The sequence below is a fragment of the Ruegeria sp. AP7 genome, assembly GCF_056539905.1.
Genome location: NZ_JBQFVT010000005.1, coordinates 1 through 57,671, shown reverse-complemented (window position 1 = coordinate 57,671; position 57,671 = coordinate 1). Strand labels below are relative to the sequence as shown.

Annotated in this window: 49 protein-coding genes, 1 tRNA gene and 2 pseudogenes (1 of these 52 running past the window's edge); 25 read left to right on the top strand and 27 right to left on the bottom strand. The window is 54.0% G+C overall.

Going from position 1 to position 57,671, the window contains the following annotated elements; genetic code table 11:
• The 3 genes in view from accD to ACR0KN_RS11405 are tightly spaced (at most 59 nt apart) and all read right to left on the bottom strand, a layout consistent with a single transcriptional unit that may run on beyond the window.
• On the bottom strand, window positions 1-615 hold the 5' portion of the coding sequence (accD, locus tag ACR0KN_RS11415) for an acetyl-CoA carboxylase, carboxyltransferase subunit beta (protein ID WP_480653590.1). The gene continues 318 nt to the left of window position 1, outside the view; 615 of the gene's 933 nt are visible here — the first part of the coding sequence; its start codon is at window positions 613-615; the stop codon falls past the left edge of the window.
• A 59-nt stretch (window positions 616-674) separates the two neighbouring features.
• A complete protein-coding gene (locus tag ACR0KN_RS11410) occupies window positions 675-1,574 on the bottom strand; it encodes a type II CAAX endopeptidase family protein (RefSeq protein ID WP_170474874.1) in 900 nt (299 codons plus the stop codon).
• Window positions 1,564-4,659 carry an ABC transporter transmembrane domain-containing protein gene (locus tag ACR0KN_RS11405; RefSeq protein WP_480653588.1) on the bottom strand — a complete coding sequence of 1,032 codons (3,096 nt, stop codon included), beginning with the start codon at window positions 4,657-4,659 and terminating at the stop codon, window positions 1,564-1,566. Before ACR0KN_RS11405 ends, ACR0KN_RS11410 begins: the two co-directional genes overlap by 11 nt.
• Window positions 4,660-4,887: 228 nt before the next feature.
• Here ACR0KN_RS11405 and ACR0KN_RS11400 point away from each other — a divergent pair, with 228 nt between their 5' ends.
• The 3 genes from ACR0KN_RS11400 (at window position 4,888) to ACR0KN_RS11390 (ending at window position 7,642) form a co-directional block, all read left to right on the top strand.
• On the top strand, window positions 4,888-5,649 hold the full coding sequence (locus ACR0KN_RS11400; RefSeq protein WP_480653586.1) for a DUF6478 family protein: 762 nt from the start codon (window positions 4,888-4,890) through the stop codon (window positions 5,647-5,649).
• 6 nt (window positions 5,650-5,655) lie between these two features.
• Window positions 5,656-6,012 carry a hypothetical protein gene (locus ACR0KN_RS11395; RefSeq protein WP_480653584.1) on the top strand — a complete coding sequence of 119 codons (357 nt, stop codon included), beginning with the start codon at window positions 5,656-5,658 and terminating at the stop codon, window positions 6,010-6,012.
• A 103-nt stretch (window positions 6,013-6,115) separates the two neighbouring features.
• Window positions 6,116-7,642: an MFS transporter gene (locus ACR0KN_RS11390; RefSeq protein ID WP_480653582.1), complete on the top strand. Its 1,527-nt coding sequence runs from the start codon at window positions 6,116-6,118 to the stop codon at window positions 7,640-7,642.
• 47 nt (window positions 7,643-7,689) lie between these two features.
• Here the strand turns inward: ACR0KN_RS11390 and ACR0KN_RS11385 are convergent, their stop codons facing one another.
• The 7 genes from ACR0KN_RS11385 to ACR0KN_RS11355 all read right to left on the bottom strand — a co-directional run bounded on the left by ACR0KN_RS11385 (window position 7,690) and on the right by ACR0KN_RS11355 (window position 14,982).
• Window positions 7,690-9,033, bottom strand: a complete 1,344-nt coding sequence (locus tag ACR0KN_RS11385) for a S41 family peptidase (protein WP_170545931.1) — start codon at window positions 9,031-9,033, stop codon at window positions 7,690-7,692.
• 6 nt (window positions 9,034-9,039) lie between these two features.
• Window positions 9,040-10,173, bottom strand: coding sequence for a murein hydrolase activator EnvC family protein (locus ACR0KN_RS11380; protein ID WP_480653580.1), 1,134 nt, complete (start codon window positions 10,171-10,173; stop codon window positions 9,040-9,042).
• Window positions 10,170-11,687 carry a 2,3-bisphosphoglycerate-independent phosphoglycerate mutase gene (gpmI, locus tag ACR0KN_RS11375; RefSeq protein WP_480653578.1) on the bottom strand — a complete coding sequence of 506 codons (1,518 nt, stop codon included), beginning with the start codon at window positions 11,685-11,687 and terminating at the stop codon, window positions 10,170-10,172. Before gpmI ends, ACR0KN_RS11380 begins: the two co-directional genes overlap by 4 nt.
• A gap of 84 nt (window positions 11,688-11,771) precedes the next feature.
• Window positions 11,772-13,442 (bottom strand): sulfatase-like hydrolase/transferase, encoded by a 1,671-nt coding sequence (locus tag ACR0KN_RS11370; RefSeq protein ID WP_480653576.1) that lies wholly within the window; start codon window positions 13,440-13,442, stop codon window positions 11,772-11,774.
• 15 nt (window positions 13,443-13,457) lie between these two features.
• Window positions 13,458-13,688 carry a (Na+)-NQR maturation NqrM gene (gene nqrM, locus ACR0KN_RS11365; protein ID WP_010441352.1) on the bottom strand — a complete coding sequence of 77 codons (231 nt, stop codon included), beginning with the start codon at window positions 13,686-13,688 and terminating at the stop codon, window positions 13,458-13,460.
• Window positions 13,689-13,703: 15 nt separating this feature from the next.
• Window positions 13,704-14,729, bottom strand: coding sequence for an FAD:protein FMN transferase (locus ACR0KN_RS11360; RefSeq protein WP_480653574.1), 1,026 nt, complete (start codon window positions 14,727-14,729; stop codon window positions 13,704-13,706).
• A gap of 67 nt (window positions 14,730-14,796) precedes the next feature.
• Window positions 14,797-14,982 carry a hypothetical protein gene (locus ACR0KN_RS11355; protein WP_170545946.1) on the bottom strand — a complete coding sequence of 62 codons (186 nt, stop codon included), beginning with the start codon at window positions 14,980-14,982 and terminating at the stop codon, window positions 14,797-14,799.
• Window positions 14,983-15,104: 122 nt separating this feature from the next.
• Here ACR0KN_RS11355 and ACR0KN_RS11350 point away from each other — a divergent pair, with 122 nt between their 5' ends.
• Complete coding sequence (locus tag ACR0KN_RS11350) at window positions 15,105-15,629, top strand: CBS domain-containing protein (RefSeq protein ID WP_010441346.1); 525 nt, start codon at window positions 15,105-15,107, stop codon at window positions 15,627-15,629.
• Between the two features lie 3 nt (window positions 15,630-15,632).
• Here the strand turns inward: ACR0KN_RS11350 and ACR0KN_RS11345 are convergent, their stop codons facing one another.
• The 7 genes from ACR0KN_RS11345 to ACR0KN_RS11315 all read right to left on the bottom strand — a co-directional run bounded on the left by ACR0KN_RS11345 (window position 15,633) and on the right by ACR0KN_RS11315 (window position 22,400).
• Window positions 15,633-16,469 carry a metallophosphoesterase gene (locus ACR0KN_RS11345; RefSeq protein WP_480653572.1) on the bottom strand — a complete coding sequence of 279 codons (837 nt, stop codon included), beginning with the start codon at window positions 16,467-16,469 and terminating at the stop codon, window positions 15,633-15,635.
• Window positions 16,470-16,539: 70 nt separating this feature from the next.
• Window positions 16,540-17,763: an NADH:ubiquinone reductase (Na(+)-transporting) subunit F gene (nqrF, locus tag ACR0KN_RS11340; protein ID WP_480653570.1), complete on the bottom strand. Its 1,224-nt coding sequence runs from the start codon at window positions 17,761-17,763 to the stop codon at window positions 16,540-16,542.
• 10 nt (window positions 17,764-17,773) lie between these two features.
• A complete protein-coding gene (gene nqrE, locus ACR0KN_RS11335) occupies window positions 17,774-18,382 on the bottom strand; it encodes an NADH:ubiquinone reductase (Na(+)-transporting) subunit E (protein WP_010441340.1) in 609 nt (202 codons plus the stop codon).
• Complete coding sequence (locus ACR0KN_RS11330; protein ID WP_480653568.1) at window positions 18,382-19,035, bottom strand: NADH:ubiquinone reductase (Na(+)-transporting) subunit D; 654 nt, start codon at window positions 19,033-19,035, stop codon at window positions 18,382-18,384. Before ACR0KN_RS11330 ends, nqrE begins: the two co-directional genes overlap by 1 nt.
• Window positions 19,035-19,850, bottom strand: coding sequence for a Na(+)-translocating NADH-quinone reductase subunit C (locus ACR0KN_RS11325; protein WP_480653566.1), 816 nt, complete (start codon window positions 19,848-19,850; stop codon window positions 19,035-19,037). The genes ACR0KN_RS11330 and ACR0KN_RS11325 overlap by 1 nt, the downstream gene beginning before the upstream one ends.
• The gene (locus ACR0KN_RS11320) at window positions 19,843-21,051 is read right to left on the bottom strand and encodes an NADH:ubiquinone reductase (Na(+)-transporting) subunit B (protein WP_170772349.1); all 1,209 of its coding nucleotides are present in this window, start codon (window positions 21,049-21,051) and stop codon (window positions 19,843-19,845) included. Before ACR0KN_RS11320 ends, ACR0KN_RS11325 begins: the two co-directional genes overlap by 8 nt.
• A gap of 5 nt (window positions 21,052-21,056) precedes the next feature.
• The gene (locus tag ACR0KN_RS11315; RefSeq protein WP_170780546.1) at window positions 21,057-22,400 is read right to left on the bottom strand and encodes a Na(+)-translocating NADH-quinone reductase subunit A; all 1,344 of its coding nucleotides are present in this window, start codon (window positions 22,398-22,400) and stop codon (window positions 21,057-21,059) included.
• A 299-nt stretch (window positions 22,401-22,699) separates the two neighbouring features.
• Between ACR0KN_RS11315 and ACR0KN_RS11310 the strand changes: the two genes are divergently transcribed.
• The 3 genes from ACR0KN_RS11310 (at window position 22,700) to ACR0KN_RS11300 (ending at window position 25,630) form a co-directional block, all read left to right on the top strand.
• The gene (locus tag ACR0KN_RS11310; RefSeq protein WP_480653563.1) at window positions 22,700-23,815 is read left to right on the top strand and encodes a THUMP domain-containing class I SAM-dependent RNA methyltransferase; all 1,116 of its coding nucleotides are present in this window, start codon (window positions 22,700-22,702) and stop codon (window positions 23,813-23,815) included.
• Window positions 23,816-23,943: 128 nt separating this feature from the next.
• Window positions 23,944-24,020: transfer RNA gene (locus ACR0KN_RS11305), tRNA-Pro, on the top strand.
• Between the two features lie 482 nt (window positions 24,021-24,502).
• Window positions 24,503-25,630, top strand: coding sequence for an amidohydrolase (locus ACR0KN_RS11300; RefSeq protein WP_480653561.1), 1,128 nt, complete (start codon window positions 24,503-24,505; stop codon window positions 25,628-25,630).
• A gap of 133 nt (window positions 25,631-25,763) precedes the next feature.
• Here the strand turns inward: ACR0KN_RS11300 and ACR0KN_RS11295 are convergent, their stop codons facing one another.
• A complete protein-coding gene (locus tag ACR0KN_RS11295) occupies window positions 25,764-26,810 on the bottom strand; it encodes a zinc ABC transporter substrate-binding protein (RefSeq protein WP_480653559.1) in 1,047 nt (348 codons plus the stop codon).
• 56 nt (window positions 26,811-26,866) lie between these two features.
• Between ACR0KN_RS11295 and ACR0KN_RS11290 the strand changes: the two genes are divergently transcribed.
• The 7 genes from ACR0KN_RS11290 (at window position 26,867) to ACR0KN_RS11260 (ending at window position 34,180) form a co-directional block, all read left to right on the top strand.
• On the top strand, window positions 26,867-27,379 hold the full coding sequence (locus tag ACR0KN_RS11290; protein ID WP_170545968.1) for a Fur family transcriptional regulator: 513 nt from the start codon (window positions 26,867-26,869) through the stop codon (window positions 27,377-27,379).
• A gap of 2 nt (window positions 27,380-27,381) precedes the next feature.
• A complete protein-coding gene (locus tag ACR0KN_RS11285) occupies window positions 27,382-28,122 on the top strand; it encodes a metal ABC transporter ATP-binding protein (protein WP_480653557.1) in 741 nt (246 codons plus the stop codon).
• Window positions 28,122-28,928 (top strand): iron chelate uptake ABC transporter family permease subunit, encoded by an 807-nt coding sequence (locus ACR0KN_RS11280; protein WP_170474805.1) that lies wholly within the window; start codon window positions 28,122-28,124, stop codon window positions 28,926-28,928. The genes ACR0KN_RS11285 and ACR0KN_RS11280 overlap by 1 nt, the downstream gene beginning before the upstream one ends.
• Window positions 28,929-29,135: 207 nt before the next feature.
• On the top strand, window positions 29,136-30,386 hold the full coding sequence (locus ACR0KN_RS11275; RefSeq protein WP_480653555.1) for a sarcosine oxidase subunit beta family protein: 1,251 nt from the start codon (window positions 29,136-29,138) through the stop codon (window positions 30,384-30,386).
• A gap of 11 nt (window positions 30,387-30,397) precedes the next feature.
• Window positions 30,398-30,685 carry a sarcosine oxidase subunit delta gene (locus ACR0KN_RS11270; protein WP_260026591.1) on the top strand — a complete coding sequence of 96 codons (288 nt, stop codon included), beginning with the start codon at window positions 30,398-30,400 and terminating at the stop codon, window positions 30,683-30,685.
• Complete coding sequence (locus ACR0KN_RS11265; protein ID WP_480653553.1) at window positions 30,682-33,627, top strand: sarcosine oxidase subunit alpha family protein; 2,946 nt, start codon at window positions 30,682-30,684, stop codon at window positions 33,625-33,627. The genes ACR0KN_RS11270 and ACR0KN_RS11265 overlap by 4 nt, the downstream gene beginning before the upstream one ends.
• Window positions 33,620-34,180 carry a sarcosine oxidase subunit gamma gene (locus ACR0KN_RS11260; protein WP_480653551.1) on the top strand — a complete coding sequence of 187 codons (561 nt, stop codon included), beginning with the start codon at window positions 33,620-33,622 and terminating at the stop codon, window positions 34,178-34,180. The genes ACR0KN_RS11265 and ACR0KN_RS11260 overlap by 8 nt, the downstream gene beginning before the upstream one ends.
• Before the next feature lie 8 nt (window positions 34,181-34,188).
• Here the strand turns inward: ACR0KN_RS11260 and ACR0KN_RS11255 are convergent, their stop codons facing one another.
• Window positions 34,189-35,193 carry a GlxA family transcriptional regulator gene (locus ACR0KN_RS11255; RefSeq protein ID WP_480653549.1) on the bottom strand — a complete coding sequence of 335 codons (1,005 nt, stop codon included), beginning with the start codon at window positions 35,191-35,193 and terminating at the stop codon, window positions 34,189-34,191.
• Between the two features lie 138 nt (window positions 35,194-35,331).
• On the opposite strand from ACR0KN_RS11255, the pseudogene ACR0KN_RS11250 reads away from it, so the two are divergent.
• Window positions 35,332-35,942, top strand: a pseudogene (locus ACR0KN_RS11250) (helix-turn-helix domain-containing protein); the annotation flags it as partial.
• Between the two features lie 64 nt (window positions 35,943-36,006).
• Here the strand turns inward: ACR0KN_RS11250 and ACR0KN_RS11245 are convergent.
• Together ACR0KN_RS11245 and ACR0KN_RS11240 are read right to left on the bottom strand one after the other, a co-directional pair.
• A pseudogene (locus tag ACR0KN_RS11245) lies at window positions 36,007-36,355 on the bottom strand (transposase); the annotation flags it as partial.
• Between the two features lie 89 nt (window positions 36,356-36,444).
• Complete coding sequence (locus ACR0KN_RS11240; RefSeq protein WP_480653547.1) at window positions 36,445-37,482, bottom strand: glycosyltransferase family 4 protein; 1,038 nt, start codon at window positions 37,480-37,482, stop codon at window positions 36,445-36,447.
• Window positions 37,483-37,735: 253 nt separating this feature from the next.
• Here ACR0KN_RS11240 and ACR0KN_RS11235 point away from each other — a divergent pair, with 253 nt between their 5' ends.
• A complete protein-coding gene (locus ACR0KN_RS11235) occupies window positions 37,736-38,377 on the top strand; it encodes an IS6 family transposase (protein ID WP_480653892.1) in 642 nt (213 codons plus the stop codon).
• 266 nt (window positions 38,378-38,643) lie between these two features.
• Here the strand turns inward: ACR0KN_RS11235 and ACR0KN_RS11230 are convergent, their stop codons facing one another.
• The 3 genes from ACR0KN_RS11230 to ACR0KN_RS11220 form a co-directional block, all read right to left on the bottom strand.
• Complete coding sequence (locus tag ACR0KN_RS11230; protein WP_480653545.1) at window positions 38,644-39,555, bottom strand: glycosyltransferase family 2 protein; 912 nt, start codon at window positions 39,553-39,555, stop codon at window positions 38,644-38,646.
• Between the two features lie 7 nt (window positions 39,556-39,562).
• Entirely contained in the window at window positions 39,563-41,272 is a 1,710-nt protein-coding gene (locus ACR0KN_RS11225) for an ABC transporter ATP-binding protein (RefSeq protein ID WP_480653543.1), read from the bottom strand.
• Window positions 41,273-42,418: 1,146 nt separating this feature from the next.
• Window positions 42,419-43,117: a DnaA N-terminal domain-containing protein gene (locus ACR0KN_RS11220; RefSeq protein WP_480653541.1), complete on the bottom strand. Its 699-nt coding sequence runs from the start codon at window positions 43,115-43,117 to the stop codon at window positions 42,419-42,421.
• A 374-nt stretch (window positions 43,118-43,491) separates the two neighbouring features.
• On the opposite strand from ACR0KN_RS11220, the gene ACR0KN_RS11215 reads away from it, so the two are divergent.
• Window positions 43,492-44,802, top strand: coding sequence for an AAA family ATPase (locus ACR0KN_RS11215; protein ID WP_170772308.1), 1,311 nt, complete (start codon window positions 43,492-43,494; stop codon window positions 44,800-44,802).
• The gene (locus tag ACR0KN_RS11210) at window positions 44,799-45,851 is read left to right on the top strand and encodes a ParB/RepB/Spo0J family partition protein (RefSeq protein WP_480653539.1); all 1,053 of its coding nucleotides are present in this window, start codon (window positions 44,799-44,801) and stop codon (window positions 45,849-45,851) included. The genes ACR0KN_RS11215 and ACR0KN_RS11210 overlap by 4 nt, the downstream gene beginning before the upstream one ends.
• 85 nt (window positions 45,852-45,936) lie before the next feature.
• Here ACR0KN_RS11210 and ACR0KN_RS11205 read toward each other — a convergent pair whose 3' ends face one another.
• Window positions 45,937-46,992, bottom strand: a complete 1,056-nt coding sequence (locus tag ACR0KN_RS11205; protein ID WP_480653537.1) for a tyrosine-type recombinase/integrase — start codon at window positions 46,990-46,992, stop codon at window positions 45,937-45,939.
• 288 nt (window positions 46,993-47,280) lie between these two features.
• On the opposite strand from ACR0KN_RS11205, the gene ACR0KN_RS11200 reads away from it, so the two are divergent.
• Complete coding sequence (locus ACR0KN_RS11200) at window positions 47,281-47,895, top strand: PfkB family carbohydrate kinase (protein ID WP_480653890.1); 615 nt, start codon at window positions 47,281-47,283, stop codon at window positions 47,893-47,895.
• A 400-nt stretch (window positions 47,896-48,295) separates the two neighbouring features.
• On the opposite strand, the gene ACR0KN_RS11195 is transcribed toward ACR0KN_RS11200, so the two are convergent.
• Complete coding sequence (locus ACR0KN_RS11195) at window positions 48,296-49,552, bottom strand: M20 family metallo-hydrolase (protein WP_480653535.1); 1,257 nt, start codon at window positions 49,550-49,552, stop codon at window positions 48,296-48,298.
• Between the two features lie 77 nt (window positions 49,553-49,629).
• Here ACR0KN_RS11195 and ACR0KN_RS11190 point away from each other — a divergent pair, with 77 nt between their 5' ends.
• Both ACR0KN_RS11190 and ACR0KN_RS11185 read left to right on the top strand, forming a co-directional pair.
• A complete protein-coding gene (locus tag ACR0KN_RS11190; RefSeq protein WP_480653533.1) occupies window positions 49,630-50,400 on the top strand; it encodes a FadR/GntR family transcriptional regulator in 771 nt (256 codons plus the stop codon).
• Window positions 50,400-51,329, top strand: coding sequence for a glutaminase (locus ACR0KN_RS11185; RefSeq protein ID WP_480653888.1), 930 nt, complete (start codon window positions 50,400-50,402; stop codon window positions 51,327-51,329). The genes ACR0KN_RS11190 and ACR0KN_RS11185 overlap by 1 nt, the downstream gene beginning before the upstream one ends.
• Here the strand turns inward: ACR0KN_RS11185 and ACR0KN_RS11180 are convergent.
• The gene (locus tag ACR0KN_RS11180; RefSeq protein ID WP_480653531.1) at window positions 51,299-51,988 is read right to left on the bottom strand and encodes a DUF1028 domain-containing protein; all 690 of its coding nucleotides are present in this window, start codon (window positions 51,986-51,988) and stop codon (window positions 51,299-51,301) included. The two genes, ACR0KN_RS11185 and ACR0KN_RS11180, sit on opposite strands and share 31 nt — an antisense overlap.
• Before the next feature lie 104 nt (window positions 51,989-52,092).
• On the opposite strand from ACR0KN_RS11180, the gene ACR0KN_RS11175 reads away from it, so the two are divergent.
• From ACR0KN_RS11175 to ACR0KN_RS11160, 4 genes are all read left to right on the top strand, one after another.
• Window positions 52,093-53,670: an ABC transporter substrate-binding protein gene (locus ACR0KN_RS11175; RefSeq protein WP_170546899.1), complete on the top strand. Its 1,578-nt coding sequence runs from the start codon at window positions 52,093-52,095 to the stop codon at window positions 53,668-53,670.
• A gap of 67 nt (window positions 53,671-53,737) precedes the next feature.
• Window positions 53,738-54,685, top strand: coding sequence for an ABC transporter permease (locus ACR0KN_RS11170; RefSeq protein WP_170772298.1), 948 nt, complete (start codon window positions 53,738-53,740; stop codon window positions 54,683-54,685).
• Window positions 54,685-56,565, top strand: coding sequence for a dipeptide/oligopeptide/nickel ABC transporter permease/ATP-binding protein (locus tag ACR0KN_RS11165; protein WP_480653886.1), 1,881 nt, complete (start codon window positions 54,685-54,687; stop codon window positions 56,563-56,565). The genes ACR0KN_RS11170 and ACR0KN_RS11165 overlap by 1 nt, the downstream gene beginning before the upstream one ends.
• Entirely contained in the window at window positions 56,562-57,524 is a 963-nt protein-coding gene (locus tag ACR0KN_RS11160) for an ABC transporter ATP-binding protein (protein WP_480653528.1), read from the top strand. The genes ACR0KN_RS11165 and ACR0KN_RS11160 overlap by 4 nt, the downstream gene beginning before the upstream one ends.
• Window positions 57,525-57,671: the final 147 nt, after the last annotated feature.

Below are 57,671 nucleotides of genomic sequence, written 5' to 3'. Positions count from 1 at the left end.
TGTGGTCGGGTGGGTCAGCACAACGATATAGGGCAGGTTCGCCTCTTTGAGCATTTCAACTGCCACCGTCGTGCGGGGCATTTGCATAAGGCTGAGAATACCTTCCTGCATCCGCGCACCGCCCGCAGCCGAGAACAGGATCAGCGGGCGTTTCAGCTTCACAGCTTCTTGTGCGGCGGCGATGATGGCGTTGCCGACATACATGCCCATTGATCCGCCCATGAACGAGAAATCCTGCGCGGCAGCTACAATCGGTGTACGGCCGATCTCACCAAGTGCAACCAGCATCGCCTCTTTCTCGCCAGTCTTTTTCTGGGCAGCCTTCATTCGGTCGGGATATTTTTTCTGATCGCGGAACTGCAGCGGATCATCTTTTGGGGCCGGAACCTCAACTTCCGAGAAAATACCGCCGTCAAACAGATGCGTGAATCGGTCCCGTGGTGTGATCGCCATATGATGGCCGCACTGGGTGCAGACATTCTGGTTCTCCGCCAACTCGCGATGAAACAGCATGGTTCCACATTCGCCGCACTTGTGCCAAAGGTTTTCAGGCACTTCGCGGCGCGAAAAGATCGAGTTGATCCGAGGGCGTACGTAGTTTGTGATCCAGTTCATGTGGGAACCTTGATATTGCGGCGTTGACGTCAAATAAGACGCAATGCCCGGAAATGCAATCAGCGCCTGAGGACCAATCGCGCGGTGAGCCACCCAACGACCATCAGCGCGAAGTCTACAAACAACCAGGGTCTGAGCGCATCCGCATCGGATGCCTCGTAAGGCAGGTGAAACAAGGCCAAGCCCCCAAGGTTGTCGGGCAGAGAAATGACCAGAAGTGCGGCAAAATTGTTAAAAAAATGCAGCGCAATGGCAGGTCCAAGTGTCCCTGCCCGCGCAGTCAGATCAGCTGTCAGCAATCCGAAGGTAAGGGCCCAGATGGAAATCAGGATCGCATTATCACCAACGGTGGCAGGACTATAATGACCTGCAGCGAACAAGATCGACGGCAGCCCCATCCAGATAACTGGAGACCGAAACCGCGCAGCGAGACTTTGTTGAAGGTAGCCGCGAAACAGAATTTCTTCGGCGCTCGTCTGAATGAAAACCGCACCCAAGGACAAAGGTAACAGTAGAAGCCATTTGGACCAGCCAAGGTTGACTAACAATGGTTCTCCCAGATCGTAGGGCGGTAACGCCAATATCACGAAACTAAGTATGAGCAACGCACGCAGGACGCGCCAGAACTGCAGCAGGGCGATCGACTGATTTCCGACGATGGAGGACAGCGATCGATGCTGAAACAATCTTGCACCCAGCGCGACCCCCAGTGTGGCGAAAATAAAACTGGCTAGCACGATAAGCAGCGCAAACGGGGAAGACCCCGTGAGAAAGGCAGCCGCTGATCCAGGCGGGCCCAGGCTGACGACAGTAGCAAATAAGATTGCGTTGAGCGTCACCACAACCACTGCTACCAGCGCTAAGCCTGCAAAAAGACGCCAGATCTCTGGATGCCTGCTGGCGTCCTCAATCAGGTGTTGATGGCTCTTATAAGCGCCGGGCTGTTCTCTAGTGTTCATCGTTTCGCTCAACACCTGTCGCAGGCAGTTCTTCACCAATCAGCGTGCTACCGTCTCGCAGCCGTTCAGAAACGGTGGTCAGATAGCCGGCCACCGTTTCAAGGAGCCTCACCGCCACACCTGCATCACTTTCGATCACTGCCCGTAATTCTTCGGCACCAATTCGTAGGAAGGAACAATCCGTGAGAGCCACCAGATCCAATTGGCGGGGCTCATTGGTAATGATCGCCAAATCACCGATCAGACGCCCTGGCTCTACCGTCGAGATTGAGCGTTTTTCACCGTGCTCATTGATCCAGTTCACGCTGGCCTTACCAGAGATACACAAATAGGCTGCATCCGGTGCCTGACCACGCGCAAATATGGTTTGACCTGCCGCCGCCTCGTACCATTGGGCCGAAAAGGCAAGAAGGCGTTGGTTGCGCCCGTCCAAGCGTGCAAACAATTCGGTAGAAGAAATGATCTTCAGCTTTCGGCTCAGATCATCCGACGTGTCATCCTCACCAGTTGTGGCAACACGCGACACACCGTCAATTCGACCATCTTTGATTTCCACAAACAAATCATAGGCTTCAGGATGGGCGAAGTGATCCTCCATGAAAATCATAACTGAATCGGGTAACAATTCGCGTAATTTCAGGCGGGTTCTCAAACGGCTCTCTGAATCATGGCTGGCCAGCGCTTTGTCTAGGATCAATATATCCGGTCGCTTTATTCCCGCTCGTGAAAACGCAGCGCGTTCCTGAAACACAGTTGGCAGGTTGTTCCCACCCAGTCCGGACGGCAGGTCATATATGATTGCGGCAGCCCTGCGGCGTAGCCCAGCCTCGTTCAGTACTTCGGCAACAAGATCTTCGATCTCTTCGGCCTGAGCCCCGGCCATGATCGAGACGCGACCATACAGAGCATTTTCCATGGCTGTCAGGCGTGGAACATAGGTGTCCGGCGACACCGGGATAAACATTGACCCCATGGCAGCCCGTAACCGTTCAGCCTGAGTGCGACGGATGGAAAGGATCTTTTCCTTGTATTCCTCTGGGAAGCTGGGGCCGATTTGCTCGGCTGTCAGCATGAACGGCACGGTCAGCAGAAGTGCGCGTTCCTGATCACCGATAGAGTCATCTCCTTTGGTCTTGCGGCGCTCTTCGATATCCAGCAGACGGTGATACATGTCCTTCGTCATGCCGAGCCTTAGAAACAGCGGGTGATCAGCGCCGTCACGCCCGAAAGTCTGGTTCAAGGTTTCCAGTACAGCCTCGGCAATCCCGAGCGCATCACCATCAAGATCATTGACCCTGAGCAGCGATAGGAACCGGTCATCACCTGCAAGGATGTCAGGCGCTATGTCCTGCGTTGGCGAGGCAAAAAGCAGGTTACCACCCAAAGGAACAGCTGGATTGAACTGGTCCGGATCGAACCGGTAAACATATTTGTCCAACCCTCGCTCCTGCAGTCGGGTCGCAACAGTACCACGCAGATTGACGATTTCCTCTGCCAGTGCCGGGTGCACTTTCGGATCGAATTGAGAACGCAACGTTCGGCGAAACATAAATTCATCGATGCCCATAGCTTCGACAAGCTGGAACCACCAGTCGCGAATGTCTTCGATGTCGTCGAGACCCGCTAGACCTGGGTCGATCCATTCATCAGACAAGGAATCCGGAGGGTTCCCTGCCCGAACCGCCTCGATTTGACGGCGCGAGGGCACTCTGAGCGCATCTTGTTCGTGCTGAGGATGCGTGCGCAATGGCATCAAGAGGTTGTCCCCCAGCGTTCCGTCAAACAAATACGGTCGCGAATAAGCATAGCCGATCCTTGCGGCAATCACCGCTTGATGAAGATCGCTCAGTTTATGACCGGCCATCAAGACCTCTCCCTGAACCGGAAGCAGCTCGCGCGTCAGTAGCTGCGCAAGCGCACTACGCTCAGAGGCGTGTTTGGACTGAATGGCGATCCGGGCCCCTTTCGGAATTGTCAGATCGATATCTTCGAGGATCGTTTTGCCGTCATCGTCACGAACCGTCACGTTTCGCAACTCGATATCCCCGGTGAGATGCGGGATAGTATCTGGAACGCCATCAAACAACCGCTCAGGTATCATGTTTGAAGGCGCAAAACGCTCGATCACGATTTCCCAGCGCAGCGACATATCCTGCACCTGATTGTAGTAGGTCAACAGGTCTTTCCACGGGCCGCTGAGGTCCTTGTAGGCACCAAGCGCGGCAACCAGCGCGCCCACTGTCACCTCACCGGTGATCGCCAGATAGCCGCCCACCGAGTAAAACAAAAAGGGCGTAATCTGAGTGATCAGGTTATTGAGGAATTTCATAAAGAACTTTTTGTTGTAAATCTTAAAACGGATCTCGAACAAGGTTCCTAGACGATGGCTGAACTGCGCCAATCTATAGCGCCAGCCACCGTTGGTGCGCAGGTCGCCAATACCGGCAGCGCTTTCCCCGATTTCAGAGCTCAGCCGCCTAACCTCCTGAATGCGGTCTTTGTTCAACAGGTTGATCTGGCGTTGCAGCTTGGGGATCAGCCAGGCCTGCAGCGGGATCAGTGCGATACTGGCAAGTCCGAACCAGAGGCTTTGCATGAACAAAAAAGTGACGATGGTCATCATTTGACCAAACTGAAACACAGGCTGCGCAATCGCATCGCCCATCAGCCCGCCCATTGGCTCGGCCTCGGAAGTAATCATCGACACCAGCTCACCCTGACTGGTTGTCGCAAAATAGGATTTGGGAAAACGCATAGAGCGACTGATCAGAGTAAAGCGAAGACGCCGCAACATCCGTTCGGCCAAAATGCCTTTCATAGTGTTGATGCGCATTTTCATGACACCGCTGGCGATCACCGTCGCCAGAAAGGCAAAACACAGAATCATCAGGTACTGCACCTGGGTCACAGTGATACCAAGCACAGTCACAGTGTCCGTTGGTGCACCAATAGCATCGTTGATAATCTGCTTTGGAAGCTCCAATGAGGCATAGAGAAACGGAAATGACAAAACCGTCAAACACAGCAACACCAGTTGCTGTTTCTTCGAATACTTCCAGATGAATGAAAATAGGGTGGGTTCCATGCCCCTGCCTCGTCGTGACTTTAATTGATCTGGGGCCATTTCGCCAGAACGCCGACGGTAAGCTGCAGCCCAGTCCATTGCAAGAATTGTGAAGTACCGCCGCCGTAAATTCCAGTTGATCTGCGTGTCTTGTTCAGATCTCAGAAAATATCACTCGTTATTAATCAGGACAGGTTTGTCCATTGCACGGCTTTTGACTAAAGAGAGACAGGTTTGGATGAGAGGACGATGAGGGAATTTCTGGATCGCTATATTCTGCGCAAGACAATCCGGCGGTTTCAGCGGACAGAGCAGTTGGCCGACCAGTTGGCTTTGCCCAAGCTTAGGCGTCAACGCGATGAGGCGCGGCAATTGCGGGGGCAGTTGGAACGGGTCATCCAAATTGCTGATAATCGATTGATCCAGCCGCGGCTTGGCTCTGATCAAATTCCGAAACCACTGGGAACCGACTGGTCATGGCGCCCAGATTTTTGGCGTTTACCTGCATCGCGCAAGGGACTGGCATCCGCACCGCGTAAGGCGAAGATAGATGGGCAAGTAACCTTATTTCACGACTGCTCTTTGAGCGAGATAGGATTGCAGCAAGCCCGCAACCGGCGGGAAAAGGACCTGGCCCCATTCAGCCTGGCTATTGAGATCTTTGATTTTCAAGGGTCATTTCTATCGTTGTCCATCGAGCTTCCACCAAATGCCGCCGTTGGATTGACTCGTCAGCACATGATGCGGGTGGACACTGTGATTGAATCCGAACGCCCGACAACCGTCTTTTCCCGACTCAATATCCAACATGGCCCCAACTCCGAGCAGGTTCTGCGCGAGCTCGATCTTTCGACGCCAGAATGCTCGGTCGATTTCGACCTGGCACATCTAGAATTGCACGAACGTCGGATTGAAAAACTCTGGCTGGACCTGATTATTAATCAACCTGCAATGAATCGTGTGGTTTTACGCGATTTGACATTTTGCCGCCATCACAGGGCAGATCTTTAGAGGCACATGATGACGCAAACAAGCTTAACCCCAATTCGTTTTGAGAACGCTGTATGGGAAGGTCACCTGAGCAGTGAAAGTACTCCTCAGGTTGAAGTGCAGTATCTGGGTGAGCAATTGCCAGATGTCGAACTGATACCCGATGATGAGGGGTGGGTTTTGCGCATTCCAGTACCGTTTTCCGCCGTTTCCGACGGTGTGCAGTGTTTCTTAATCCGTGACACGATAACCGGTGAGAAGTTAGGTGAATTTACCGTCATTGCCGGATCTCCCGCTGCTGATGATCTGCGGGCCGAGGTTGCGTTACTTCGCGCTGAACTTGACATGTTAAAGAGCGCGTTTCGCAGATCTCAGGCATCTTAGACCCGGTTTTGTCGCGATCACTAACAGCCATGCGCGGTAAACTTCTTTCTTTTCAGCGTTGTCCATGCATCATTGAGGCTTACCGTCATCAAGTGATGAGGCCATGGATCGAAAGAGCATCATAAAAATCATCGCCCTGATGGTGACGGCATTCGGTATCGGGATCGATTTCACCGGGGCCTTGATGCTGGTGCCCGCAATTGAAAGCAGCTTTGATGCAGACATAACCAGTACCCAATGGGTTCTGAATATCTACGCCCTGTTTTTTGCTATGACAATGGTAGCTGGCGGTCGCCTGGGTGACATGTACGGCCATCGTAGGATGATGATCATTGGCCTTTCGATTTTCTTGTTTGCGTCGATTTTATGCTTTGTCTCGCCCGGATTGGACTATTTGATCGGAGCGCGCGCGTTGCAGGGGATAGGGGCAGGATGCGTCTGGCCATGCACTCTAGCATTTGGTGCGACCAAAGTTGCGAAAGAGGAACACCGCGCGCTTGTTATGGGGTTAATTCTAGCCGGTGTTACCACAGGCAATGTCTTCGGCCCAATGATCAGCGGCGCAGTGGTCAACCTGGGTGACTGGCGGCTATTTTTCCTGGCAAACGTAGTGTTCTCCTGCGTTTCAATGGCAACAGCCATACTACTGATGGAGCGTGAAACCGAGCATAAGAAAGGGGAGCATATCGATTTTGCAGGTATGGGCATCCTGTCATTGGCGGTATTGTTACTGCTTTACGGCTTGGACGTAGGGGCCGACTGGGGCTGGACGTCGCTACCTCTCATACTGCTGTTTTTTGTCAGCGCCATATTGTTTTTCTTGTTTCCGAGGGTCGAAAAGAGGGTCAAGGAGCCATTGCTGCTGCCCCAGTTAATGCAGAACCGAGAGTTTCTGATCACCCTGGGTCTGAACATGTTCAATGTCTCCGCCGCTTTCGTGGGGTTGTTGTATTTTCCACAATATATGCAGAAAGTTCTTGGGTGGTCTGTCTTTCAATCCGCGTTGGGCCTGGCCCCGCTGACGGTCCTGTTGGCCGTTGGCTCGATTGTCTCGGGCACGCTTTACAATGACTTCGGACCCAAACGATTGCTCTTTTGGGGATATGTCTGTTCGACACTCGGCGCAGCAAGCGTGGTCGTAATGCCTGCCAGCGCCGGATATTTTCAGATATTGCCGGGAATGGCCCTGATAGGATTGGGTGCAACGCTGACAGTTGGTCCGTCCGGCACAGCAGCTGTATGCGCAGTCAAGCCCGAACGCGCCGGTCTGGTCGGGGGGCTGAGTTTCATGACCCATCTTGTCTACGGCGCTATATCTGTCGCCTGCGCGACTGCGGTCATGTATGTATCCAGTCTGCAAAGCCTGAAAACTGGGCTTGCGACTGCAGGCATTGATATGTCTGACACCGATCAAAAGGCAATTAATGGTGGGACGCTGACCACAGAATCTGCAAAAGCTGTAATGCAGAAGTTAAATTCGGGTGAAATCGAAAAAGTTAAGTCTGCCATTACTGCAGCCTTTGACACCGGAATGAACATGGCCTTTGCCTTCGCCACTTTCTCGGTCGCGGTGGGAATCATCCTTGCCCTGATGCTGGACGAGAAAAAACTGCACAAGATCGAAGAATAAAGCGGAAGAAATTGGAGGTGGGGCCGCCTTTTGCGACCCCACGACTATTACTGCGAAGGTCCAGTTGGGTTGAATGCCGAAAGACCTTTGAGGATGTCGATTGCATAGGCCAACTGATAGTCTTCTTCCCGAAGTTCTGCTGTCGCTTCAGCTTTGGCCCGGTCCTCTTCAATCTGGCGAATCTCGTCTTCGCTCAGGCTGTCATTGTTCAGGCTACCGCGCAGATCGGCCTCGGACCGGGTACGGGCGTTTGCATCGTCCTCATCTTCTTCATCGGGTCGGTTACGGGGTTGCTCTACGATGATGTCCGGGCTGACGCCAAGCGCTTGAATCGAACGACCCGAGGGCGTGTAGTAGCGAGATGTAGTTAGACGCATCGCGCCATCGCCTCGAATTGGCATTACCGTTTGGACTGATCCTTTGCCAAAGCTCTTAGTGCCAACCACAATCGCACGATGGTGATCCTGCAGTGCGCCAGCCACGATTTCCGAAGCCGACGCTGAGCCGCCGTTTATCAGGACAACAATAGGCTTACCACCGGTCAGGTCACCGGGTGTGGCGTTAAACCGTTCACCGTCTTCCGGATTGCGACCACGGGTCGAAACGATCTCACCTTCATTCAAAAACGCATCTGAAACCTTGATAGCCTGCGTCAGCAAACCACCCGGATTATTCCTCAGATCCAAAACGACACCGTTTACATTTTCGATACCACCCGCCTCTTCAATTTGTTCTTCCAACCCTTCCTTGAGGTTCGGGAAGGTCTGATCATTAAAGGTTGTGACGCGCAGCACCACACTGGTGCCTTCAGTGCGCGCGCGGACGGCTGTCAGTTTGATTGTGTCGCGCACGATCGTAACATCAAAGGGTTCCTGCTCACCTTCGCGCACGACTGTGATAACGATCTCCGACCCTACCGGGCCACGCATCAAATCAACTGCTTTATCCAGAGTCAGGCCAAGAATACTTTCGCCATCGACATGGGTAATGAAATCACCTGCTTCGATCCCGGCCGCGTCTGCCGGGGTATCATCCATGGGCGAGACAACTTTGACAAAGCCCTCTTCCTGCGTGACTTCGATCCCAAGACCACCGAATTCGCCTCGCGTTTGAACACGCATTTGTTCGGCATCATCAGGCGACAGGTAGCTGGAATGCGGATCAAGCGACGTTAGCATCCCGTCAATCGCCGCTTCGATCAGTTCGTCGGTTTCGACTTCTTCGACATATTGGGCGCGGATACGTTCAAAAATATCGCCAAACAGATCAAGCTGCTCATATACTCCAGCCTTGTTTTCGGCCTCTTGCGCCAACAAGGGCCCCGCAATCTGTGTGGTTGCGATTAACCCCGCCACGGTGCCGGCCAGACCGGCGATCACAAATTTCTTCATACTCGTTTATCCATCCTTGTCCGTCCGGAACCATAATTCCGGGTCCACTGGGCTGTTATCTTCTCTTACCTCTATATAGAGCGTTTCTGACCGATCAGTTCCAGTGCCATCACCGCTTGTTGACATAATAGCGCCGATTCCCGGGGTTTCACCCGGCATTAAACCCACTGGAGTGCCTTCCGGGATCACCTCTCCCGTATTGCCATACACCTCTTGTAAACCCGAGAACACAAAGAGCAGTCCAGATTGAGGCTCAAGGATCACTAGGTTCCCCAGATCCAGCAATGGTCCTCGGTAGCGGATCGTTGCGGCTGTGGGTGACGTTACCAATGCGCGAGGCCGCGTTCCCAACACAAGACCGGCGCGCGTAACGCCAGCCGCATCTGTTTCCCCCGATCGGTGAAGAATGACCCCTTTGGTGGGTAGGGCGATATGGCCTTTCTGATCCGCGATATCGGCGTTTGTATCTGCGATTTCACCATCGGAAATCTCAGACAATCCACTGGCAAACCCGTCCAGCGTTTCGGTCGAAGATATCAAAATAGCGGTGCGCACGGGATCTTCGACAAAGCGGCGCGGTAGGTCAGTACGGTCCGCAATAGCCTCGCTCAGTTTCGTACGAGCATCTTGCACCCCCGTCAGACCTTTTGTCAGGGTATTGGCGGCATTCTGCTGGAGCTGGCGCAGCGTTTGGACTTCTTGCAAATCGGCTGCAAGATTCTGGGCTTGAGTGTTCAGGCCAGGCGTAACCTCTGACAGCATCATACCCGTTCTAGCCGCTCCCAATGGGCCGGAGGGGTGCAGCATCAGTACCGGTGGCGCGGTGGTCTCGATAGTCTGCAGAACACCAAGCAGCTGCGCCACCTCCTGCTCTCTCACCTGAAGTTCCGCCGTCAATTGCGCTTCTCGTAGGGCCGCACGACGCAGGCCGTCACGCATCGCGGTCAGACCAGCCTCGTACGCCTGAAGCGTTTCGGTCAGCGCTTTGACTCGATCACGTGCACTGTCAGCCTCGGTCAGAGCTATCGAGGCTTGCTCAAGCATCTCTGCCGCCTCTAGCGCCGCCATAGACGGGTTAGTTTGCGCGATGACAGGCGTCGACCAAATCAACGCTGCTATGAGGACCGGGCGAATCCTCATGTCAGCAGACTTTCTCCAGTCATTTCTGTAGGTTTTGGTAGTTCCATAAGTTCCAGCAGCGTTGGTGCCAGATCGGCCAGTCGCCCGTCGCGCAGGCTTGGATTTGCGGGGCCGCCAACCAATACAACTGGAACAGGGTTCAAAGTATGGGCGGTGTGCGGACCGCCGGTTTCCGGATCAACCATCATTTCACAATTGCCATGATCAGCGGTCACGATCATCGCGCCACCCACCTGCTTTAAGGCAGCTACGACTTGGGCCAATCCCTTGTCGACCGCCTCGCAGGCATCAATCGCAGCCTGTAGATCACCGGTATGACCGACCATGTCGGGGTTGGCATAATTTGTGACGATCAGATCATATCCGTCATGTATCGCCTCGACGAATTTACTGGTCACCTCGGCCGAGGACATTTCGGGTTGCAGGTCATATGTCGCCACTTTGGGCGATTTGGGCATGAAACGATCTTCGCCCTCTTCGGGTTGTTCTATGCCACCGTTTAGAAAAAAGGTCACATGGGGGTATTTCTCAGTTTCGGCCAGCCGAAACTGGCGCAAACCCTGTTTCGCAACCCATTCGCCCAGAGTATTCACGATGTCCCGCTTGGGAAATACGGTCGCCATATAGGCATTGTGGCCGTCGGAGTATTCGACCATGCCCAGCAATGCCGATAACTGTGGGCGCGAGCCAGTGTCAAAATCTGCAAAACCTGGTTCGCCAATTGCGCGCAGTATCTCGCGGGCGCGGTCGGCACGGAAGTTCAGACAGAAAAATCCGTCACCGTCCTGGATGCCCGAGTACCCGTTGACCACCGTGGGCGCGATGAATTCGTCTGTCTCGGATTGGGTATAAGCGTGATCAACAGCCTCATGTGCCGAAACCACGGTACGCCCCTGCCCTTTGACAATCGCGTCATAAGCCTCAGAAACGCGTTCCCAGCGATTATCACGGTCCATGGCATAGTACCGCCCGCAGACCGTGACGATCTTTGCCCCTTCGTGCAAACGATCCTCAAGCTCCGCAATGTAGGTAAAGGCTGATTTCGGCGCCACATCGCGCCCGTCTGTGATGGCATGCAACGCAACTGGAACGCCAGCATCGGTAATGGCTTTCGCCGCGGCTACGATGTGATCAAGGTGTCCATGTACACCACCATCCGAGACCAATCCCATCAGATGGGCTGTACCATCTGTCGCTTTCACCTTAGCGATAAAATCTTGCAGTGCTTCATTGTTGGAAAAAGAACCGTCTTCGATCGCCAGATCGATCTGGCCCAGATCCATCGCAACCACGCGCCCTGCCCCAATATTGGTGTGACCGACCTCGGAGTTTCCCATCTGGCCGCTTGGCAGGCCCACATCCGGTCCGTGCGTAATCAGTTGCGCATGTGGTCCTTCCGCCACAAGGGCATCAAAGGTCGGCGTGTTTGCCAGATATGGCGCATTGGCTTTGGTGTCGTCGGACAGCCCCCAACCATCAAGGATACACAGAACAACGGGTTTGGGGGCGGTCATGAGTGCTCTCCGATTTCGGCGTCGCCATCTTCTACCCCCTGCCCGTGCAAGGTTGAACCGTCTTTTGAAGCTACAAGAGCAGAATTAATCTGACGTGTAGTCGCCAAAGGGCCGTGCCTTACGGTTGCGATACTTCACAGTCAGCTCGAGCGGTATATCATTTTCGTCATAAATGCCGATCACTATGCCAGTTCCGCCGCTGGAACCGCGCATGTTTAGCAGTTGCTCTTCGGACCGGGTGGTACGCTGCGAAGGGCGGCGGGTCCAAGCAAACAAGTGGTCATACATTTCTGCAATGATGTCTGCGTGCTCCGCACTATCACCCAGATCGGTCAGCTCATTTGGATCATTCTCACGGTCAAACAAGAGCGGGCGAAAACCACCCTCGCAATGGATCAACTTCCACTTCTCGTTCGCGACCATAAACATGACCGCATCCCGAACCGAGACATTCAGCTTCTGAGCTATTGGCGATGCAGAGTAGTCATATTCGCAGATTGCCACATCGCGTGGCGTGCTATCGGCCTGACCATGCAAAATAGGCAGCAGCGAATGCCCTTCGAGGATGTGGCCTGCGGGCTCCCCGCCAGCAATCTCAAGAAACGTGGGGGCCAGATCGATGGACTCGACCAATGCGTTACAAGTGGTCCCGCGCGTGGAATCAGCCTCGGACGATGGATCGTAAATGATCAGGGGCATTTTGGTTGAAGCATCGTGGAAAAATGTCTTCTCGCCCATCCAGTGATCGCCCAGAAAATCCCCGTGGTCCGAGGTTAGCACGATCATGGTGTCCTGCATCCGCCCGGTTTTCTCCATCCAGTCGAACAGCCGCCCCATCTGGTCATCGGCTTGCTTGATTAGGCCCATGTAAGCAGGGATAACGGCCTCGCGTACGTCCTGACGCGAGAAAGTTTGGCCAATTTTCGTGTCCATGAATGCCTTCAGCACCGGATGCGCATTCTGGCGTTCTGACTCAGACCGAACCACCGGCAGAATGTGCTCGGGACCATACATCGATGCATAGGGTTCCGGCACAATATAAGGCCAATGCGGCTTGATATAGCTAAGATGACAACACCAAGGGCCGTCATGAGAATCCATGAACTCCATCCCACGGGTGGTCAAATATGGGGTTTCACTGTCTTCCTCGGCAATATTGGCCGCCTCGGACGAGTTTTTCAGAAACCACCCGGACAGAACATTACCATCCGCATCCAATCCCGAATTGGCAAAGTCGTGCCAGGGGTTGTCGCTCTCATACCCTTTGTCCTTCAGGTATTCGTTATACTTCTTGGCCCCATCCGGATCGTAAAAACCATCTGGTCCCTCGGCCCGCAATCCATCGTCACGCTCGAACACGTCAAACCCGCATTCAGCCACGCGCGCACCAATCACACTGTCGGGCTCCAATCCCAGCCGGGCCATGCCTTCGGCATCCGCAGCCATATGGGTCTTGCCGACCAGCCAGCAATCCATCCCCGCTTTTCGCAAGTGATCACCCAAGGTGATCTCTCCGACTTTCAGCGGGATACCGTTCCAGGACGCGCCGTGCGAATGCACATAGCGACCGGTATAGGTCGACATGCGCGAACTGCCACAAATGGGGGACTGAATGTAAGCGCGGGTAAACCGCACGCCGCTCGAAGCGAGCCTGTCAATGTTTGGCGTATGGAGATGTGGGTGTCCGTAGCAGCTGAGGTAATCCCAGCGCAATTGGTCGAACATGATGAAGAGGACGTTCTTGGCTTTGCTCATGCCAAGAGGACTATCCTAGCCTTCCATCTGTTGCAGCATCTTTTTTGCACGCTTGCACTGCAACTGATCACGCAGGGGGCTATCGGGGTCGATATCCTTTTGACAAACCACACATTTGTCAGCACCGGAAATTGCATTCAAGCCACCGCAACTGCCTTTGATGGTCTTACCCATCAGCATTACGCCCAACGACATCCCGACCATGATGATCAGTAACAATACGAATGCCAGAATAAAGGTGCTCATAGCAGTGCCTACCGATCAGTTGGTTCCCAGCGCATCCTTGAAAGCGCTGCTTTGTACGGTGATATAGGCTTCTTCCCCGCTTGTCACATCGCGCGAGATAAAAAACACGGCAAGTTTATTCTTTTCCGCGATTTCCATTCCTTTTTCCTGACCAAGTGCCAGCATCGCTGTCGCCCAAGCATCTGCCATCATCGCATCATCCGCCAGAACCGTGACGGAAGTGGTGCGATGAGTGATCGGCCGTCCCGTGACCGGGTCGATAATGTGCGAGTAACGCACACCATCTTGTTCAAAGAAGTTCTTATAATCACCCGAAGTTGCCATCCCCAGATTATCCAGCGGAACGATTAGTTGGATGGCCTGTGCGTCAGCTTCGGGCTTTTCGATGCCGATCCGCCAGCTTTCGCCCTTGTCGTTCTCACCCATGGCCACCAGATCACCACCAATCTCGACCATATAGTTCTCGATACCAGCGTCGCGCAGTTGTGCAGCAACCGCATCGATACCATAGCCTTTGGCAATCGCAGACAAATTGATCCCCACGCCTGCGTCTGATTTCGCAAGGGTGCCGGCTGCGCTATCCAATGTCAGTAGGCGGGCCTGACCCACCTGAGCTAACGCTGTTGCAATTTCAGCATCGGCAGGAACCGGGTCTTCGGGTTTGCGCGGGCCGAATCCCCACAACTCGATCAGCGGACCAAGGGTGACATCGAACGTACCACCAGACTTCTCATGCACCTCGTTCGCGGCTTCGATCACGAACGCAAACTCATCTGAAACCGGCATTGGTTCTGTGCTGTCTGTGGCCGAGAAGGTCGAAACCTCGGAATTTGGGTCCCAGTTTGACATCTTTGCGTTAACTTGTGCCAGTGTCTCCTGAACCGCCTGACCCAGTGCAGCTTCGTCCAGATCATCGCCGATAGCGGTAATGTTGAACGTGGTACCCATAGTCTCGCCGGACAGGCGCACCACATCAGGTTCCTTGTCAAACAGGCAAGCCGAAACAAACAACAACGAAGCCAAGGCAATCAACGGGCGCATGGGGCGATCTCCTGCGAGTAGTCTTGCCCGGCATATGCCAGCGGCCCTGTTCAGAGTCAAACCGGCGTCAGATCTTGAGCGGCAAAAACGCGAGGGCAAGAAGCCCAATCGTGGCTGGCACACCAAAGATCCATGCGCGTTTTTGCCAGCCTGAGGGTTGTTGTTTCCACACCATGCGGAAATTGTGACCACAGACAACGACAACAAAGAAGATCAACGCAGCAACCGGCGGGGTCAGGTAAAGCTCGCTCAAGAACTTGGAACTCCTTGTAAATTAGTCCGGCTACATCGGTTTTCGAATTTGCACCTATACAGCGCCTATCCCTGCGGTAAGGTAGAGAATAAGGACACTACCTGTGAAAGAGGAGACCGCCCATGGCCCCAAGCTCTTACCAGCCCCCGACCCGTGGCGACAAGGCCGCGAAGGCGACTCGCAGTCAGTCAGTTGAAACAAACCTGTCGCACACACAGACAACGGTTTCAAAACTGCTGGAAGGCAAAGGGGATGCTGTTTTTTCTGTCCGACCCAACGATACGATCCATTCAGTTGTAGATATCTTACGGGAAAAGCGCATTGGTGCGGTTGTGGTCACGGACCAGAATGGTTCGTTGCAAGGGATCCTATCTGAACGTGATATTGTTCGCCGAATGGCGGAAACACCCGGTCAGACATTACCTCAATCTGTGGCCGACCTGATGACGACTGAGGTCAAAACCTGTAGCCCAGACGACTATCTGAACGATGTGCTGAAAACTATGACCGAGGGTCGCTTCCGGCACATGCCTGTTTTAAGTGACGGCAATTTGCGCGGCGTTATTACTATTGGGGACGTAGTCCATTTCCGATTGAAGGAACTGGAATATGAAGCGCTTAGAATGAAACAGATGATTGTCGGCTAACTCTTAAGCCGATTCCCACTCGATTCCGGTGTGACTCGCCGAGATAAATCGGACAGAACCGGGTGAGATTTCCGCGGCGGTCAGGCGGTCGGTGACGAATGCACCGGTGTCGATAGATATGACGTCATTCTCAATCATGGGCTCGTCGACGATCGTATGCCCGTGCACTACCCATTGCCCGTCTTTTCGACGTTTCTTACGAAATTGCGGGTGTCCCCAGAGGCAGGTGCTGTCTTGCTGTCCGTCGACCAGCTGCGACGGGTCAAGCGCAGCGTGAACAACGGTCACATTGCCACTTGTCCAGGTCAGCGGACGATCAAACAGCCAATCCACAAGGGATTGCCCCATCGCGCCCCGAAGCGCTTCAGCGACGGCATCTGGATCGGAGAGGTCAATATCTGTCAGGTCAAATGAGGCCAAGGTCTGGGCACCACCATTGTGCAGCCAAACACGCTCCCATTTTCTTGGATCATCTAGAAACCCAAGCAACATGTCCTCATGATTGCCCTTAAGGCAGATCGCTTTCTTTTCCGAACGTGTGTCCAGGTGGTGTAACTGACGCAAAACCTGTGCGCTGTGCTTACCTCGATCAACGTAGTCGCCAACAAACACTGTAGGACAAGCACCGTCCAATTCAGGCAAAAGCATCTGCAGGAGGTCCAGCCTGCCATGAAGGTCGCCGATGGCATAGAACTTCTCTGTCGGTGCCAGTGAGGATGTGCCTATTACCTGATCAAGTAGCGCTTGAGACGCAAAAAACCTTTTGATCCATCCGGTTAGCATATCGCCTGTTACCTTCTGAGACAAAAACGGCGCAGCATCAGTCGAAAAATAGGGCACCGGGGTGCCTTTTGACTGATGAGCTCTGAGAAAAAAATCGGCTCCAAAGGGTGGAACCGATCAATACTGTTTATCCGCCGAAATCGTCAAGCATGATGTCTTCGCGATCCACGCCCAGATCCAGCAACATGTTGATGACAGACTGGTTCATGATTGGCGGGCCACACATGTAGTATTCGCAATCCTCAGGCGCCGGGTGGTTCTTGAGGTATTCTTCGAACAGAACGTTATGGATAAAGCCGGTGTAGCCTTTCCAATGATCCTCGGGTTGGGCATCCGACAGAGCGACGTGCCATTCGAAATTGTCGAACTCTTTGGCCAGAGTGTCGAAATCCTCGACAAAGAACATTTCTTTCTTCGAGCGCGCGCCATACCAGAAACTGATCTTGCGGTTGCGGTTCTCAAGACGTTTGAGCTGGTCAAAGATATGACTGCGCATCGGGGCCATACCAGCACCACCACCGATGAAGACCATCTCTTTCTCGGTCTCGCGGGCGAAGAACTCACCAAACGGGCCCGAGATTGTGACTTTGTCGCCCGGTTTCAGATTAAAGATATACGACGACATCTGACCCGGCGGGATACCTTCAGACCCCGGAGGGGGCGACGCCACGCGGACGTTCAGCATGATCATGCCTTTTTCATCCGGGTAGTTGGCCATGGAATAGGCACGTTCAATCGGCTCGGCCACGACGGATTTGTACTGCCACAAATTGAAGCGATCCCAATCTTCCCGATACTCTTCTTCGACGTCGAAATCCGTATAAGCCAGCTGGTGCGCAGGCGCTTCGATCTGGATGTAACCACCGGCGCGGAAGTTCACATCCTCGCCTTCAGGCAGGTCCAGTGTCAGGGCCTTGATGAAGGTTGCTACGTTCTCGTTCGAACGAACGGTGCATTCCCATTTTTTGACGCCAAAGACCTCTTCAGGAACTTCGATATCCATGTCCTGCTTGACGGCAACCTGACAAGATAGGCGATCACCGCAAGCCGCCTCACGCTTGGTGATATGGCTTTCCTCGGTGGGCAGGATAGATCCTCCGCCCGAATGCACTTTGACACGACATTGCGCGCACGTCCCACCACCGCCGCAGGCCGATGGGACAAACAGCTTCTCCGCCGCAAGCGTTTGCAGCAGTTTGCCTCCTGCGGGAACCGAGATTGTTTTCTCGCCATTAATGGTGATGTTGACATCACCGGTCGACACCAGCTTGGACCGGGCCGCCATAATGATGGCCACAAGCGCCAGAACGATCAGGGTAAAAAGGATTACGCCAAGGCTAAAAGTTTCCATTGCGCCCTCCTTACAGTTTCACGCCCGAGAAGGACATGAAGGCCATTGCCATCAGACCTGCGGTGATGAAGGTGATGCCCAGCCCTTGCAGGCCATCTGGAATGTCCGAATATTTCAGCTTTTCCCGAACACCTGCCATTGCGGTAATTGCCAGCGCCCAGCCAAAGCCCGAAGACAGGCCATATGTCGCGGCCTCGGCAAAGTTATAGTCGCGTTCAACCATGAACAGCGAGCCGCCAAGGATGGCGCAGTTCACGGTAATCAGGGGCAAGAAGATACCCAACGCGTTGTAGAGTGGCGGGAAGTACTTATCGAGAACCATCTCAAGGATTTGCACCATCGCGGCAATCACACCGATATACGAGATCAGACCAAGGAAAGTCAGGTCCACATCCGGGAAACCCGCCCAGGCCAGCGCACCCGGTTTCAGCAGATAACTGAGCAACAGGTTATTGGTCGGCACAGTGATCGCTTGCACGACCATGACCGAGATACCCAATCCCAGTGCAGTCGAAATCTTCTTGGATACGGCGATGAAGGTACACATCCCCAAAAAGAAGCTAAGCGCGAGGTTTTCGACAAAGATGGCCTTTACGGCCAGAGAAATAAGCCCTTCCATCAGTGCGCCTCTACCTGCTGGATTTTATATTCACGTTCTTCGACCTGGTTCGGCTTCCATGTGCGGAAAGCCCAGATGATCAGACCGATGATAAAGAATGCAGAGGGCGGCAGCAGCAGCATGCCATTGGGCACGTACCAGCCGCCATTGTTCACGGTCTCCAGAATGGTGACACCGAACAGCGATCCTGCCCCGAATAGCTCGCGGATGAAACCGACCAGCAGCAGGATCAGACCGTAGCCCATTCCGTTGCCCATACCGTCAATGAACGACGCAACCGGCGGGTTCTTCATCGCAAACGCCTCGGCGCGGCCCATCACGATACAGTTGGTGATGATCAGGCCAACGAAAACCGACAGGGTTTTCGAGATCTCGAAGGCGTAGGCCTTGAGAACCTGATCCACCAAGATCACCAACGACGCGATGATCACCATCTGCACGATGATCCGGATCGATCCGGGGATCTGGTTGCGCAGGCATGAGATAAAGAACGACGAGAACGAGGTCACGAACATAACCGCCAGCGCCATAACGAAGGACACCTGCAGCGAAGAGGTCACCGCCAGCGCCGAACAGATGCCCAACACCTGCAAGGTAATCGGGTTGTTGTCGACAAGCGGGTCGACCAGCATCTCTTTCTTGGTCTGAGACATCAGAACTCTCCTGCTTGCAGTTTGGCCAGGAACGGAGCGTAGCCCGCATCACCCATCCAGAATTTCACCAGGTTATCGACACCAACCGAAGTCAGTGTGGCACCGGCCAGCGCGTCGACATAGAAATCAGGACCTGCGGCGGGTTGTGACTTAGCAACGGTGATTTGCAGATCGCCCGCGTCATCGCGCAGTTTCTTGCCGTTCCACAGTGCTCTCCAGCGTGGGTTGTCCACCTCAGCTCCGAGGCCCGGTGTTTCACCGTGCTGATAAAACTGCAGGCCAAATATATCGTTGCCGTTGTTTTCCAGCGCGATAAAGCCATAGAGCGTGGACCACAGGCCATAGCCGTGCAGCGGCAGGATGACCTTATCCAGATCACCAGCGTCATCGCGCAGCAGGTAAATTACGCGATACTTGGCCTTGCGACCGATCCCGGCCGGGTCATCGTCCAAAGCAACGCTTAGTTCCGGATCACTGGCGGCAGCGATGTCATCAAAGGTGGCGGGATCGAACTGATCGTCTACAAAATCACCTGTCGCAAGCTCCAGCACATGCGGTTCAAACGCGGCGAAGGCTTCGGTTACATTTATGCCGGGTTCGTAAACACCCGCGACTTGCAAAACATTGACCTGTTTGTCCTTCAGCTTGTTCGCTTCCTGCACAGGGCGCAGGCTGACCGCGGCTGCTGATACGACCATCGACGCAACTAGGCATACAGCCACAGCGACGAAAATCGTCTTGCCAACAGAATCCGGCGAGGCCGCAAGAAACTTGGCAATCGCGCCTTTTGGTTCTTGGGATTGCGGATCAGACATGGCGACGCGCCCTCCGTTTGATATTTGCCTGGACGACGAAATAGTCGATCAGCGGTGCAAAGACGTTTCCGAACAGGATCGCCAGCATCATGCCTTCGGGGAAAGCCGGGTTCACCACACGGATCAACACAACCATGACACCGATCAGCGCCCCGTAGATGTAACGCCCAACATTGGTGTGGCTGGCAGAGACGGGCTCGGTGACCATAAAGGCCAGCCCGAAGGCATACCCACCCAGAACGATGTGCCAGTACCAAGGCATGGCGAACATTGGATTGGTGTCCGACCCAATCACGTTCAGCAGCAGGGTAAAGCCGATGGTTCCGGCCAGACATCCTAAGATCAACCGGTAGTTTGCGATCTTGGTCAGAAGCAGGAAGCCCAAGCCGATCATACAGGCCAGTGTCGATGTCTCACCGAAACTTCCTTGGATGGTGCCGTAGAATGCGCTGGACCAAGTGATGCCTTCGGCGGCCAGAGCCTGAACCCCCTCGGCTGCGGAAACGGCCAAAGCCGTCGCACCCGAGAACCCGTCAACCGGTGTCCAAACCGAGTCGCCAGACATCTGAGCCGGATACGCGAAGTATAGGAACGCGCGGCCCACAAGCGCGGGGTTGAGGAAGTTCTTGCCGGTCCCGCCAAAAACCTCTTTGCCGATCACAACACCGAATATGATGCCCAGAGCCACCTGCCACAGCGGTGTCGTTGCCGGCATGATGAGCGTGTAAAGCATAGAAGTAACAAGAAAACCCTCGTTAACCTCATGGCCCCGCACTGTCGCGAAGATCACCTCGAAGATACCGCCAGCAACCAACGTCACAATATAGATTGGCAGGAAGTAAAGCATCCCGTGCGCTACATTGGCAAAGATACTGGACGGGTCCAGCGAGATGCCGAACATCTGCAAAAGGGCGATCCGCCAGCCTGTGGCCGCATCAGGTCCAAGCGCGGCAATTGCCGAGTTCGCCTGATAACCGGTGTTCCACATCCCCCATAGAATGCAGGGGATCGTGGCGATCACGACATAGGTCATGATCCGTTTCATATCCACATAAGACCGCGCGTGAGGGGCAACGGAAGTTACGGTTTTCGGAGTGTAGATGAAGCTTTCTACCATCTCGTAGATGGGAAAATACTTCTCGTACTTGCCGCCTTTGGTAAAGTTCGGCTCGATCCGATCAAAGAAGCTGCGCAAACCCATTCGGCTCAGCCCTCCTTTTCAATCTTGCTAAGGCAGTCGCGCAGCGCCAACCCGTATTCATATTTCGCCGGGCAGGCAAAGCCCACAAGGCCCAGATCTTCTTCGTCCAGTTCCAACGCGCCCAGAGCTTGAGCAGTGTCGGTATCCATTACCAACAGAGCGCGCAATAGCTGTGTCGGCAGGTAATCCTGTGGCATCAGCTCTTCAAACGTGCCGGTCGGAACCATGGCGCGTCGTCCGCCATTCAAATTGCTGGTCAAGGCATAGAGTTTATTGGCAAAAGCAGACCCCAGGACCGGCTGAACGGCAAATTTCGACGGCATGGGGAGAATCCAACCCATAGTGATCTGGTCGGGATCTTCGCGGATGATGGTGATCTGACGTGCAAAACGACCAAGATACGCCGTCGGGCCTTCAGCATGGCGTCCAGACAGGATCGAACCCGATATGATCCGAGCGGCTCCATCGACATTGACCTCATCACGGATCAGATCGTCAGTTGAGGCGCCCATGACCGTACGGATCAAACGTGGTTGCCGCGCACCCGGTCCGGCCAGTGCGATCACAACATTCGGATCAAGGTGACCGGATTGCATTAGGCGTCCGATGGCAATCACGTCTTGATAGCCAATTGTCCATACCTGCTTGTCAGCGGCCAAAGGCTCTAGAAAGTGAATATGTGTCCCGGCCAGCCCGGACGGATGCGGGCCCGAGAAAGCCGCTGCCTCAACCTCGGGAAGATCAGCACCTGGGATGGCTTCTCCATCTTTGTAGCAAAGATAGGTTTTTCCTTCAGTCAGATGTGAGATTGCGGTCAAACCTGCCGTAAATGCCTCTGATGCATCGGCGATTACCACGGCAGCATCTGCAGCCAGTGGATCGCTGTCCATCGCGGTGACAAAAATCGCTGCTGGTGTCGTCCCCGGTTCGGGCATCTTCGAATAGGGTCGCGTGCGGAAAGAAGTCCACAGCCCGGCCGCACACAGCTTGGCGGTGACACCAGCGCCTGAGACCGCATCACCAACGCCCGAGAAATCAACCCCGGTATCATTGACGTCGGATACTTCGATCACGACGCTTTGAAGAACGCGCCGCGCACCACGGTTAACGGCAACAACTTTCCCGCTCAGCGGTGCGACCATCATCGCCTCTGGCGCGTCCTTGTGACAAAACAGCGGTGTACCGCGCTGAACATCATCACCTTCCTGAACCAACATGCGGGGTTTTAGACCTAGATAATCCCCCCCCAGAACGCCAACACTGGAAAACTCAGGCCCCGGTTGGATGTTTTGCTCGGGCGCGCCTTCAATCGGCAAATCCAACCCTTTTTTTAGTTTGAAAGTTTGCATGTCGCTACGTTCTTCCAAGCCTCTGTCCTGCGCCTGCTGCTTGCCACCTTACAATGATGGCAACAAATATCACGATTTTTCCGATCAGTCCGGTCGCAAAAGCACCACAAACCGACCAGAATCCGCAAGCGTAATTCCGATCAAAGCTCCTTTACGCGGGGATGCACGCAAACGCAAACCTGTTACCGCTCAATTTCGAACCTGAAATTCACATTCTTATGATTCAGTTTAACATTGAGTGGATTTTTGCTCTCAATTTGTATGTCGCACCTAATGTTCATCCGGTGTAAGCAGCCTGAATGAAAGACGAAGATGATCTCGAGATTTTTTTGATCGCCACGCCCGGCCTCGAAGCGCCTCTTTATGCGGAAGCGATCGAGCGGGGATTTGGCGGTCCGCAAAAGCTCGCAGGTGGTGTTGTTTGCCGTGGGGGCTGGCGTGAAGTCTGGCGTGCGAATCTTGAGCTAAGGGGTGCCAACAAAGTTCTGGTGCGACTGGGCAGTTTTCCCGCAGTCCATTTGGCGCAATTGGACAAACGGGCACGCAAGTTCCCTTGGGCCAAGTTCCTGAGATCCGATATTCCGGTAAGGGTCGAGGCAACCTGCCGTAAATCACGCATCTATCATGACAGGGCGGCCCGCCAACGTATTGAACGCGCCATTTCTGAGACACTTGGCGCGCAGGTCTCATCTGATGCCACTGTTCGTGTGCTCCTTCGGATCGAAAAAGATATTTGCACTCTGTCGCTGGACAGCTCCGGTGAGCCATTACACAAACGCGGCCATAAACCCGCCATTGCTAAGGCTCCGATGCGGGAGACCATGGCAGCTATGTTCCTGCGCGAATGTGGTTATGACGGATCTGAGCCGGTCTTGGACCCGATGTGCGGCTCGGGCACGTTTGTAATTGAGGCAGCTGAGATAGCGCTTGGTCTGATGCCTGGAAGATCACGTAAGTTCGCTTTCGAGAACTTTGCCAGCTTTGACCACGATGCTTGGCACGAGTTGCGCAAACGGGCTCAAACGCACGAAACCGAGTTGAAATTCTTTGGTTCCGATCGGAATGAGGGCGCAATTGAAGCGTCGCGTTCGAATGCAATGCAGGCAAATGTGGATCAGATAACCCAGTTTCAACACCGTTCGGTCAGTGACATAAAACCTCCCGCCGGGCAGACGGGGCTGATCATCGTGAACCCCCCTTACGGGGCCCGCATCGGTGACGAAAAGCGCTTGCGCTCCCTATATGGCAGCCTTGGCAAAGTACTCGCCAACCGCTTTAACGGCTGGCGTGTGGGCATCGTTACCACGACACCTGGACTTGCTCGCGCAACGCGCCTGCCTTTGCTCCCGCCCGGTCCGGTCGTCGATCATGGCGGAACCAAAATTCGGCTGTTTCGCACTGAACCACTGAAGTGAGATGCGGTCCAGATCCCCACCTGGACTTGTTGCGACGGTCGCCATTCTGCCCCCGTGGTTTACCCTATACCAATCTCAGAAATCCTCTTGCACATCCAAATCGCGAGGTATAGATCACCCGCCACGGTCGGAGTGTAGCTCAGCCTGGTAGAGCACTGTCTTCGGGAGGCAGGGGTCGGAGGTTCGAATCCTCTCACTCCGACCAATATTTTAAGGGCATTCTGCCGTTTCAGCTTATGGTCAATTTGCTGGATTCTATTAGCCCTCACACTTTCAGCGATAAGCCGGTATGGATCCACTGCCCTTTTGTTGATTGGATGCCCCCGCCGCAAGATGCAAAGCGGCAAATCGAAATGTCAAAAACCCTCCAGACAACCACTGGTTTCTGCAGCTGGATTTCCCAAATCACCGATTTACAGACGGACTGTATATATATCACCCGCGATGCAGTGGACGTATTTGGTCCAACTGACTTCGCATTCAAAAAATTTTAGAGTGCCAAAAGGTGCTGCACCAGAGAACAGCCTGGGCGAATGGACGGCGATCAACGATGCGCTGTCTACAGCCGAGGTTGTGTCGGTGCGATGCATGGGATAAGCAATCGCGCCATCTGCAATTGCGGGACCTACAGCGTGATTGGCCAAAACAATGTTCAACCGCTGAGAAATCTATCCAAGAAAGGCCTTCATGATGCTTGACCTCACCCGCTTTCGTCGTGACTTGCACACACACCCAGAGATCGGCTTTGACCTTGTCAGAACACCCCGCCTGATAGGCGAGCAATTGGAACAAGCTGGTCTGGAGGTCACGCGTGGCATAGGTAAGTCCGGCCTTGTTGCGACGCTGCGCCGAGGTCCTGGGGAAACCGCGTTTGGATTTCGCGCCGACATGGACGCGCTGCCAATAGACGAGGCCAATACGTTTGCGCATCGTTCAGAAACCCCAGGCAAGTTCCATGGATGTGGTCATGATGGGCACAGCACAATGCTATTGGGTGCGGCCTTAAAGCTTGCGGATGACCCGACGCTTAAGCGAACCATACATTTCATATTCCAGCCCGACGAAGAGAACGGAAATGGAGCCGCCGCGATGATTGCGGATGGACTTTTCGACAGATTTCCCATGTCCGCGATTTTTGGACTGCATAATATGCCTGGTATGCCGCTTGGTCATTTTGCAACGCAATCCGGAGCGTTTTGCGCGTTCGAGGACAATTTTGAGATTCAGATTGCTGGCCAAGGCGGTCATGCTTCGATGCCGGACAAAGGAATTGATCCTATCGTGACGGGCTCGGCGATTGTGCTGCAGCTACAATCGATCGTATCTCGGTCGTTACCGGCAAGTGAACATGCGGTCGTTTCTGTCACTGAATTCCTCACAGATGGAGCACGTAATATCCTGCCAAGCAACGTGGTGTTGCGGGGGGATTGCCGTGGCTTTTCCAGCGAGGTGTCTGCCACTATCGAGACCAGAATGCGTGCTATTGTGGAGGGCGTGTGTGCCGCGCAAGGTGCCGCGGCAACGCTAAAATACTCAACATCTTTCAGGCCGCTCAAGAACAACCCTGAAGCCACTGCAACCATCGTCAGCGCTGCGCGCGAGGTAGGTTCGGTAGATGCGGAATTTGGTCAAGTAGGTTTCTCTGAAGATTTTGCCGAGTTTCTGACACACCGCCCCGGCGCGTTCATCCTGATGGGTAACGGACTGGACGGCCCGGCTGCGATGCCCCTGCACAACGCGTCTTATGACTTTAACGACGATGCACTGGATCACGGTGTCGCGGTCTGGGTCAATCTCGCCCATCAGAGCACGTAATTTGATGGCGTCTTTTTAACAAGCCGCCACCCTTGGCTTGTGCTGTTCGACATCCTGACAATTAACGTATTTGGTTACGCTTGCGGATGTTCAGCCCGACCGCCTATTGGTAACGGTTGGGCTGTTCATTGGATCACAGGCATTCAGCCAGTGAGTTTGCCAAATTGCGAATGACTTGCGGATAAAGCTCAACTCCGGGATCAAGGTCAGAGCCCAGCGGGTCAATTACGGCAGTCTTTGCTTCTGTACCGTCTAAAACAGTTGCAACAATTCCTGGGTTGAATTGCGGCTCAGTCAAAACGCAATCAATACCTTCTTCCCGGATACGCCCCTGAATGTCTGAGATACGCGCCGGGCTGGGATCGGTTGCATCGCCAAGAGAAATTGCGCCAGAAGCACGGAAATCAAAGGCGTCCTCGAAATACTGATAGGCGTCATGGAATACGATAAAACGACCGCCTTGAACTGGCTTCAGTGTTTCAGCTACCTCATCTGACAATGCTGTCATATCTTCGCGCGCTGCAGCCGCATTTGCAAAATATGCACCAGCGTTGTCAGGGTCAGCGGCAGAAAGCTGGGCCGCAATGACATTCAGCCAGATTTCTGCATTCGCCGGTGAAAGCCAGGCATGAGGATCATGCTCGCCGTGCCCGTGATCGTCATGATCAGCATGATCGTCGTGATCTTCGCTATCGTGATCATCGTGGCCATGATCATCATGTGCGTGCTCTTCTTCATGATCGTGCTCATCGTGCTTTTCGTCTTCCGCATGATCATCATCATGACCATGGTCATCGTGATCCCCATGATCATGTGCTTCGAATAATGTGTTCTCACGGAAATCAAGCAGAACCGTTCCATCCGATTCCAGAAGCGTTGTGACCGTGGCACCGTCGCTGAGTGTCTCGACAGCGCCTTCCAACCAGGGTGTCAGATCCTCGCCAATCCAGAACACCAGATCAGCCTCTTGCAGTGCAGAGGCTTCCGAGGGACGCAGGTTGTATTCGTGTGGCGATGCGCCCGCTGGGATGACCAGATCAGGTGTTCCAACACCTTCCATAACACGGGCTACCAACGAGTGGACGGGTGCAATGTCGACGGCCACCTTTGGGGCATCCGCCATGGCTGTTCCACCCATTAACGCAGCGGTGATCGATTGTAAGAGCAGCTTTCTGGACATCGGACCCTCAGTGTGATTGTATAACATTGCGAGCGACATACATGATATGGAATAACATGACAAGTGAAGCCACTCCCAATCCTGTTTGCGACGACGCACTTGTTGGGTTTCATAAACACGATCACAAAAATTGCGTTGAGACTGCGCTGACCACAGCCGAAGCTCGGTGCAAAAAAGAAGGGTTGCGGCTAACGCCTGTGCGGCGAAAAGTACTTGAGATGTTGCTGCAGGAGCATCGAGCCTTGGGGGCCTATGCAATTCTTGATGCGCTGCGCGAGGAAGGGTTTGGTTCGCAGCCACCAGTGGCTTACCGTGCGCTTGATTTTCTTGTCCAAAATGGATTTGTTCACAAGATCGAACGTTTGAACGCATTTGTCGCGTGTTCTCATCCCGGAGCAGACCATTCGCCGGCGTTCATGATCTGCCGAAAATGTGACGCTGTGGCCGAAGCGCAGTCTGCACCAGCCAAGGGGATACTTGGCGCAGCTGCACGTGCAACGGGTTTCGAAATAGAGCGAACGGTTGTAGAAGCCGAAGGGCTTTGCCCCAGCTGCACTGAAAAGGCGTAGAAATGAGCTTGATCTCCGTTGACAATCTCAGCGTACGTTACGGCGCGAATACAGTTCTGCGACATGTAGATATGGTTGTCGAGGCCGGAGAGATAGTAACCATCGTCGGTCCCAACGGATCAGGCAAGACCAGCCTGTTGAGGGCGATCATTGGCGCAACAAAACCAGCCGCAGGACAGGTTTCATTGAAACCAGGATTGAAAATTGGATATGTGCCTCAAAAACTGCACATCGATCCGACACTGCCAATCTCGGTCGAGAGGTTCATGCGGCTGACCGATCGCGTTTCCAAAGCAAAATGCGAAGAAGCGCTTGAATCTGCCGGAGTGCCGGATCTGCTGAAACGACAGATGTCGCAATTGTCAGGTGGGCAATTTCAGCGCGTGCTGTTGGCGCGGGCCCTGATAAACCAACCAGATGTATTGCTATTGGACGAGGCAACACAAGGACTCGACCAACCGGGATCGGCTGCGTTTTATCACCAGATCGAAGAAGTCAGGCGGGACACCGGATGCGCCATTCTGATGATCAGCCACGAATTGCACGTGGTCATGAGCGCTTCAGATCGCGTGGTCTGCCTGAACGGGCACGTGTGTTGCGAAGGCTCCCCCGCTGTGGTGGCCTCGGCCCCGGAATACCGCGCTCTGTTTGGGACAGGAACAGGCGGTGCGTTGGCCTTATATCGGCATGATCATGACCATGATCACGATCACTGTGAAACCTCTCAAGAAGCGGCAGAATAATGCTTGATGATTTTATGACACGCGCAACGCTGGCAGGCGTTGGCGTGGCTTTCGCCGCAGCCCCGCTGGGCTGCTTTGTCGTGTGGCGTCGGATGGCGTATTTCGGAGATGCCACAGCGCATGCCGCAATCTTGGGGATCGCGCTTTCGCTGACATTTCAGTTGTCAGTCTTTACTGGGGCATTGGCTGTTGCGCTTGCTATGGCGCTTACCGTAACACTGTTGTCCGGGCGCGGGTATGCGATGGATACGTTGCTAGGTGTTATGGCGCATTCCGCCCTCGCATTTGGCCTCGTCGCCGTTTCCTTTCTGTCCGGCGTACGAATTGACCTTATGGCCTACCTCTTCGGCGATATCCTTGCCGTATCGCGTACTGATCTGCTTGTAATCTGGGGCGGCGCCGTCCTTGTCGTAGCGCTGATCGCGTGGCGCTGGTCTCACCTTCTGACGGCCACGTTAAACGAAGAACTGGCATATGCCAGCGGCTTCAACCCCAGACGCGAGCAGTTAATCCTGACATTGGCGCTTGCCGTAACAGTGGCAGTGGCAATCAAGGTGGTGGGTGTTCTTTTAATCGCTGCAATGCTGATCATACCTGCTGCAGCGTCTCGAAGTTTGGCGCGATCACCGGAATCGATGGCATTGATCGCCGCCGCTATTGGCGCATTCTCGGCGGTCACTGGTCTAAGGGCGGCCTATATGTTCGATACACCTGCCGGTCCGTCCATCGTCTGTGTCGCCGCAATTCTATTTGCCTGCCTCAGCGTCGTCGGATTGCAAACACGCGACCGATCCAAGCTCAATTAGGTTCGACGCAAGATCTGCGCAGGCTTTTCATTCCTTTAGTCATGGCGGACATGATGTATCCGGCACCCACATTCTATAGAATTGCCCTACCGTAAAGAGAACTTAGTCAAAGCCTGCCATTCAGGTCTGATTCAGGGCTATAGATGTCGGATTTGAGAGTATCCAATTCACCAAAATAAAGCGATTCTTTGGAAAAAGGTCTGATTCATGCGATATTCTGGTTTCACCGTCATCAAAGAAGCGCTTCGCGGTCACAAAGGATGGAAACCGGCGTGGCGTGATCCCGAACCCAAACAGAAATATGACATTGTCATCATCGGCGGCGGCGGTCACGGTCTGGCGACGGCCCATTACCTTTCCAAAGTGTACGGCTTTCGCAATGTTGCTGTGATCGAGAAAGGCTGGATTGGCGGCGGCAATGTCGGGCGCAATACGACCATCATACGTTCAAATTATCTGCTGGATGGTAATGAACCTTTCTACGAATTCTCATTGAAACTGTGGGAAGGTCTTGAACAGGACCTGAATTACAATGCAATGGTCAGTCAGCGCGGGATTATCAACCTGATCCACTCGGACGCACAGCGCGACGCCTTCACGCGACGCGGCAATGCCATGATCCTAAACGGCGCGGATGCCGAACTGCTGGATGCCGAACAGGTACGCAAGGAGTATCCGTTCCTCAATTTTGACAACGCGCGTTTCCCCATCAAAGGCGGTCTGGCTCAGCGACGCGGCGGCACCGTTCGTCACGATGCCGTAGCATGGGGCTATGCGCGCTCGGCGGATAGTCACGGCGTCGATATCATTCAGAATTGCGAAGTCACCGGATTCCGCATCGAAAACGGCACATGCGTGGGCGTTGAAACTTCGAGAGGATTCATTGGGGCCGGTAAGGTTGGCTGTGCCGTTGCTGGGAATTCGGGGCGTCTGATGGGAATGGCGGGTATGCGACTGCCGATTGAAAGCCACGTGCTACAAGCGTTTGTCTCCGAGGGTTTGAAGCCGCTTCTGCCGGGCGTCATCACTTTTGGTGCGGGACATTTCTATGTCAGCCAATCCGATAAAGGCGGCTTGGTATTTGGAGGCGATATCGACGGCTACAACTCTTACGCTCAGCGCGGAAACCTGCCAGTAGTTGAAGATGTCTGCGAAGGCGGCATGGCGCTGATGCCAATGATCGGCCGCGCGCGACTGCTGCGCATGTGGGGCGGGATCATGGATATGTCCATGGACGGGTCGCCCATTATCGACCGCACACATATCGACGGGCTCTATTTCAATGGCGGCTGGTGCTATGGCGGCTTCAAGGCCACTCCTGCATCGGGCCATTGTTTCGCGCATCTGCTGGCAAAGGACGAGCCACACCCAACAGCGACCGCCTATCGCTTTGACCGCTTTCGCACCGGTCGGATGATTGACGAAAAAGGTATGGGCAATCAGCCCAATCTGCACTGAGGAAGCCAAAAATGATCATCCAACATCCATTGCTGGGTCCCCGTGACAGTTCAGAGTTCGTGTATCTGGGCGACGCGTCCTTGATAGACCGTCCCGACTGGCAAGCTCAAAACGCAGTCGAGACATTCTATGATTACGCCTATCTGCGCGACAATCCAGCGGGCGAACACCGTGAGCTGTGGTTTCACGAAGGGGGGGATCGATCCTGGCTCGTCGTGACACGCAATACGGTTACGCATGAGATTTCGAAAGTGGAATTGGCCCGTGATGTAGCCCGGATGCAAGGACGTTCCAAATGACCCAAGTCAACCGGCTGAACGGCGGTCAGATCGACCGCACCAGTACTCTGAATTTCAAATTTGACAACCGCAACTTCACGGCGCATCCGGGAGACACTCTGGCATCCGCCCTTCTAGCCAACGGCGTGCGCCTGATTGGGCGATCATTCAAATACCACCGCCCCCGTGGTATTTTGAGCGCCGGGTCTGAAGAGCCCAACGCCTTGGTTGAACTGCGTACGGGCAATCGAAAAGAACCCAACACACGGGCCACGACGATCGAGATGTTTGACGGGCTCGAAGCGCATTCTCAGAACCGATGGCCAAGCCTCAGGTTTGACGCGATGGCGATCAATGATCGGTTTTCAAATTTTTTGACCGCAGGCTTCTACTACAAAACCTTCATGTGGCCCGCCGCATTCTGGGAGAAGCTCTATGAACCTGTTATCCGCCGGGCTGCAGGGTTGGGCACCATGTCGATGCAGGAAGACCCTGATGAATATGACAAGGGATTTAGGCACTGCGACCTTCTAATTATCGGCGCGGGTCCAGCAGGATTGATGGCAGCGCTAACCGCCGGTCGTGCGGGGTCCGAAGTGATACTGGCGGATGAGGATTTTGCCCTCGGTGGTCGTTTGAATAGCGAAACATACTCGCTGAACGACGACATCGCTGAAAGCTGGATTGCACAGACGGTGGCAGAGTTGTCCGCGATGCCGAATGTCCGCCTGATGCCGCGCACAACCGTTATCGGTGCTTTCGATCATGGAATTTACGGGGCGGTCGAACGGAAAGGCGATCATCTGTCCGCTCCATCCGAGGGTAAACCCCGTCAAATCCTATGGCGTATCTATTCTGGGCGCGCACTCTTGTGCGCTGGCGCAACCGAGCGCCCGATTGCCTTTGAAAACAATGATCGGCCTGGCATCATGCTGGCCGGAGCGCTGCGCAGTTATGCTAACCGTTTCGCCGCCACCCCCGCGCAACGCGTGGCTATTTTTACCAACAATGACGATGGCCACCGCACCGCAGCCGATCTGCATGCCAAAGGGGTGAAAATCGCGGCCGTTGTTGACGTTCGGCCCGAGGCCCCACTGAACGGTGACTATGAGGTGCTGCGCGGCGCCGAGCTGATCGAGACCAAAGGGCGTCTTGGCTTAACTTTCGCCGAGGTCAAATTGGCCGACGGCTCAAACCGGATATTGGATGTTGGTGCGCTTGGTATCTCAGGCGGATGGAACCCGAATGTGCACCTGACCTGCCACCAACGCGGTCGCCCGGTCTGGAATGAGACCCTGTCTGCCTTCGTCCCCGGCGATACGTTGCCTCCGGGCCTGACAGTCGCCGGAGCCGCAAATGGCATCATGTCCACTCATGGTGCCTTGAAATCCGGTGCCGAAGCCGCCACCCACGCACTTGACTTGAAAAGCGATGCCATCGCGATACCAACGGCCGAAGATGCTCCGGTCACTCAGACGCCATTCTGGTATGTCCAAGGTTGTTCGCGGGCATGGCTGGATCAACAGAACGACGTAACTGTCAAAGACGTAAAGCTCAGCCATCAGGAAGGCTTCCAGTCGGTCGAGCATCTCAAACGTTACACCACGCTGGGCATGGCAACCGATCAGGGTAAGACTTCGAACATGGGCGGCTTGGCAATTATGGCCGAGATCGCCGGGAAATCCATTCCGCAAGTCGGCACCACTATCTACCGCCCGCCCTATACGCCAGTGCCAATAGCAACCTTTGCGGGCCGTATGAGGGGGAAGGAATTTCACCCCACCCGTCTGACACCATCACACCACTGGGCCAAAGAGCGCGGTGCCGTGTTTGTGGAAGTCGGCAACTGGTTGCGCGCTCAATGGTTCCCGTTACCGGGAGAAACGCATTGGCGGCAATCCGTTGACCGCGAAGTGCGCCAGACTCGTGCCTCGGTCGGAGTGTGCGATTGCACCACGCTGGGCAAGATTGATGTACAGGGCACTGATTCTGCGGATTTCCTGAACCGGATCTATTGCAATGGTTTTGCCAAGCTAGCCGTCGGCAAAACCCGCTATGGGCTTATGCTGCGTGAAGATGGCATTGCAATGGATGATGGCACCGCAGCTCGGCTGGCCGAAGATCATTTTGTGGTTACAACAACGACGGCCAATGCGGTAAAAGTTTACCAGCACATGGAGTTTATCCGGCAATGCCTGTTCCCGGACATGGACGTGCAATTGATCTCGACCACCGAAGCCTGGGCACAATACGCCGTTGCTGGCCCGAATTCACGTAAGTTGCTGCAGAAAATAGTGGATCCGGAATTCGATATCTCGAATGACGGTTTCCCCTTTATGGCCTGCGGCAACATTACCGTTTGCGGTGGATTACGTGCTCGTCTGTTCCGGATATCATTCTCGGGTGAATTGGCATTCGAGATCGCGGTCCCATCCCGCTATGGCGATGCCCTCATGCGACGATTGATGGTCGAAGGCGAAGAATTCAACGTGGTGCCCTATGGCACTGAAGCACTGGGCGTTATGCGGATCGAAAAAGGTCATGCGGCGGGCAACGAACTAAACGGGACCACCACCGCACTGAACCTTGGCATGGGTCGGATGGTATCAAAGAAGAAAGATAGCATTGGCTCAGTTCTGTCAGAGCGTGAAGGGCTGAACGAGGCTGATGCGTTGAACATGGTCGGCGTCAAACCCGTGAACAGCGCGGATAAGATCACCGCTGGCGCGCATCTCATGGATGCATCCGGTCCGGTCGATGCAGCGCATGATCAGGGCTATGTCACCTCAGCCGCCTTCTCGCCTTCTCTGAACTGCTATATCGGTCTGGGCTTTCTGAAGAACGGAAGTGACCGTCATGGCGAAAAGATGCGCCTTGTGTCGCCGCTAACCGATCTGACCGTCGAGGTCGAGATTGTTTCGTCCCATTTTGTCGACCCTAAGGGAGAACGGCTCCGTGCATGATCTTATCGCGTTAACCGCACTTGGTGGAGCAAACCCGGAAACCTGCACTATTGGCAGCGTAACCTGCAGTGAAGTCCCCGATGTTGCGCTGGCTTCGGTCGCGGCGCGCTTGGGGCGTGAAGGCGAAACTCATTCGGCGTTGGCCGCTTTGATCGGGCAGAAGGCACCTGGTATCGGTCAGTTTTCAGGACAAACCCTCATAGCCTTTTGGGCTGGACCCGAACAATGGATTGTCGAGGCTCCCTTCGAAAGTCATGAGGGTCTTGCGGAATTGGTGAAAGATGGCACCAAAGATGCTGCTTCGGTGTCCGAACAGACGGATGCCTGGGCCCGGTTTGATCTAAAAGGTCCCGATGTTCAGTCGGTGCTGGAACTGTTGTGCAATCTGGACTGCAGAAATTTGGCGACAGGGGGCGCAGCACGAACCTCAATTCACCACCTGGCATGCTTCCTCCTGCGCCGGTCAACCGATTTGTTCAGTATATACGCTCCGCGATCTTCAGCCCGATCTCTGCAACATGCGATTGTCGCTGCAATGAAATCCGCACTGTGACACGCAGTTCAGCTTGAGGGCAGCGGAGCATTATCCTCAACTCGAAAGCGGTTGATCCGACGGCGGTCCTCGCTTGGGCTCAAGCCGAAGGCCGCGCGATAATGAGTCACCAACGGTGCGACAGAACTATATCCGACTGCTGCCGCAATTTCAGAGATTGGGTCTTTTGTATACACCACCATCTGCCGCGCCGCCTTCATACGCATCGCGCGAAAATAATGGCTGGGGCTTTGTCCGGTGGCCTGCTTGAATGCGCGTTCGATCTGACGCGGAGTGACACCCGTTTGACGCGCGACCTCGGTGATCGAAATCGGCTGACCGACGCTGCCCGCGAACAACTCGATCGATTTGGTAACAAGCGGCGGCAATCTGTCTCCGGAATCCGATTGACGGACATTCGGAACCTGTTGTTTTACACTCGTTCCACGCATCATCGGGTGCTGGAACCAGCAAGCCACTTCATGCGCGACCTCACTACCCAATCGATCTTGGATCAGATGCAGGGCCAGATCAAAGGCTGCGGCTGCCCCTGCCGCGGTATAACGATTGGCAGCAGATACAATCACCTCGCGCCGAGCCTCGATATCTGGAAACTCGGCCTCAAAAGCAGCCTCATAGCACCAATGTACGGAAACCGGACACCCAGTCATGACCCCTGAGCGGACCAAAGGGAAAACGCCACCACTGATACCCCCAAGAACTGCTCCATGTCGCGCGAGCGCGCGCAATGCACCATTGCCCTGCTTTGGGTCCCGGAACCCGGCGACGGGACTGCTGAGCATGAAGAGGATATCGATGGATTGACAATCAGATAGAGGCCGGTCGGCCTCGAACCCGACATTGGCGCTGGACCTGACTTTCTGCCCTGCCTCAGAAACCAGATGCCAGCAAAAAGCCTCCTGTCCCGCTATCTCGTTTGCTGCCCGCAGGGGTTCAATCACCGAGGTCAAACACGCCATCGGAAACCCATCAAACAGCAAAATGCCCAACTCGATTGTTTTTTCAGCCAGCATGATATTTTCACTATCAGAATATATTGTTGATATGTTAGCCCGTATGGAAGTTGCGATGCACGGTACATGTTCGCAGAAACAGGCAACTCAAGTATAGCAATAGGCTGAATGTCCAGAACAGAAAATCGCGACACCGAAATGCCTACCAATCTGACGCAAAATCCGCATTCCTTTCGGGCAGGCGAACGAGAGAAGGTGTTAGAAGTTGCGATCGGGCGCGAAGTTCGGGCCTTTCGCAAACTGCAAAACATCACTGTTGCCTACTTGGCCCAATTAACCGGTTTGTCGATCGGCATGTTGTCGAAAATCGAAAACGGCAACACCTCTCCTTCATTGACGACCCTGCAATTGCTGGCAGATGCGTTGTCGGTGCCGCTGACAAGTTTTTTCCGACAGTTCGAAGAACGCCGAGAAGCCGTCCACACAAAAGCCGGAGAAGGGGTGGAGCTTGAACGCGAAGGGACACGCGCCAATCACCAATATACTTACTGGGACACTTGGGTGCGAACGGATCGGGCGTAATCGTGGAGCCGTATTTGATCACGCTCACTGCCAAATCCGACATTTTTCCGACATTTCAACACGGCGGGATCGAAACAATTTACATGCTTGAGGGCGAACTAGATTATCGCCATGGGGATCAGATCTATCCGCTGAAAGCTGGCGACACCCTGTTTTTCGACGCCGACGCTCCACACGGACCAGAAAGATTGGTGAATCTGCCAGCACGTTATATTTCGATCATCAGTACCCTCAAACAAACTGAACAATGGCATTTTGTGAAAATATCGATGCGTCCTGAGGGCAGTTTGCTATCAGGCGGCCACGCCCCTTTCTCGCGACCATGCTGATCGCGGTACGGCGTGCCTTCAGACAAGTCGCATCAATCATCATGGTTTTTTTCTTCGCCGTGTTCGGCAACTAGGCAAACCATCATTCGGACGCAGATGCACTTCTCACGCCAACGTTTTCAGAGGCTATAGAGCGTTTTGTGCGGACCGCAGGCTTCGGGCGCATCTCGCCACTTTAATCCATTGCGGTTGATGAAGATAATCCCGCCTAGTATCCTTCTATCATCGCCCCATGGCCCGCCGTGCGACTTCGGGTAAAAAGCGGAAAACTTGGCCATCTGCTCATCGGTCAGTTGGAAAAGGTCGTTTATATCACCACTCCATTTCCGAGCCGTGAATCATGCAGCGCGTTGAAAATCAATGCATGCGGACCCTAATAGCTTCGGCATAAATCAGGTGGTCAGGAAGCTTTTAGTAGTGAGCGATACACTTGAACTATAGCCTTTGCCTCGCTCTCAATTCTAAAATTCTGTTGGACATGGCATCTGGCAACACGACCTTTGGCCGTTAGTCTGTCGCGGTCTGAAAGCATTTCTCTAAGCGCGTCGGCCAAAGCCTCGGCATTGTCCTTCTCCACCAGCCGTCCTGTCTCACCATCTTCAATTTGGGCATTAAAGGCGCCTACCCCATCGCAAGCAATGACGGGAACACCTGAAGCCATTGCTTCCAAAGGAGTCAGTCCAAATCCTTCGTGCCGAGCAGGCGCAACAAACAAGTCCAGTGCACGGTATAATTCGACGAGTTCGCTCCATGGGCGTTCACCTAAGAAGTGCACACGCTCCGCCAAGCCGGCTGATTGCAATTTTTTCTCTTGCTGTTGTTTAAACTCGATAAACTCTTTTGTTGTACGACCTGTAAATACAATTTCGACATTTGGAAACGCAGGCAGCACTTCAATGGCTGCATCCACCAATAGGTCGACACCTTTTTGGGGGCGAATACGGCCGAAGCAACCAACCAATGTACAGTGAGGAAGTCCAAGTTTGTTTCTTAGAGCTCTTTTATCATCCTCAGGATGGAACAAGTTAGTGTTTACACCATGCATAATGACTGTTGCGGGATGATCTAGGAACGATGCAGCCTGAGGAGTTGTTGCGATCAGTGCATCCATTTTTGATATCAGCCATTTGGTGTAAGCAGAATGATTGCGTTGGGCTGCTGACGTAAACAGCAGTTTGAAGTTTCGCCGGAAGATTGTTGTCAACACCAAGCCCATCAACATTTCAGCATTTCGACGCGCGTGCCAGACCCGCTTAACATCGCGAGACAAAAATAATGTTCTCCAGAGCCTTATATGTGGGATGTCCTTCGGAAGACCCGGTCCGGTCGCAAAAATGCCGATCATCTCTTTTTGAATTGGCAGTAAGCGGACAATGGTTGTTGTCACCCCCGAAAGACTTCGCTTCAGATTGGGCGCAATGACCTCAAGATTATGCACTCTATGCTCCTGCCTGAATCTGCTTCAGAGATGGTTGCAATATTTTGGGCAATAAAGCGATTCATTAGGTCGATGACAAGAGCGAGCGGTTCCCCGTATCTATTTGACACAGCCGTAAAAAGCCCCACAGGACGAAATATTTTTTATTGGCAGCTATCGTTAGTTTTTTGGGTTCTGTCGCAAAATTCGCCCCTACCTGTCAGATCGAACACAGTTCTGCTTACGCATTCTGACATGACAGGAGCAGACCGTGATTATCTTTCTTAAAGGCGCGCATTTTCCGAAAGACGTGATCCTGCACGCGGTTTTCTTCTACCTGCGCTACGGTGTTTCATACAGGGATCTGGAAGAAATCATGGCAGATCGTAGCGTTGATCCGGATCATGCAACTCTAAACCGTTGGGTCGGTCGATATGCAGACCTTATTGCTGAAACAGCGCGGTATAGAAAGCGTTCGACAGATCGTTCGTGGCGCTCGGATGAAACATATGTGAAAGTGAAGGGCGAGTGGATTTATCTTTACCGAGCGATCGACAAGTTCGGCAAGACGCATGATTTCATGTTATCCGAGCGCCGGGATAAAGCCGCAGCGACAAAGTTCTTCGCCCGCGCGCTCGAAATCAACAGGCTGCCGCGTAAGATCGTCATCGACAAAAGCGGGGCCAACACCGCCGGCATCAAAGCAATCAACAAGATGCTGAAGGGCTTTGGTTGCCCAATACCGATTGAGATGGTTAGGCGGATGTACCTCGACAATATCATCGAACAAGACCATCGATTCATCAATCGACGGATAAGGCCCGTACTCGGTTTCAAATCTTTTGCTTCAACCGCATCTGTCCTAGCAGGTATCGAATTGGTCAACATGATCCGCAAAGGTCAATTCACGCCCTGACTCCGCCCGTTTAAGCAATTCGCCGAACTTGCTGGTAAGCTGTTCACCAATTTCAATGATGCTTTACCATCCAAAATGTTTGCGACAGAACCCTCCGTCTGACAGATGGAATAAAGTTTGCGACAGAAGCCTTTTGAACATCTAACAAATCATCAACGCGTCTTAATAGTCAAAATATTCTACTTATGACCACTACACAAAAGCCTAGTTTCGCTAAGAATTTGAGTTTTTAAACCAAGTACATTAAGATATCAGTCTTTTTAGCCCTATTTCCGTTGATCGGCGCGTCGTAGCCAGAGCAGACGAATAGTTTCAGTTATCTTCACCACTCGAAGAACATAATGGACACCCCAAACTCCAAGGGCTTGTCGGGTCGATAGATCGGATTTTCTAAGAAGATTTTTCAGGGTCTTAAACGACGGGATCAGCTTTTGAACGGGTGGTATGTAATTCACAAATCCACGCTTCGCGTTCCTGCGCAAACGCGCGCCCTCAATCCGGCGGGCTTTGGTGATGTGTTCACTAAGACTTCTACGCGCTGGATGTCTTACGATGGCATCCGCAGCAAAAAGGATAGGTTCGCCTGCAGCTTTTGCGCGATCGTTCCATTCCATATCACCACCTGACAAAACCTTGTCGTTGAACCGACCCACTTGATCTATCACAATGCGACGCAAAATCAGGTTGGCAGTAACAGCTCTTCCACGCTCAACCCACTTCTGCTGCTCCAGACCAAGATGAACGTCATACAATTCCGTTGTCGTCCATTCTTCCGCGTTAGGGATCAGAACAACATTGCCTCCGAACCGCCCAACCTCAGGGTGATCCTGGGCTATCTTCAATCCAGCTTCCAGATACTGTGGGTCAGGCTGACAATCTGAATCGGTAAAGAAAAATAGGTCGGCATTCGCGTCATCGATACCGCGATTTCGTGCCGCGTATGAGCCCGGCTTTATCTCGCTCAATATACGAGCGTTTGCAGGCAAACGAAACTCAGACGGAGTTTGGTCGGACGGATCATTGTTTACCGCAATAATCTCAAACTGATCGGCATTCAGGGTCTGGGAAGCCAAACAGTCCAGACAGATCTGTAGTTGATCCCAACTGTGGTAAGTTGGAATAATGACGGTCGCGGCCAGTGGTTGCCGCGCCGGTCGTCTTGCAGATTGCTGCGTCAAACCAAGCTCACTCTGCGCTAACTGCGTTAGAATACTGATGGTCGTACAAGGTTTTGAAAGGGCCTTGTTCTTTCAACAAATGTTTGGCGCTCCCTTGCTCCAACACTTCTCCACTTTCAATCACAACAATCTTGTCCGCGTGCATAATCGTTGAAAGGCGGTGCGCAACGATAATTGTTGTACGCCCTTCCGTAAGCCTGCTTAGCGCTTCCTGCACCAGATGTTCCGACTTTGAGTCCAGCGCACTCGTCGGCTCGTCCAGCAATAGAATGGGGCTATCGCGCAACAACGCGCGGGCAATCGCAAGGCGCTGTTTCTGACCGCCAGATAAGAAGGCTCCGTTTTCGCCCACCATGGTGTCAAAGCCCTGCTCCAAAGTCATAATGAAATCATAGGCGTTTGCGGCCTTGGCGGCCTCGATCACGTCCTCTTGTGTCGCCCCCTCTCGGCCAAAGCGAATATTGTCGGCGATCGACGCTGAGAAAAGAAATGTCTCTTGGCCGACAAAGGACATATTCTGACGCAACGTCTTGAAAGAGGTGTATTTTATGTCTTGGTCATCGATCGATATCGAACCACTATTCGGATCATATAGGCGCAATGCAAGGTTTAAAATGGTCGACTTTCCGCCACCAGATAAGCCAACCAAAGCGGTCGTCTTGCCGGCCTCAAAGGTCAACGATAGCCCCTTCAAGATCGGATCACGCCGGGCGTAGCCGAATACAACATCGTCAAACACGACTTTGCGAGGCCCATCCGGCAACGCTTTGGGATTAACTTCCTCAGGCAGGGTTTCCGGTTCGTCCAGCATGCTGAATAGCATTTTAACACGCCGCAAACCCACTTCCATCTTCACCCGCACCTTGGTCAGACGCTTCGCAGGTTCATACGCCATCATCACAGCGGTAACGAATGACATCAGTTCGCCCGGGGTAGAAGCCGCTGCACCAAACAACTTACCTGCACTCAGCCCGATGACCGACGCAATCGCAAATCCTGCCAGAATATCAGTCAATGGGCTGGTTGCCGCTTGCAAGCGAGCAAGCTTATTACGGCGTTTTTCGACGCTTTTAACTGCCGAATTCATCTGTTCGGCCATGCGTTCTTCTAGTCCAAAGGACTTGACCACCCGAATTCCGGCCGACGTCTCCTGAATGACTTTCATGATCGCGCCCATCGACTGCAGTTCCATATCCGCAATATCGCGGACCTTACGAAGCAGCACCCGAACCCCCAGAATCGCCAGCGGGCCGACTATTAGTGTAAAGAGGGACAAGACTGGTTGCTGATAGAACATCACGGCAAGCAAACCAATCAATGTAAGCATGTCTCGAACGGCGGTCGTGACCATTATTTCGATAACCGTCCGCGCAGCCTGTGCTGACTGTGTCACTCTCAACAGCAAATCCGAGCTTTCGGTCAGGTTAAAGAAAGATACGCCCTGCCGCAAAAGCTTGTCATATAGCTTGATCTGCTGTTTTGAAACGATCCGGTTCCCAGCGCGGGTCAATGCTACAACCTGGACGTAGGTGGCGACACCTTTAACCAAGAAAATAGTGAACACGGCCATCGAAACGCCAAAGATCTTGGCCGAATTCTCACTGTCGAACAGAGAGTCAACGACATCGCGCATGATGAACGCGATACCAGCTGTAGTCCCCGCCACAAACACCATCGCGATAATTGCAATGGTATACGGCAGCATTTGCTCCCGCATGTTCTCTGACAGCAAACGCCACAAGACGGAATCGCTTAGTACTGCCGCAAACTTTGATTTGATCTTTTGCAATGCACATGCCCACTGTGATCAGGATCGAGACATGTCTGTTATGACAGACTCATAAATCGTGTCCGCTAGATAGTCGCCCGCTCTCTATTGGGCAAGCCCACGCGATATTCCGCCTTATTCCACGGTTTCGATGTGCAATGTCCTGATCGGTGGGTCGACACGGGTATTACCCTCCAAAACCCGCCCCGATCACTTATAAGCAATGTAATGGGCAATAAACGAGAAGGCGCGACAAGCATAGCCTGGGCCCCTACCCTTTCGGCCTCGTTCAAATGTTGAAACCAACTGACCCAAATTTCTGGATCGCACCCATGTAAGATGGTCTGAACTTGCGCCCAGACCCCCCTCCCCTAGAGACGGAGAGTTAGCTGGTTTTGATTAAAACGCGACAATATTGTTGTGCTGATCGGGTTCATGTTGCATCCGATTCTGAAAGTCTGATCCGAAAATGGGCTCACCTCAACCGTACCAAGTAGAATCTGTGGAGCTGTCGCAAACATAGCAGAGAAATAAAGCTATCACTCTGATTAGGTTCAATTATCCAGCGAGCTCTGCAAATGAGCGGAATCCGCGTGTCGAACGTCCCAGCGGCCTCTTACCGATCAAATTTGCTGTTTCGATGTCTGCAACAACCGGGGTGAAGCTTTCAAAGCGAAGCATGGGCCTCGTAAGCTGCTTGATGAGCCGGTGATCCTGCTTGGAGATTTTGTTCTCTTCTTTGATTTGCGACCCGCCAAGGATGAATACATTACTAACCAGCTGTTCATCCTCGCATGTTCGACCTTAACACTACTTTCAGCCGGTATTTCTTCTAGATCACGATAGGAAAAGCCGTTTCGAACGCAGAAGTAGACCGCGAATAGGATCACAGATACTGTGTAGAGCGCGCCATTGAATTAGATCACAAGACTTTCCCAAATATCATTGTAGACCAAGCCTCAATTGGAATAAACACACGAAGTTGCAACATGCCGACCAACGACTGCGATAAAGAACGGATCCCTACTAGTTTCAATCTGCAAATCTGACTGGTTTAATTCAAACAAATTTAAGCAAAGCAACGGCATGGTCCAGTTAGCCTATCAGACGCACCTTCTGAATTCGCCCAAATTCAAGTTGGATAGCCCCAAGCAAAGGTTTCAAATGGTGAGACTGAATGTACTGTGCAATGAACTTGCTTGGCGCACGCAAGGTGATCGTCTGATCTTGGGTTTCAACAAGTTGAAGGTCACGATACCAGCATTTGAACAACAACATTTCTGACTCTGACAAGCGTTGGAGCGCCCTACCCCACGGACTTTGAAGATCTTGCCTCTCAGGTTCGACTTCTAATTGTTTTTCTTGACCAAATTGTACATGAACGACCTTTTCGGATGGTTTTGGTACTTGCATTTCCATGCGTGATACAAAATCAGAACCAACATTTTGCCAAACTGGTTTGCTTAGGCGATAAATTTCCGCGTAGTTGAGTCGGTACGCCGCAACACGGCCTCTAACTCCGGGCCTAAGCTGAAGAAGCATATTATAATTCGTCAACCGCTTAATTTCTCGCTTGACGGTTCGTTGGTCTACGGCCCAGAGGCGGGCCATTTCTTTTTGTCCGACCGTCAGCTCATCAGTGCGCCAATTGTATCGGGCGGTTATCAACGCAATGAGTCGCATCATTGAATTTTGAAAACCGGGTGTACCACATAATCCCGCAACAGAGATTGCAGTTAGTAGATCGTACTTCTGTGAACCGGCCTGATGTCCTGTAAATCGTTTTATTTCCATTTTTATACTGCCACTGTGCCTCGAGCGGATCGGTCTTGCTATCCGATTCCATCAATTGGGTTCAGTGTGATGAAATCCCGTAGTTTGTCAACGAACTTTGAAAAGCAGGATACCCACTTCATTTTTCAAAATCAAAAGAAAATTCGGTTAATAGGTAATAGGTGACATGCAGGATGACACCCTATTAGAGGGTGAATGTCACCATATATCTAGTTAGTGATTGATGCTTGTCACCAAAACTTAGCCTGGCATTCGAATTTCTTCCCGTATTTAACGGATCATAGGCAAAAAAGCGGAATTTCTATTCTTTACGTTTTGCAGTTTCCGAAAATCGCGTTATTAAAAGACAACCGTCTTATAACAAGAGCAACATCATGCGTGACCACACCGACCTTCAAGCTATGAACGAACGAAGCCTGGCTCAACAGGCTGCCGTCCGCCGCGCTACTTTCTCGCCTGCAGACGAGAAAGTTCTTCGACCATTCTCAATCTGGGAAATTAGCCAGTTCATGTTTGATGTCCCGGCCGACACCTTGAGAAAGAAGTTGGCCGAAGACCCGTCTCTTCCGCAAGGTGCGACTGAAGATGATGGACGGCAAAGATGGTTTTCTCTTGCTGAGATTAATGAGCTGAGACGGCGTCTGAGATTTAGGGGTAAGAGCCTTCTGCCTCAAAGGCCGGCAGGCCGGGCTATGAGAGTGGCGGTTTCGAACTTTAAGGGTGGTGTTGGCAAAACTGTCGTTGCTCAGCACTTGGCGAATGCGGCTGCGCTTGATGGTTATCGTGTTTTGGTGGTGGATTTTGACCCCCAGGCGACACTCACTCATTCAATGGGTCTGGCTGAAGTAAGAGAGTGGAATACTGTCTGGGGCATTATGTGTCGCGACCTCTGCCGTGAGGCGAACCGGATCGCGGACGAATATGATGATCCTGCAGATTGCCCCTACCCTACTGCCGACGAGTTGCCAGAAGATGTTCAGTCGATCGGCGCACAGCGTGTTCAGGATTTCATTCAAAGAACTTCATGGTCGACGATTGACATCATTCCGAGCTGCGCGAACGCCGCCTTCGTTGAATTTGCTTCCGCCCAATATAGGTCCATTCATAAGGCATGGAGTTTTTTTGGATGCGTCGCAAGATATCTCGATGAGTTGCCAGACGACCAATATGATTTGATTGTTTTCGATTGCCCGCCTGCAATTGGATACCAGTCTTTGAATGCAGCCTTTGCCGCTGATATCCTCTATATTCCGTCTGGTCCTGGTTATTGGGAGTATGACAGCACAACGAGTTATCTTGGTCAGCTTGGCGACGCTTTAGAAGACATAACTAACGGTTTCGAACGTATTGCACAGGATGCTGGTATCACTCTTCCTAAAAGGTTCGATGACATACGTGTTCTCATGACTCGCTTTGAGGCCAGCAACTCTCTGCATGTGGCGATGATGGACGCTTTCAAAAATGTCTTCGGGGCCGATGTCTGTCAAAATCCCATCGAAATGACACGTGCGGTCGAGCAATCTGGTAGGTTCCAGATGTCTGTCTACGAGCAGGACTATAGGCAGATGACTCGGGACACATGGAAACGGGCGCGTCTGTCCTTTGATAATGCATACAGTGAATTTAAGGACGTCGTCCTACGGGCCTGGGAGGCGCGTACTAAAGTAGAGGAGCGGGTAGAATGAGCGGTAACAAATTTGGCTTCACTCCGATTGATGAAGATGACCTCAAGAAAGCACGCCGCCGCGAAGTGGGCCCAATGGGGGCTGCGGTACGCGAGACAGCAAACAGTTTAAATGAAAGCACTGAGAACCGTGTCGAACAGCGACGGCAAAATGCCTCCGATGCCAAGGAGTATCGCAAAGCTCGTGACGAGGGGCGAGTTTTGGTTGCGGTCAGCATCAATGAAATTCTTACGACAGATCTTCCAAGAGATCGCTTGGATCTATCGGCCGTCGCAAGTTCGGATGAGATGGATGAACTCAAGGCTTCTATTCAGGAACGCGGCCAGAAGGAGCCCATAGAGCTTTATAAGGATTCAGATGGTCGTTTCCAGCTCAAAAAGGGTTGGAGACGAGTAACTGCTCTTAGACAGCTTTATGAGGAGACTGGTGATGAACGGTTTTCCAGTGTTACAGCTCGAGTTGCCGAATCCCAGAGTGATCGCATCGACCTTTACATTGACATGGTTGAAGAGAACGTTGTTCGAGAGGACCTGACATTTGCTGAGATGGCGCAAGTGGCAATTCTTGCTTCCAACGATTCTGAGTTGGGGGCAGGGGATGCAGAAGCTTTGGTCGGAAGGCTTTACTCATCGCTGCACAAGATGAAACGCTCTTATATTCGTAGCTTTGTTTACCTGCTCAATGAACTTGAGGGCGCGTTGCCGTTTCCTAAGAGTGTCTCCAGAAACCTTGGCGTTGAAGTTGCGCGGAAACTTCGAGCTTCGTCGGGTTCAGCTGCTGTGTTAAGAGATGTGTTGGCGCGCGCATCCACAGTTCATGAGCAAAACGAGGCACTTGATGCTTTCTTGGCAGATACTGATTCTGAACGTGGTAGAGGCAAGCGACGTGAGAAAGTCGAGAGCGTGAAGTATGAGTTCCACGTGGGCGCTTCAAAAATCACTGCGCGAAAGGGAGAGTGCAGAATATTGTCTGGTCAAGACTTTAGTTCGATTGACCGTTCTAAGCTCCAGAGAGCGGTTGAAGCTTTCGAAGCTGTTTTGAACGAGTAGTAACCCGCGGGTTACCCATGCTTACATTTCTTGATTTTAATGGCGGTAACCCATGGGTTACCGCTTTTTTTCGTTTAGCTCCAACTCACCCCAACAGATCTGTGGCTGGATTCTCTGCAATATCGACGTCATCGTAGTATTTCTGTGCCTGGGCCAGGGAGCGGTGCAGAGACAGGCGCATGGCGGCTTGGATCGGGGCGCCGTCAAGGGCGGCCTGGGTCAGAAACCCCGAGCGCAGCCCGTGGGGCGAGGCAAAATCCTCGGGCAATCCGGCTTGTTTCAGGCGGTGTTTGACGATCTGATAAATCGCATCCGGGCTCAGACGACGTTTCAGCACACGATCCGCTTTCGAGACAGGGCGGAACAGCGGTCCATCCTCAATCCCGCCAACCTCGATCCAATGCACCAAGGCTTGCGCGGCGCGTCCCTTCAGCACCAGTCGCGGGGTCTCGCCCTTCTGGGTGGTTTTGGTTTCCAGCAGCGAGAGCCAGACGACGCCGCTCTTGTCGAATTCCTTGAGCGAGACATCCACGCGCATCAACCCGGTGATCTCCGAGCGCCTCCGACCGCCCGAAGCCCAGCCGAGCATCAACAGCGCCCGGTCGCGGCCATCGCGGCGCGTGCCGTGGCAGGTGGCCAGCAGCTGCTCCAGCACATCGCGGGTGATCGGATGCTGCGACTTCGGGGCAGGGGGCCGGGCAGCGGCGCGGCGGGCTTTGGCACGGGCTTGCTTGACCTGGGGCGCGTCGAAGGGCGAAGTCAGGTTCTTCATCCGGTGAAAGGCCAGCAAGGAGGCGATGCGCCGATCGAGCGTCGACGGGGCCGGGCAGGAGAGGGACTTGCGCAGCCCTTGCGCGATCAGCGTTTCTGCGCTTTCGCGCGCTACATCCGTTTCTGGTGCGTCGTTCAGATCGCGGGCGTGATCGAGAATAAAAGCCAGCGCGATGGCCTCACTTTCAGGCCAATCCAGGGCTGACCCGAAACGCGCGGCTTTCCATGCCGTCACGTAGAGCAGATCCCGCTCATAGGCGCGCAGCGTATTGGCCGGCGTGCCGCGCACATACAGGTCGGTCAGCGTTTTCTGATCCGCCTGCGACAGGGCAGGGGAGGCAGCTGGAAGATAGAGGGCAGGCGGCTTCATGGGGTACATTCTGCACCGCTTCGCGGCAAATTTCAATCAATCATGATAAGCGATACTTATCGGATGTAACTGAATTTTAGCAAAACAGAAAAGGTAATGCGCAAAAAGTTTATATTGTGATCTTCAGCTGGCAAGCATGCCAGCATCATTAATGAATTCGACGCCCACGCAAGGTTAATTTTCGAGGTGCCGTTGCAAAGTGTACAGTTGTTCGGAAACCTGCTTTTGTGCCGATGGGTTAGACCGCCAGTTCTGCGAACTGTAGAAATGGACAGAGTTCGGGCGTGAATTGACCTTTGCGGATCATGTGCGCGACAGCTGTTTCAACAAGATCGACCAAATCTGCGTGATCTAGAGCGCTTTGACGTTGTCTATCTCAGCGGTATTACTCTTGCCATTCTTGAAAATAATCAAAGAGAACGACTAATCGAGACATGTGAGGAGTTGCGAGGCAGAGGCACAGTCATTGCGTTCGACACCAACTACAGATCAGTGCTTTGGGGCACAGTAGCTAAGGCGCAAACCCACTATGACGCTATGTTTTCGATTACGGATGTGGCCTTTCCTTCGGTGGATGACATCGATGATATCTATGGGAAGGTTTCAAAATCCCAAGCCTTGGACAGCCTTCATTCCAGAGGCATTCAGGAAATCGTTCTGCGAGATGGCGCGAACGGAACCACTGTTCGCAGCCACGGAGAGGGAGATACTTCGCTTGAGCCTGATCCTGTCGATGTTGTTGACAGTACCGCAGCTGGAGACGCATTTAACGGAGCATACCTCGCGGCTCGACTTTTGGGCTGTGAAATATCTGCCGCACTAAAAGATGCTCAAGATCTTGTGTATCAAGTCCTTAGTTTTAAAGGCGCGGTTGTTCCTAAATCCAAATTTGATGATTGTTGATTCTAGTGACCTACAGATATGGTCTTATCGCATTTTCGGCACAAACGCCTTTCCTATTGAGCGAACCTGACTTGGCGAGAATTACAGTGCTACCTTGAAGTGTCCGGAATGAATTAAGTTTGGTAACTTATCACTGCATAAATGAATGCTCGCTTTACTCGAATTGTGGGGAACAGTAATGCCCAGTCTATTGCGCTCTGAGTGAATTCCTTTTGAAGTTAACTTTACAGGTGCAGGAATTGGAAGCTTCAATGGGCAGCAATGTGGCGTCTGGATGTGGTAAGCAACTGCGGGTAATGCTAAATTTTGCATAGATGCCGAATATTCGTTTGCAACTATGGCGAACCAAGACTGCCGATTGGAATTCGCCTCAGAGAGCTTGGGATCGCCGAGAAAGCCGTCATCGAGATGTTATGGCGGGACGTTCGAGTCTATCTGCGTATCTGGTCGCAAGTCGTTTGACGGCTTGTTCGAGAACATCCACGGCTGCGTTCATGCTGTTGGCATCGGCGTATTCGTCCGGGCGATGGCTTACACCCGCGCGGCAGGGAATGAAGAGCATTGCAACCGGACAGATATCAGCCATCGCGGACGCGTCGTGGGTAGCACCTGACATCAAACGCAGGGCTGCGTGGCCCGTGTCCTCAGCCGCTTCCGATAGCGTCGTCATGAGCTCGTCGTCGCTGGGGACAGCGCGCTGTTCGTAAGTGCGCGTGATCGAAAACTGGAGACCTGTTGTGCTGCACCAGTCATCTGCGAACGTTTCCACTTCTTCGGCGAATTGATCGCGACACGTGTCTTCTTCGGCGCGCACTTCAAGGGTGAAATCGACACTTCCCGGCACTGCGTTCACTGCACCAGGACTAATCGATAGCGTGCCGACGGTTGCCCTGAGATTTTTCTGCGCCGTCGCGCGTGCGTTGATTTCACTGATCAGGTGGGCAGCCCCTACAAGCGCGTCACGGCGGCCCACCATCGGGACAGTTCCCGCGTGACCGGTTTTTCCAGTGACCGTAACGTTATAGCGGGCAATGCCGCATATGGCCGTGACAATCCCTATCGGGACGTTTGCATCTTCAAGAACCGGGCCCTGCTCGATATGTGCTTCGAGATACCCCACAATTGACTTGGGATTGCGCTTAATCGTCAACGCCTGCTTCGGGTCGGCCCCGAAAGCGCGCATGGCGTCACCCATCATGATGCCTTGCCGATCGGCCATTTTGAAAACAGTTGGGTCAAGCGTACCGGCCAGCGCCCGCGGACCGATCAGAGCTGTCGGAAACCGAACGCCTTCTTCGTCGGCAAAGGCAAGGACTTCGATACCGACGGGAAGCGCGTCCCATAGGCCCTCGAAGCGTTTTGCCACAAGACAGCCGAGGGCGATCCCCATTATCCCGTCAAACTGACCGCCGTTGGGAACACTGTCCTGATGCGAACCCATTAGAATGACCGGCTTGCCTGTTGCATTTGGTGACCGCCCGACGAGTGTACCTGCGGCATCCAGTTCGGTGGACAGTCCTGCATCCTCCATCCAACTCTTTATCTCGTCCAGCGCGGCCTTATGCTCGGGCGTCCAGGGCAGGCGCGTAACGCCTTCCTCTGTTGCGCTATGTTTGGAAATGGCCGAGAGACGCTTGGCGGCGATGTCACCATCCATGATATTTTCCTTGAATTTATCATGATAAATTGATTCCATGGTTTAACGGCGATCACGCCGTTAAGCTACAAAAAAACGTGAGGAGCGCCTTGGCTTCGCAGAAAACACAGACGAAACGGAAGAGATCGCGCCCCATTCAAGTCGCCGATGAAATCAAGTCGTGGGTGGTTGAGCAGGGACTTCAGCCGGGAGATCGCTTGCCCAGCGAGCCTGAACTCATCGAGCGGTTTCAGATGTCCAAAGGGACAATCCGCGAGGCCATGCGACTGTTGCAAGCGCAAGGTCTTGTCGCCACGAAGACGGGTCCTGGTGGCGGCAGTTTTGTCGGCGAAGTGACGACAGAGCGCGCGCACGCGCTGCTTGCTAACTTCTTCTATTTCAAGAACGTCTCCATCGACGACATCTATCAAGTGCGCGTGGCGCTAGAACCGGAGAACGCTGCGTCGCTCGCTGGGCGGTTGTCAGCGCTTCAGCTTCAAGAGCTTCGCGAAATTACGATGCGCTATGATACCCCTGCAGAATCAGCCGAGGAAGAGCGTGCTCAGCATGTCGACTCACTTCTGTTCCATGCCAAACTGGCGGATTATGCTGAGAACCCGATCCTAGGGTTCATGATAGGGTTTCTTGCAGAGATTCTGACCCAGTTGACGGTCTACAAGCGCCTTTATTCCAAGCCGAACCACAAGCTTTGGCGCGAAGGCCGAGACCACCAGATCGCGCTGATCGAGGCGTTGCGAAAAGACGACCCTGACCGCGCGAGGGACATCATGCTGGAGCACATGAAACTCGCCCGCCGCCTAATGGAAGATCAGGAGGCCGTCGTTATGAAGCGGTTCATCGCGGAGTGATTTCAACCACGTTTGCCGGTTTAAAGCAGATTGCCGAGCAAGGGGTCGCTGAAGCAATTGAAAAGGCCGATTGGGGGCAGGTTGCGACCTACATCCCCGAGTTGGCCTCGATCGCGCCTGATCAGGTTGGGGTCGCGATCGCTCTGCCTGACGGTGCGGTAGTGCGGGCAGGGCAAGCCGAAACGCCTTTCTCTATACAGAGTGTCTCAAAGGTATTCGCACTGGCTGCGGTTCTGGGCCGGGTCGGCGATGATCTTTGGTTGCGCGTAGGGCGCGAGCCCTCTGGCACAGCTTTTGACAGCGTAGTGTTGTTGGAACGAGAGGATGGGCGTCCGCGCAACCCGTTCATCAACGCGGGAGCGCTTGTCACTACGGACGCTATGATTGGTGGGCGAGAGCCTAAAGATGCCCTCGCCGAGCTTGTTTGTTTTGTGCGCGCAGCGGCGCACGACGATGACATACACATCAACAAGCGTGTGGCGGAGTCGGAAAAGGCCTCAGGGTATCGGAACCTAGCGCTCGCTCATTACCTGAAATCGCATGGAAATCTGTCGAATACGCCCGAGCGGGTTTTTGGCACCTACTGTCACCAGTGTGCGATCGAGATGAACTGCGTGCAACTCGCCCGTGCGGGTTCGGTTCTGGCGCAGCTTCCTGATGCCACCGGACTAATATCAGAAAAGCGTGCGCGCCGGATTTGTGCGCTCATGATGACGTGCGGCCACTACGATGGTTCGGGGGAGTTTGCGTTTCGCGTCGGTCTGCCGGGCAAAAGCGGCGTAGGTGGTGGAATCCTGATTGTCGCACCCGGGCGGGCATCGATCGCCGTCTGGTCGCCCGGTTTGGATCGCTATGGCAATTCGAAGGTCGGCACGCGGCTGGCCGAGTATCTTGCGGATCAGACGGGCTGGTCCGCCTTTTCAAGGTAAGGCTCTGCGCGTTCGGGGTCGTCAAGCGTTGGGACGAGCATAGCCCAGTCCGCGTATGTGCCGGACGTAGCGGCCTGGTGCAGGGCGCGCAGGTCAGAAAGCGGTGTAGCGCTTTTGTCGACGCGCAGGGTCAGCGGAGCTGTGCTGCGGTTGACAATCAGCAAAGCGGCGGACAGCAGCCCCCGACTGTCACCGCCTTCTAGTGAAGCGGCCTCGAGCGCGGTCAAAAGTCGTTCGGCAAAAGAGCCTTCGGTGGCTAGAAAGCCGTTGAAACAGGCGTCAATCACGTCATCACTCTTCAGAAGATTTCCGGCTACGATGACGTTCGACCCAGAACGGCTTCTCGCCGCAGGGATGCTGTCTTCCCCGGTGAAGGCGAAAACTCCACCCTTCGGATCGAGCGCCGCGAGTTGCCTCTGCGCTCGTCCCGCGTCGGCGTTTACGACGCCCAAGACCGCATCCTTGGCGCTTTTCCCGGCCCGCATGGCGGCGAGAGTATCTGTCCCCCACATCGTCGAAGGCAATGATCCCTGCGATGCTGAGAGGCCTGATTCGGCGTCTCCGCGGAGCACCCACCCCCCTACGCAGAGGCTTCCCGTAGTTGCTGCACCCCCGTAACTGCCTGTTTCTTTGTCAAAAGCCAGGATTGAGATCGTCACTTGGGCACCTCCTTGCGAGTGGGCTTGAATTTATCATGAAAATTTGGCCTGATGCAATTTATCATGAAAAATAAACTAAGAACATCACAACGGAGGTAAAGCCAATGTCGCTCTTTTCTTTCACACGGCGGACACTGCTGGCTTCGGGTGCGGCGATAGCGCTGGCCCTCGGAGCGGTCAGTGGCGCCACAGCCCAAACGCCGCCCGGCGTCCTTATTGTCGGGCAGATCGCGGAACCAAAAGCGCTCGATCCGGCGGCGGTCACCGCGGTCAATGATTTCCGGATACTGATGAATGTCTACGACGGACTTGTCCGCTACAAGGATGGCACGCTTGAAGTTGAGCCCGCGCTTGCGACGGATTGGGCGATTTCCGAAGACGGCACGGAGTACACCTTCAACCTGCGCGAGGGCGTGACCTTTCATGACGGTAGCCCTTTCAACGCTGAAGCGGTGAAGTTCAACTTCGACCGTATGCTGGACGAAAGCCATCCGTATCACGACACCGGCCCGTTCCCGCTGGCGTTCTTCTTCTCGGCTGTCGAAAACGTCGAGGTGGTCGACGACCTCACGGTGAAATTCAAACTGAACGCTCCATACGCGCCATTCCTGTCGAACCTGGCCTACCCAACCGGTTTGATCGTTTCGCCCGCTGCCGTGGAACAGCACGGCGCCGATTTTGGGCGCAATCCCTCTGGAACAGGTCCGTTCACCTTCGCCGAATGGCGCGCCAACGAGGCGGTGGTAATCGAAGGCAACCCCGATTATTGGGACGGCGCACCCTCGCTTCAAGCGGTCGTCTTCCGCCCGATCACGGATGCCAACACGCGGACAGCAGAGATGCTGGCAGGCGGCATTGACCTGATGGTCGAGGTGCCGCCAGTCGCGCTGAGCCAGTTCGAAGGCGATCAGTACACCGTTCATGAACAGGCTGGACCGCACGTCTGGTTCCTGATCCTGAACGCGAAAGAAGGGCCGTTTGCCGACGTCCGCGCGCGCCAGGCCGCGAACTACGCGATCAACAAGGAAGCCATCGTCAACGACGTTCTGGAAGGCACGGCTGATGTTGCGGCAGGTCCTACTCCGCCGGCATTCGCATGGGCTTATAACCCCGATCTGGAACCGTACCCATATGACCCCGACAAGGCACGCGAACTTATCGCCGAAGCCGGTGTCGAAGGCGCAGAGCTAACTTTCTACGTAACCGAAGGCGGCTCGGGTATGCTTGATCCGGTGGCCATGGGCACCGCGATGCAGGCCGACCTGGAAGCCGTAGGGTTTGATGTCAAGATCGAGACCTACGAGTGGAATACCTTCCTCGGGAACGTGAACCCTGGCCTCGAAGGCAAAGCTGACATGGCGCAGATGGCTTGGATGACGAACGACCCGGATACGCTGCCATTCCTGGCACTTCGCACTTCGGCCTGGCCGGAAGAAGGCGGGTTCAACTCGGGCTACTATTCCAACCCGAAGGTCGATGAATTGCTCGAAGCGGCCCGCGCTGCGACCGATCAGGACAAACGCGCAGCTCTCTACAAAGAGATGCAAACCATCGTTCAGGAAGATGCGCCTTGGGTTTTTGTTGCGAACTGGAAACAGAACGCTGTCACAAGCGATCGAGTCGAAGACTTTGCGCTGCAGCCATCGTTCTTCCTCCTTCTCGACGACGTTACAAAAAACTGATCCTCCCTGGGGGGCAAACATGCGAGTTTGCCCCTCCACATTTCTCCTAAAGCACTCGGGGTGAGCGATGGCGGGTTATATTCTGAAACGACTGCTTTCAGCGATCCCTGTGCTGTTTGGTATCACAATCATCGTTTTTCTCATCATGGCGTTGATCCCAGGTGATCCGGCGACGGCCATCCTGGGAAGCTATGCCACGCCCGACAACGTCGAAAAACTGAACCGCGATCTCGGCCTGGATAAGCCTTTAGTGCAACAGTATTTCATCTGGCTCAGTAACATGATGACCGGTGACTTTGGCACCTCGTTCGCGCTCAACCGGCCGGTCATCGACGAGGTTCTGGAGCGGTTTAACGCAACGCTGGTCCTAGCCGGAACCGCATTCGTGCTTTGCTCTATTTTCGGGGTCGCCGCGGGCGTCATTTCGGCGGCCAACCAGTATGGCTGGGCGGACAAGGGGATTACCTTCGTGGTGCTTTTGGGCATTTCGATCCCGTCGTTTTTCCTTGGGATGATGATGATCTTGTTTTTTGCCGTGAACCTCAGGTGGTTCCCAGTGTCAGGCATGTGGCCAATCTATGGTGACCGAGACTTCGCAGCCCTCATTTCGCACCTGACGCTTCCCGCCATCGCCCTTGCGGTCGTTGCCACCGGGGTTATTGCCCGTCTGGCCCGGTCAGCAATGTTGGAGGTCTTGCGACAGGACTTCATCCGCACCGCTCGAGCAAAAGGCGTGGCCGAAGGCGGCGTAATCTGGCGTCATGCGCTCAAGGCCGCGATGGTCTCGATCATCCCGGTGCTGGGCATTCAAGCAGGCTTTGTCCTATCTGGCGCAGTCTACATAGAAATCGTTTTCCAGTGGCCGGGCGTGGGGCGCATGCTGGTCGATGCCATCCTCAAACGTGACATCCTGTTAGTTCAGGGCGGGGTAGTCTTCGTGGCAGCCTGCTACGTGCTTTTTAACATCGCCGTCGATGTCGCCCAAAGCCTGCTTGATCCGAGGATCAAGACATGATGGCGTTTCTCAACCTGCTCGCGCGGAACCGGCTTGCTATGGCGGGTGGGATCGTTCTGTCGCTTGTTATCCTGCTGGTTCTATTGACACCGCTACTGCCGCTGGCCGACCCGGACGTGACGGACACCGGCAACCGTTTCAAGCCGCCGTTCTCCGAGGGTGCGCTCCTTGGAACCGATCATCTCGGGCGCGATCTCCTGTCGCGCCTCCTCTGGGGCACTCAGCTTTCACTCGCCGTTGGTTTCACCGCGGCAATCATCGCTGCGACCATCGGGGCCGCCATCGGAATCGTCGCAGGATTCTATGGTGGTCGAACGGACAACATCATCATGCGCGGCGTCGATATGCTGATGGCGTTTCCTTATATCCTGCTCGCGCTCGCCATCGTCGCGGCCCTGGGACCGGGCCTGTTCAACGCGTTGATTGCCGTTGCTGCGGTGAATGTGCCTTTCTTTGCCCGCAACATTCGCGGCATCACCGTCGGCATTGCACACAAGGAATTCGTCGATGCCGCGCGGCTGGCGGGTATGTCGAACGCCCGGATCATCCTGACCGAAGTTCTTCCCAACGTCATTCCAGTTATCATCATTGCAATGTCGACAACAATCGGCTGGATGATCCTTGAGACGGCGGGCCTGTCATTTCTCGGCCTCGGGTCGCAGCCACCGCAGGCTGATCTCGGCTCGATGCTTGGCGAAGCGCGCTCGGCACTGATTACGAACCCACACACGTCGATTGTGCCGGGGATCATGATCCTGATCATCGTGATGTCGATCAACCTGCTTGGCGACGGCGTCCGCGACGCGCTCGATCCGCGCCTGAAATCCGGCGCGCTGTCGCGGCCTTTGGCAGCGACGATGGTAAAGCGCGATGCACCCGCCCCTGCGTCCGAAGATAAGGGGCTGCTCGAAGTGCAGGAGTTGCAAACGCAGTTCCATGTCAAGCACCGCGTCTATCGTGCTGTCGGTGGCGTCTCGCTGCATGTCGAAAAGGGCGAATGCCTCGGCATCATCGGCGAGTCTGGGTCCGGCAAGTCCGTCACCGCTCTTTCCGTCATGGGCCTCGTCGCTTCGCCGCCAGGGGTCATCACTGGCGGCGCGGTCCGATATGAGGGCAATGATCTTATTGGTGCACCCTACAAACAACTCCGCGACATGCGCGGGCGCAACGTCGCCTACATCTTCCAAGACCCGTTGGCCACACTTCACCCGCTTTACCGTGTCGGAGAACAGCTTGTCGAAGCGATCCGTTCGCATCGGCAGATTGGCAAAGAGGAAGGCCGCGCGAAGGCAATTGAGTTGCTCGAAGCGGTGCGTATTCCAAACGCCGAGAAGCGGATCAGCGATTACCCGCACGAAATGTCCGGTGGCATGAGGCAGCGTGTCGGAATCGCCATGGCGCTGGCCAATGATCCCGATGTCATCATCGCCGACGAGCCGACAACCGCGCTCGATGTGACTGTACAGGCGCAAATCCTTGCTCTTCTCGACGACCTCAGAAAATCTCGCGGGCTTGCCATCGTCTTTATCACCCATGACTTTGGAGTCGTAGCGCAACTATGCGACCGTGTCGCCGTCATGTACGCGGGCCGCATCGTCGAGGAAGGCCAAACCAGTGATGTTCTCGACAACCCCCGCCACCCCTACACCGCGCGCCTGATGGCTTGCGTTCCCGAGCTCGGCGAAGGGAAACGACGGCTCGAAGCCATCCCGGGCCTGCCGCCTGTGGTCGACAATTTACCTGCCGGCTGTGCCTTTGCTGACCGTTGCCACAACGCAAAGGATGCGTGTCGCCAAGGCGACGTGCCGTTAGAGCGCGACGGCACACGTGCCGTACGATGCCTCTTCCCCGAAACGCCGTTTAAGGAGGCCGCGGAATGAGCGATGCACTGACGCTCGACAACCTGTCGAAAACGTTCCCCGTGGGGCGGAGCCTTTTTGGTGCAGCCTCCGGTTGGGTGAAGGCGGTGCACCCCATCACACTTTCGGTCACGAAAAACGAAACCCTCGGCATTGTTGGCGAGTCGGGCTGTGGAAAGTCTACGCTTGCGCGAATGCTCGTCGGCCTCCTGCCGCCGACCACTGGCACGATCCAGATTGAAGGCGCAGCACTCAACAAGGCGGACCCGGCGGATTTCGGTAAACGTATACAATACGTGTTCCAGGATCCGATTTCCTCGCTCAATCCAAGAAAAACGATCCGCCAGATTATGGAAGCGCCGCTTAAGCAACTTCACGGCATGGCGAAACCCGAGCGTGACAAGCGGATCGCCGAGATCTTCGCGAGCGTGAACCTGCGAGAGGAGTTCCTCGAACGCTACCCACACGAGTTCTCGGGTGGACAGGCCCAGCGAATCGGAATCGCGCGTGCCCTGGCGGCAAATGCTCGGATTCTTATCCTCGATGAACCGGTTTCGGCGCTTGATGTTTCGGTGCAGGCACAGGTTTTGAACTTACTTGCCGATCTGAAGAAAGAGTTCGATCTGACCTACCTGTTCATCAGCCATGACCTAGCGGTAGTCGAAGCGGTAAGCGACCGGATCGCGGTGCTTTACTTTGGATCGGTTGTGGAACTTGGCCCCGCCGAGGTGGTCTTTGCCAACCCGCGCCATCCTTACACCAAGCTTCTCGCCGACAGCGCGCCGGTGGTCGGTCGCGCATTGACTGCGCCGGAGGCGAAAGGGACAGAACTCCCGAACCCGCTAGACCCACCGCCCGGATGCGCCTTCGCGGCGCGGTGCCCATACGCAACCGATCGCTGCCGATCTCAGGTGCCTACCTTGGAAGACGCCGAAGGCGGAGCCACAGTTGGTTGTTTTCATCCGCTTGCTGATGTTTGAACACTAGTTTTCGATAACCAAGTCATGATCGTCGCCTGGCATCTTGCAAAATAAGTTGCGCAAGCAGCGAATGGCGTGTGTGGATGGCTCCTGCTTGGCAAGACATTTTTGATCCGATTTGTGCATTCGTCAGAAGCAGTCATGTGT

Bases quoted from the DNA above. Each gene is read 5' to 3' on its own strand.
- gpmI (WP_480653578.1), bottom strand. From the start codon at position 11,687: ATGACCGCCCCCAAACCCGTTGTTCTGTGTATCCTTGATGGTTGGGGG.
- ACR0KN_RS11210 (WP_480653539.1), top strand. From the start codon at position 44,799: ATGAGCGGTAACAAATTTGGCTTCACTCCGATTGATGAAGATGACCTC.
- ACR0KN_RS11220 (WP_480653541.1), bottom strand. From the start codon at position 43,117: ATGGAAATAAAACGATTTACAGGACATCAGGCCGGTTCACAGAAGTAC.
- ACR0KN_RS11255 (WP_480653549.1), bottom strand. From the start codon at position 35,193: ATGCTGGCTGAAAAAACAATCGAGTTGGGCATTTTGCTGTTTGATGGG.
- ACR0KN_RS11160 (WP_480653528.1), top strand. From the start codon at position 56,562: ATGAGCGATGCACTGACGCTCGACAACCTGTCGAAAACGTTCCCCGTG.
- ACR0KN_RS11275 (WP_480653555.1), top strand. From the start codon at position 29,136: ATGCGATATTCTGGTTTCACCGTCATCAAAGAAGCGCTTCGCGGTCAC.
- ACR0KN_RS11170 (WP_170772298.1), top strand. From the start codon at position 53,738: ATGGCGGGTTATATTCTGAAACGACTGCTTTCAGCGATCCCTGTGCTG.
- ACR0KN_RS11330 (WP_480653568.1), bottom strand. From the start codon at position 19,035: ATGTCTCAGACCAAGAAAGAGATGCTGGTCGACCCGCTTGTCGACAAC.
- ACR0KN_RS11175 (WP_170546899.1), top strand. From the start codon at position 52,093: ATGTCGCTCTTTTCTTTCACACGGCGGACACTGCTGGCTTCGGGTGCG.
- ACR0KN_RS11265 (WP_480653553.1), top strand. From the start codon at position 30,682: ATGACCCAAGTCAACCGGCTGAACGGCGGTCAGATCGACCGCACCAGT.
- ACR0KN_RS11410 (WP_170474874.1), bottom strand. From the start codon at position 1,574: ATGAACACTAGAGAACAGCCCGGCGCTTATAAGAGCCATCAACACCTG.
- ACR0KN_RS11270 (WP_260026591.1), top strand. From the start codon at position 30,398: ATGATCATCCAACATCCATTGCTGGGTCCCCGTGACAGTTCAGAGTTC.
- ACR0KN_RS11370 (WP_480653576.1), bottom strand. From the start codon at position 13,442: ATGAGCAAAGCCAAGAACGTCCTCTTCATCATGTTCGACCAATTGCGC.
- ACR0KN_RS11205 (WP_480653537.1), bottom strand. From the start codon at position 46,992: ATGAAGCCGCCTGCCCTCTATCTTCCAGCTGCCTCCCCTGCCCTGTCG.
- ACR0KN_RS11290 (WP_170545968.1), top strand. From the start codon at position 26,867: ATGACAAGTGAAGCCACTCCCAATCCTGTTTGCGACGACGCACTTGTT.
- ACR0KN_RS11295 (WP_480653559.1), bottom strand. From the start codon at position 26,810: ATGTCCAGAAAGCTGCTCTTACAATCGATCACCGCTGCGTTAATGGGT.
- ACR0KN_RS11310 (WP_480653563.1), top strand. From the start codon at position 22,700: ATGAAAGACGAAGATGATCTCGAGATTTTTTTGATCGCCACGCCCGGC.
- nqrF (WP_480653570.1), bottom strand. From the start codon at position 17,763: ATGGAAACTTTTAGCCTTGGCGTAATCCTTTTTACCCTGATCGTTCTG.
- ACR0KN_RS11385 (WP_170545931.1), bottom strand. From the start codon at position 9,033: ATGAAGAAATTTGTGATCGCCGGTCTGGCCGGCACCGTGGCGGGGTTA.
- ACR0KN_RS11165 (WP_480653886.1), top strand. From the start codon at position 54,685: ATGGCGTTTCTCAACCTGCTCGCGCGGAACCGGCTTGCTATGGCGGGT.
- ACR0KN_RS11195 (WP_480653535.1), bottom strand. From the start codon at position 49,552: ATGGATGGTGACATCGCCGCCAAGCGTCTCTCGGCCATTTCCAAACAT.
- nqrE (WP_010441340.1), bottom strand. From the start codon at position 18,382: ATGGAAGGGCTTATTTCTCTGGCCGTAAAGGCCATCTTTGTCGAAAAC.
- ACR0KN_RS11350 (WP_010441346.1), top strand. From the start codon at position 15,105: ATGGCCCCAAGCTCTTACCAGCCCCCGACCCGTGGCGACAAGGCCGCG.
- ACR0KN_RS11280 (WP_170474805.1), top strand. From the start codon at position 28,122: ATGCTTGATGATTTTATGACACGCGCAACGCTGGCAGGCGTTGGCGTG.
- ACR0KN_RS11225 (WP_480653543.1), bottom strand. From the start codon at position 41,272: ATGCGGGAGCAAATGCTGCCGTATACCATTGCAATTATCGCGATGGTG.
- ACR0KN_RS11300 (WP_480653561.1), top strand. From the start codon at position 24,503: ATGATGCTTGACCTCACCCGCTTTCGTCGTGACTTGCACACACACCCA.
- ACR0KN_RS11315 (WP_170780546.1), bottom strand. From the start codon at position 22,400: ATGCAAACTTTCAAACTAAAAAAAGGGTTGGATTTGCCGATTGAAGGC.
- ACR0KN_RS11400 (WP_480653586.1), top strand. From the start codon at position 4,888: ATGAGGGAATTTCTGGATCGCTATATTCTGCGCAAGACAATCCGGCGG.
- ACR0KN_RS11325 (WP_480653566.1), bottom strand. From the start codon at position 19,850: ATGTCTGATCCGCAATCCCAAGAACCAAAAGGCGCGATTGCCAAGTTT.
- ACR0KN_RS11405 (WP_480653588.1), bottom strand. From the start codon at position 4,659: ATGGAACCCACCCTATTTTCATTCATCTGGAAGTATTCGAAGAAACAG.
- ACR0KN_RS11390 (WP_480653582.1), top strand. From the start codon at position 6,116: ATGGATCGAAAGAGCATCATAAAAATCATCGCCCTGATGGTGACGGCA.
- ACR0KN_RS11285 (WP_480653557.1), top strand. From the start codon at position 27,382: ATGAGCTTGATCTCCGTTGACAATCTCAGCGTACGTTACGGCGCGAAT.
- ACR0KN_RS11320 (WP_170772349.1), bottom strand. From the start codon at position 21,051: ATGGGTTTGCGCAGCTTCTTTGATCGGATCGAGCCGAACTTTACCAAA.
- ACR0KN_RS11395 (WP_480653584.1), top strand. From the start codon at position 5,656: ATGATGACGCAAACAAGCTTAACCCCAATTCGTTTTGAGAACGCTGTA.
- ACR0KN_RS11360 (WP_480653574.1), bottom strand. From the start codon at position 14,729: ATGCGCCCGTTGATTGCCTTGGCTTCGTTGTTGTTTGTTTCGGCTTGC.
- ACR0KN_RS11380 (WP_480653580.1), bottom strand. From the start codon at position 10,173: ATGAGGATTCGCCCGGTCCTCATAGCAGCGTTGATTTGGTCGACGCCT.
- nqrM (WP_010441352.1), bottom strand. From the start codon at position 13,688: ATGAGCACCTTTATTCTGGCATTCGTATTGTTACTGATCATCATGGTC.
- ACR0KN_RS11215 (WP_170772308.1), top strand. From the start codon at position 43,492: ATGCGTGACCACACCGACCTTCAAGCTATGAACGAACGAAGCCTGGCT.